Below are 42,477 nucleotides of genomic sequence, written 5' to 3' on the forward strand. Positions count from 1 at the left end.
CGGCGTCCTCACGTTCGAGGCGCAGCGCGAGGTGCTGCGGACGGACGGCCCCGGGGACATGTCCCCGTTCGCGGTGCCGGGTGCGCTGCCGAACTCCGTCGCGGGGCAGCTGGCCGTCGAGTTCGGGATCCGCGGCCCGTCGACGGCGGTGACCACGGCGTGCGCGGCGGGCGCCACGGCGATCGGCGTCGCGCTCGACCTGCTGACTCTGGGCCGCTGCGACATCGTCCTGGCGGGCGGGGCCGAGGCGTCGCTGAGCCCGTTCTACGTCGCCGGTTTCGACCGGCTCGGCGCGCTGTCCCACCGGTTCCACGACCCGGCGGGCGGGCTGCGGCCCTTCGACAGGGACCGGGACGGCTTCGTGATGGCGGAGGGCGCGGGGTTCCTGGTCCTGGAGCGCCCGGCGGACGCCGCCGCGCGCGGGGTCCGGCCCCGGGCGCTGGTCACGGGCTACGGGGCGACGTCGGACGCGCACCACGTGGTGGCGCCCCGGCCGGACGGCTCCGGTCTGACGGCGGCCGTCCGGGGCGCGCTCGCGGAGGCGGGCGCGGTGCCGGGCGACGTCGACCTGGTCAACGCGCACGGGACGGGTACCCCGCGCGGTGACACCGTGGAGGCGGCGGTGCTCGCGGCGCTCCTTCCGCACCGGCCGCCGGTGACGTCGACGAAGGGGGTGACCGGGCACCTGCTGGGCGCGGCGGGGGCGGTGGAGGCGGCGCTCACGGTGCTGTCGCTGGCGGAGGAGACCGTGCCGCCGACCGCGAACTTCGCGGAGCCGGGCGAGGGCATCGACCTGGACGTCCCGACGACGGCCCGGGGGGCCCGGCTCCGCCTCGCGGTCTCCACGTCGGTGGGCTTCGGCGGGCACAACGCGGCGCTGGTGATCACGGCGTCGTAAGAAACGGCGGTCACTTCGTAAGGAACGGCGGTCACTTCACAAGAGGCGACCGTCACTTCACAAGAAGCGACCGTCAGCCGCAGGCGGCGGCCACGTCGTCGGGGTCGACCCCGTCGAGCCGGGCGGCCAGTGCGTGGAGGCGCTCCCGCAGCTCTCCGATTTCCGCCAGGTCGAGCCCGGTGGCGGCGGCGATCCGGCGCGGCACGCCGAGGGCCTTCTCGCGCAGGGCGGTCCCGTCGCCGGTGAGGCGGACGGTGACGGACCGCTCGTCCTCGGGGCTGCGGCGGCGCTCGACGTATCCGGCCGCCTCCAGCCGCTTGAGCAGCGGGGACAGGGTGCCGGAGTCGAGCCGCAGGCGCTCGCCGATCCCCTTCACGGGCAGCTCGCCGTGCTCCCAGAGCACGAGCATGACGAGGTACTGGGGGTAGGTCAGCCCCAGCTCCTTGAGCGCGCCCCGGTAGACGCCGTTGAAGGCGCGGGTGGCGGCGTGCAGGGAGAAGCAGATCTGGTTGTCGAGCCGGAGGAAGTCCTCGTCCATGGGGTCCAGGATACGGGAGACGCGCATCACACGCGATTAAGTTGTGCACAACTGAATCGCGCACTAACAATATGAGGGCAGCACGACACGGCCCCTTCGAGGAACGGAAGAACCCATGGACGCGATCTACACCGCCGTCGCCACCGCCAACGGTCGCGAGGGCCGCGCCGTCAGCTCCGACGGCCGCCTCGACCTCCCCCTCGCCCACCCCGAGGCCCTCGGCGGCAACGGTCAGGGCACCAACCCGGAGCAGCTCTTCGCCGCCGGGTACGCGGCCTGCTTCGCCAGCGCCATGGGCGTGATCGCCCGCCAGGAGAAGATCGACATCTCCGAGGTCTCCGTCACCGCCGAGGTCTCCATCGGCAAGGACCCGGCGGACGGCGGCTTCGGCCTCGCGGTCGTGATGCGCGCCGAGTTCCCCGACCACCTCCAGGGCGAGGCGGGCCTCACCCTGCTGAAGAAGACGCACGCCTTCTGCCCCTACTCGAAGGCCACGCGCGGGAACATCGAGGTCGAGCTCGTCGTCGAGTAGTCCGGCGAGTGGTTTTCTGTTGCTTCCCGCACGCCCCCGGTGGTCATCGACCCACCGGGGGCGTGCGGTTGTGAGTTTTCACGTTCGGGCACGGGGGATTCGTCCGCCGTACGACGGGCAGTCATGGGACGGCCTCCTGGCGGTGGTTCACGGGCGCTCTTCTTGGGGCGCCCGTCGGCCGGCCCGCCCGGCTGCCGCACCCGCACCCGCACCCGCACCCCACCGTCGTACTCACACCGGAGGAGCAGACCCCCCATGGCCGACATCAACCGTCGCCGGTTCCTGCAGCTGACCGGCGGCGCCGCCGCGTTCACGATGCTCTCGGAGAGCATCGCCCGCGCCGCCGCGATCCCGGCGCAGGGCGCCACCGGAACGATCCAGGACATCGAGCACATCGTGGTCCTGATGCAGGAGAACCGTTCCTTCGACCACTACTTCGGGGCGATGAAGGGCGTACGGGGCTTCGGCGACCCTCGCCCGGTGACCCTGCCCAGCGGGAAGTCGGTCTGGAACCAGTCGGACGGCAACAAGGTCACGCTCCCCTTCCGCCCGACCAGCGACAAGCTGGGCATGGAGTACCTCCAGGGCCTCAACCACGACTGGGCGGGCGGCCAGAGCGCCTTCAACAAGGGCAGGTACGACAACTGGATACCGGCCAAGACCAAGGCCACGATGGCGCACCTCACCCGTGAGGACATCCCCTTCCACTACGCTCTCGCCGACGCGTTCACCATCTGCGACGCGTACCACTGCTCGTTCATCGGCGCCACCGACCCGAACCGCTACTACATGTGGACCGGGTACGTCGGCAACGACGGCACGGGCGGCGGTCCCGTCCTGAACAACGCCGAGGCGGGCTACGGCTGGACCACCTACCCGGAGCGCCTGGAGGCGGCGGGGGTCTCCTGGAAGATCTACCAGGACATCGGCGACGGCCTGAACGCGGCCGGCTCCTGGGGCTGGATCAGCGACGCCTTCCGCGGCAACTACGGCGACAACTCCCTCCTGTACTTCAACAACTACCGCAACGCCCAGCCGGGCAACCCCCTCTACGACAAGGCTCGCACGGGCACGAACGCCAAGGCGGGCGAGGGCTACTTCGACGTCCTGCGCGCCGACGTGCAGGCCGGCCGGCTGCCCCGGATCTCCTGGATCGCCGCCCCCGAGGCCTTCTCCGAGCACGCCAACTGGCCCGCCAACTACGGCGCCTGGTACATCGCGCAGGTCCTGGACGCGCTGACCTCGAACCCGGACGTGTGGGCCCGTACGGCGCTGTTCATCACGTACGACGAGAACGACGGCTTCTTCGACCACGTGGTCCCGCCCTACGCCCCGGGCTCGGCGGCGCAGGGCCTCTCCACCGCCCCCACGACGCTCGACTACTTCCCCGGGAAGACGGGCTACGTCGCCGGCCCCTACGGCCTCGGCCCGCGCGTCCCGATGATCGTCGTCTCCCCCTGGTCGAAGGGCGGCTACACCTGCTCGGAGACCTTCGACCACACCTCGGTGATCCGCTTCATGGAGAACCGCTTCGGGGTGCGCGAGCCGAACATCTCCCCGTGGCGCCGTGCGATCTGCGGCGACCTGACCTCGGCCTTCGACTTCACGCGCACGGACCCGCAGCCCGCCCCGCTCCCGCCGACGGCCGGCTACTACCCGCCGGACAGGAACCGCCACCCCGACTTCCTGGCCACCGCCCCGGCCGTCGGCACGATGCCCCGCCAGGAGCCGGGCGCCAAGCCGACCCGCCCGCTGAAGTACGCGCCGTACGTGGACGGCGCGGCGGACGTGGCGGCGGGCACCTACCGCCTCACCTTCAGCGGCGGCCCCGCGGCCGGCGCCCAGTTCTACGTGACCTCGGCGAACCGCACGGACGCCCCGTGGACGTACACGGCGGAGGCGAACAAGTCGATCGCGGACACCTGGAACACCAAGTACAGCAAGGGCCTCACCGACCTCACGGTCCACGGCCCCAACGGCTTCCTCCGCCGCTTCCGCTCCCCCGGCAGGACGGCGGTCCCGGAGGTGACCGCCCGGCACAACGCGGCCACGGGCAACCTGGACCTCACCGTCACGAACCCGACGACGTCCGCCACGACCGTCACGGTCACCAACGCCTACGGGGGCACGCCCCAGACGATCACGGTCCCGAAGGCGGCCACGACCACCCACACGGTCACCCTCGCCTCGGGCCACCACTGGTACGACGTGACGATCACGACCCCCGCGTCCCCCGACTACCTCCGCCGCCTCGCGGGCCACATCGAGACAGGCACCCCGGACATCACGGACCCGGGCATCCTGACGTACTGACCCTCCCCCTCCGCCCCGGCGCCGCACAGCCGACGCCGGGGCGGCGTGCCGCTCCTCGTCGGAGGGTTCACCCTCTCCCGGCCTTCCCGCGTCGCGCCGCCCGGCGCATCCCCCTACGCGGCTGTCAGTCGCCGGCCGTCGGCCGTCCCCTGGGGCAGCGGCAGGTCCTTCGGACGACGCGGGACCAGCAGGAAGAGCCCGTAAGCGGATTCGTCGGGGCCCAGCTCGAAGCGGTTGATCACCTTGCCGAGCGGGTTCCACGCCCGTCCGTCGGGCGTCCGGACGCCGACCGACTGCCGGAGCAGTTCGGACGTCATGCCGTCGAAGTCGACCCAGCGGGCCCGCGCCTGCCGGACGAGCACTTCGCCGACGTACGCACCGAGCTCCTGGAGGATCGGTGCGACGCCGGCCGGGTCGCCCGCCCCCCGCCGCAGACCGTCCACCACGCGGTCGACGATGCGCAGGCTGGCCGCGGAGAAGTCGAGGGGAAGCCGCGTCTTCGCGGTCGTGCGGGTGGCGAACGCGGAGGCATGGCCGCTCATGTCGGCGGCCCGCAGCGTGCGGCTGACTCGGTCCATCGGTCCCACCCCTCGTGTATGAACCGGTGTGTTCCCCCGGTCCCCCTGGCACCTCGGGAGGGCCGTGGATTCCCCACGCCCTCCCCAGAACCCAGCGGGACCGGGCGCCGGATCATCACGGGTTCGGCCTGTGATCCCCGTCACACCTTCGGGCGGGTCCGCTATCGGCCGAAGTCGGGGTCGGCGGAAGTACGTCTGTAGCGACACGGATAGGAATAGGGATCCCCTCCGTCCGCCTGGACACTCCCGCTCATCTGCAGTTCCCCCTGCTCCAGGAGGAACGGCAGAGTCTGATGGTCGTTCTGATGATCGAAACGAAGCACCAGGTAGGGCGGCAGGCCGGGATCTTCGTTGACCGCATGCCATTTCCCTTCGGCCGAACGGCGCGTCACCTTCGCGTCCGGGACGGGCCCGTCCCACGCGACCGGGACGTCCTTGCCGGAAAAGGTGTAGTCGTCACGCAGCCGGATGACGGGCGAGCCGCATTTCGACGCCCCGTCCCACCGGCCGACCAATTCGGAATGCTGCACGGCCTTCGGAAGGACAGGGCGGGGTTCGCCCGCCCCGCAAGCGGTCGAGGCGATCACCGTCAAAGCGGTAGTCGCAAGGCCCGCACCGATGCGAAATATGCCTGGCTTCACGCCTTCTACTTCCAGTCGTCTTGGCGGCGGGGCTGCCCCCAGGGATCCCCGGGGGCAGCCCCGCCGTTTTTCGAGGCGCGTCCCGACCGGTCGACCGGCGGGAACGAGCGCGTCAGCCCGTCATCAGAAGAGGCTGCCCAGGAAACTTGTCACGGTGTCCAGGAAGCTACTCGAATCCTCCGAGGACGACGAGGACGAGGACGAGGACTGCGACGGGGCCTTGGGGTCGTTGAGGTCGACCGTCTCCGTCCACGTGACGTCCTGCGTCTTCGTACCGAAACGCCCCGTTTCGTAATACTTGTTGAGGGGCGTGCCGATGTTCTCGCTCCACCAGTCGCTGTACCCGCCGAGCTCCGGAGCGATATGCGTTCCGGAGTTCATGGTGCTGTCGTTGTTCACATGGAACTGAATGACCGCCGTTCCCGCCTCCTTGTCGACGGACTTGACCGTGTATTCCATGTTGTAGGAACCGAGGAACGCCGCGGACATGTTCGACGTGAAGTCCATGAAGACGGTCTTGGTGTTCAGCGAGTGATTCAGACCGTTGTTCTCCATCGTCTTCGTGTCTTCGTTGTACTTCTGGGCCACCGTCGCACCCAGATTGTAGTTTCCGATGTTGATGTTGTCGGTCGCGATCTCCCGCACGCGCTGGACGTGGTAGTGGTCCATCAGCGACTGCGTGAAGGCGTCGTTCCCGCCGAAGTCCCGCTTCCTGGGTCCGGTGCCCGCGACCCACTCGAATCCCAGGTCCACGCCATTGGGGTTACCGGGCGTTCCGAAGCAGCTGGGGCACTTGTCCCGAAGGATCGGCTCCGCCTTGAGCACGGGGCCGGCAAGCGTGTCGGCGGCCGTCGTGACGGCACCGACCCAGGCGTTGGCGAAGTTGTCGTCCCAGGGGCAGAAGTTGCCTCCTTCGCACCAGTCGCTCCAGTGACCGTCGATCTCGACGCCGCTGATCGGGTTGCCGCCGGTGAAGGCGTAGCGGTTCCCGGTGAAGGGGTCCGATCCCAGCCGCATGTCGGCCAGGGCGCCGTTGTACATGTCCCGGCTGGTGAAGCGGTTCAGGCCGGGGCTGTAGTCGCGGAAGCCCATGTCGTAGGTGCCGCTGGCGGAGTCCCAGCGCTTGGCGTTGAAGCGGTAGGGGTTGTACGCCTCCTTGTCGGGCTGGGCGGTGTCGGGCTTGTCGATGCCGGTGAACTCGGCGTCGTTGTTGTTGCCGTAGGCGGTGTAGCCGTAGGTGGACTTGGTGTCACCGCTGGTGTCGGTGAGGGTCTCGACGTCGGTGTGGCCGTTGTAGCCGTAGACGCCGAGCTCCTCGGAGCCGTCGGTGTTGCGCTTCAGCTGCGTCAGGCGTTCGCCCCACGGGCTGTACTGGTAGGACTTGGTGACCTGGCCGGCGACGGCCTCGTTGAGCACCTCGCTGGAGGTGCCGAGGTAGTTGAAGTCGGTGGTCTTGCCGCCGGTGTCCGTCTTGGACGCCGTGCGGTCCAGGGGGTCGAAGACGTAGGTCGTGGACTTCGTCGTGACCCCGTCGGCCTGCAGCTTGGCGTTCTTGACCACGTGGTCGAAGCCGTCGTAGTCCCGGTCCTCGACCACCTTGCCGCCCGCGACGACCGTGTCCAGTCGTCCGTACGGGTCGTAGTTGTAGCTGTTGGTCGCGGCGCCGATGTTCGAGCTGAGGAGCCGGTTGCGGTCGTAGGTGTAGTTGGTCGTGACGTTCTTGATCGTCTGGGTGACGACGTTGGCGTTGTTGTCGTGGACGTAGGTCTCGGTGCCCGCGGCGCTGCCCGTCTTCACGGACTGGGCGAGCCGGTTGACCGGGTCGTAGGTGTAGTCCGTGGTGGAGTTCAGGTACGCGCCGTGGTTGTCGGCGTTCATCTTGGACGCGACGTCCTGCGCCTGGTTGCCGTTGGCGTCGTAGGCGTAGGTGTGCGAGGAGACCAGGGTGGCGTTCGGCTTCTTCTCGCTCTGGGTCTTGAGCGCGCCGTTCAGGTAGTAGGTGTAGTCGACCGTGTTGCCGTTGGCCTTGGTCTCCTTCAGCCGCAGGCCGCGGTCGGTGTAGGTGTAGTCGGTGACCTTCGGCGAGGTGTCCGAGGCGGACTTGCCGACCTTCACCGTCTTGACCAGTTCACGCAGGTCGTAGACGTACTGCGCGTACTGGTCGGGGTGGGTCGTCGTCTCCTTCTGGCCGTTGGCGTCGTAGGTGAACGACGTGGCCTTCTTCTCGACGCCGGCGAGGGACTCGCTGACCTTCTGGACCTGGTTGAGGCCGGTGTAGGTCATCGTGTACGTGTCGATCTTGGCGCCCGAGGAGCTGTCCGTGATCGACGTCAGGTTGCCGTTGAGGTCGTACGAGTAGGTGAAGTTCTTCTTCTCGTTGTCCGTCTCGGTGACCTGGCGGACGATCTTCACCGCGTCGGCGACGACCTTGCCGGAGGCGTCGGTCGCCAGGGTGATCCTGGACGTGTTCCCCTGCTTGAAGGTGAACGAGCCCAGCGAGACCCAGGTGCCGCCACCGGTGGTCTGGTTGACCGTCTTGTCGGTGGTGCCGCCGCCGTGGGTGACGGTGTACTTCGCCGCCGTGGAGGCGCCCGAGGTCGTCGGGTACTTCGCGTAGGCGGTGTAGCTGCCGTCCTGCGGAACGTTCAGGGTCCAGGTGAACGTGTCCGTCGACGCGCCCGCCGCGTGGGTGCGGTGGCCGTAGCCCTGCTGGCCGGTGGCCGAAGCCGTGGCCCAGGTGCCGGTCGCCGAGACGGTCTGGGTGTCGGAGTCGTCGGCCACCACGACGTGGGCGCCGACCGGCACGCCGTCGTCGGAGCGGGCCTGGAGGCTGCCGTCGGGGTAGTACGCCCAGCCCTGGGTCCGCGAGCTGGAGCCGCCGGCGGAGGTGAGGGTGCGCGAGACCTGCTGGCCGGTCTGGTTGTAGCCGTAGGAGGTGACGATGTCCCACGGATCGGTGGACGTCTTGGTCCAGCCGTTGTCGAAGTAGGTGTAGTCGGTGTCGTTGCGGACCGTCTGACCCGCCGACGGCGGCGCGGAGACCCGCGAGGTGCGGCCGACCGCGTCGTAGGTGGTCTGGGTGTAGACGTTGGGGTCGTTGTAGCGGGCGTCCGCCGGGTCGTAGGGCTGGAACTGCTTGACCGGCCGGTTGAGCTTGTCGTACTCGGTACGGCTGGTGAAGTCGTCCACGGCCGCGGTGGCGGTGCCGCGCGGGCTGATCACCTTGGTGGTGTTGCCCATCTGGTCGTACTCGAACCTGGTCGTCCGGACCGTGGTGCCCTCGTAGGGAACCTTCTGCTCGATGACCTTGCCACGCTCGTCGTAGACGGCCTGGGACTTGTTGCCCTCCTTGTCGGTGCTCTCGACGACCAGGGAGTCCCTGTCGTAGGTGGTGGTGGTGTACTTGCCGGCCGCGTCCGTGACCTTGGTCACCCGGTGGTTGAGGTCGTACGCGGTCTTGCTGGTGTAGTCGGTGGTGTCGGCGGTGGCGTTCTTCTTCGGGTCGATGACCGTGACCGGGTTGCCGACGTTGTCGTACTCGTAGGAGACCTTGTCGCCCTTGGCGTTCACCACCGACACGAGCTGGTAGATCTCGTCGTAGGTGTTGGTGGTGACGTAGTCGTCCGGGACGGAGGTCGTCGCCACGCCCTTGGGCTCGGTCGTGGTCTTGAGGTTGCCGACCCTGTCGTAGGTGTAGCGCGTCGTGCGACCGCTCAGGTTGTTGTCCGGGCCGGTCGTCCCGGTCACCTGGTCCGCGGAGTCGTAGACCGCGGTGGAGACCACGCCGTCCGCGGCGGTGCTGGTGGTGACGTTGTCGTTGGCGTCGTACACCGGGGCCGGGGTGGTGATGAAGACCCCCTGCGCCTGCTGCTTGGGCAGCTTGTTGACCAGCGGACGCCGGAAGACGTCGTAGGTCTGGGTGGTGGTGGTGCCCAGCGCGTCGGTCACCGAGGTGACCTGACCGCGCTCGTCGTAGACGAACGAGGTGGCGTGGCTCTCCGCGTCGGTGATCGTCCTGGGGTAGCCCATGACGTCGAAGTCGGAGTTGACGGTGGCGTTGCCGTTGGCGTCGGTGGCCTTGGTCAACTGCCCGTAGGCGTCGTAGTCGTACGTGGTGGTGTAGTCGTCGGGCACCGAGGTGGTGGCGGCGCCCTTGGGGTCGGTCACCGTCTTGAGGTTGCCGAAGGCGTCATAGCCGAACTGCCACTTGCGGCCCTCCGGGGAGGTCTTGGTGGACAGATCGGCCGAGAAGCCGTCCGCACGGGTCTGGTACGTGTAGACCGTCGGCGCGGTGCCGTTCTTGTTGGCCTCCGCGTCCTTCATCGTCAGCGGGTTGCCGGTCTTCGGGTCGTACGTCCAGGTGGTCTGGGCGCCCTTCGCGTCCTTCATGAGGACGACGTTGTTGTCCGCGTCCCAGGACATGTCCACGGTCTCGGACTTGGCGTTGGTGGCCTTCACCTGGCGGCCGAAGTCGTCCAGGACGTAGTCCGTGACGTGCGACTCGGCGTCGGTGACCTTGGTGTCGGTGAACTTCGTGTTCGTCGTGTCCGCCTGGTAGGCGAACGTCGTGTCGTTGTTCAGCCGGTCCGTGATGGTCTTGGTCCACCAGTGGTACTTCGGGTCGTCGCCGGTCTGCGGGGCGTGGTAGGCCAGCTTGGTGGCGTTGCCCCGGGGGTCGGTGGCCGACACCATCTTGACGTTCTTGTTGCCCTGCGTGGCGTCGTAGACGAACTTGAACACCTTCGGCTGCGAAGAGCCCACGCCGTCGGTGAACTGGCCGAGCAGACCCTTGTCGGTGTACCAGAAGTTGATCTTACGACCGGAGACGTCGGTGACCGACTTGATGTGGTCGTAGATCTTGGAGTTGGTCAGGTTCGAGCCCGTGGCGATGGTGCCGGTGCCCGAGACGTACTCGTAGGAGTTGTCGCCCTTCTTGAAGTAGTCCACCGTCAGCGTCTGCCGCGACGCGGGGTCGGTGACGTACTTCAGGAACTTGGTCGGCTTGTTGTTGGACTTCCGCTCCTCGTAGGTGAACAGCATGGTGTTGCCGTTCTTGTCCACCGTGGAGGTCAGATAGCCGTCGCAGCCGAACAGGAAGCGGGAGCCGTCGGGACGGATCATCGTCCAGGCGTCCGGAACCGGGTCCTTCAGCGGGGTGCAGTCCAGCCCCGCCTTGGCGGCCAGCTTGTAGTGCACACCGGCCGGCGCCTTCCACGAGCTCGTGGCCGAGTCCCAGCGGAACACGTGGGTGGTGCCGTCACCGTCGGGCAGGCGCACCTCGGTGGGGTGGGGGTTGGGGTGGAAGTCCAGCGGTGCCCCGAGCCGGATCGGCCCTGACGCCTGCATGGACCAGCCGTAGCCGGAGACCGTGTCGGAGGTGTCCAGGCTGTTGTAGGCCAGCCGGAAGAACGTGTTCAGGCCCCGGCCGGGGTTGTTGAACGCGTTGTACGACCACACCACGTTGCCGGAGGCCATGTTGTTCATCATGCTGGCGCCGGCGCCGGTGTTCTTGCCGGTGTAGCCGTAGAACTTCTCCAGGCCGAGCTGGTTGGAGGTCGGGTCCTCCACCGCCACGTTCTGGGCCAGGCCCGGGATGCCGGAGGTGCCCGAGGTCCAGGTGCCGGCCGTCTTGTTGTAGACGTCCCAGGTCAGGACGTAGTCGGTGCGCTTGTTGCCGTTGTCCGAGTTGATCGGCGTCTTCACCTGCGCCTGCAGGCTGACCGAGCCACCGGGGGCGACGTTGGACGGCAGGGCCGTCTGGACCTGGTTGCCACCGGTCGTCACGTCCGTGCCGTCGGGCAGCGACCACTTGTAGGTCAGGACGTGATCGGCCGTGTTCCAGGTGGAGGCGGTGGTGTTGGTGAGGGTGAAGTCGACCGTGTAGTCGCTGTTCGGCGTCATGCGGGCCGGGGTCTGCGGCGCGTAGTACGTCGACTCCGTGGTGGAGTCGACGTACGTGACCACGATCCTGGGCGCGAGCCGCGGTTCGGCGCCCTCGGACGACAGGAACAGCGTGCGCTCCTGCGAGGCGGCCTCGTCGGCCATCTTGATGGCCACGCCCTTCTGGGAGGCCGGGGTGGTCACCCAGGACTGCGCCAGCGAGGTGACGTTCCAGTCGTGACGGGCCGGGTCGTTCGTCATCGCCCCGGTGTCGGCCGTCACGGCGCCGAAGTCGCCGCCCTGAACGATCCAGCTCGTGGCACTGTCGGCCTTGACCCAGGTGGCGGCGGCCTCGTCGAAGTCACGCGTCAGCGGCCGCAGCTCGTAGACCGCGCCGGTGGTGTCCTGGGCGGTCTGCGTGGACCACAGGCGCACGTTCGCGTCCAGGACCCGGGCCGTGGCGGGGATGCCCAGGGCCGGGAACTTCAGCAGGGCACGGGTGTCGCCGTAGGTGGCGGAGTTGTTGCCGACGGACAGCCAGTTCTTCGCACCGCTGTCGTCGATGGTGTCGTGCGCGAGGGTGGGCTGCGCCGAGGACAGGGTGGTGTCCTGCGAGGCGGCGAACACCTTCGTCGTACGGCCGGCCTTGGGCAGGCGTACGAGCTGGGTGGGCGCGGCGACGACCTGCCCGTCCTTCGTCTTGACCGCGACCATGTAGTAGTAGGCGCGGCCGTACGGGTCGGGGTCGTCGGCCTTCGTCGGCACCGCGGAGGTGTCGGTGTACGACGTGGTGCCGGGCGCGACCGGGGCCACGAGGGTGGCGGCGGAGGGGGTGAAGGTCTGGCTGACGGACCGGTGGACCTGGTACTCGACGAGGTCGTCGCCGGTCGAGGTGGACGGGTCGTTGTACGTCGACCAGGCCAGTTCCGCGCCGGTGTCGTGGATGGTGGTCGGGGCGGAAAGGTCGACGCCCTGACGGCCGAAGGTCAGCACGAGACGCGGGTAGTTGGCGGTCTCGCCGCCGTACCCGAACTCACTGCCCTCGTAGCGCGGACCGCCCTTGGGGCCGTTCGCGGACTCGTCACCGGCCTTGATCACGAAACCGTTGTTGACGTTCGTGCCGTCGATCCAGGACTGCACGGTCTTGGTGACGGGGAAGGAGTGCCAGGTGTTCAGCTCACCGGGCTGCTTGGTGACCACACCGCCCTTGGTGAACCGGACGGCATCCGCGATCACGGAGGTCGCGGTCGAGACAGGACCGTCACCGAGGACGATCTTGCCGAGGGTGCCGGCCTTGAACGGATGCGAGCCCAGCGTCTTCCACACGCCGGCGGTGCCGGCCTGCTGGTTGACGGTGTAGGCCTTCGTGCCGCCGTCGTAGGTCACGGTGTACGGCGCGTTCGTGGCACGGTCGGAGGCCGGGACGTAGTGCGTCTCGACCTGGTAGGTGCCGTCCTCGGGCAGGCTCGGCTGCCAGGTGTACGTGTCACCCGCGACCGAGTCCTTGTTGTACAGGTAGTCCTGGTTGACCGCGTACTGCGTGTAGGCGGTGTTCCCGGAGGCGGGCCAGGCGCCGACGGCGGCGGTACGGCCGGTGTCGCCGTCGTCGACGACCACCGCCGTACCGGACAGCTCACCGGTGATCGCGTTGGCGTTGTTCCAGGTCGCCCCGGACTCCGTCCACGCCTGGGTGGCGCGGTGCGCCTCCAGCTGGACCTCGGTGTCACCCGTGGTGTGGGTCTGGTCGAAGTACAGCTTCAGGTCGGCCGAATCCAGCTTGGTGCCCGCCGGGATGCTGCCGACCGGGAACCGGATCAGGGCACGCGAGGCGCCGGTGCTCGTGTTGCCGACGGACAGACGCCAGTTGTCGTCGTAGTTCGTCGCCGCACCGTCCGAGGAGATCATCACGTCCTGCGCCGTGGTCGGCGTCGGAGCGATCGAGATCGTCGGGTCGATGGTGACCGGGTACTGCCGCTCCGGGGCGGCCAGCCACTTCGCGTCCGGCGTGACGACCAGGTTCCAGCCCTTGCCCGACTTCACGAGCTTCTGGGTGACGTTCCCGCTGTAGGCGGAGCCGTACGGCGCCTTGGCGTCCTTCTTCGCGTCCGTCATGAACGCCGCCGGAATCACCAGAACAGGGTCGGCGCCCTCACCGAAGAAGGAGACGGAGCCGTCCTTGTTCGCCTTCGGCGTCAGCCCGCCCGCGTCCAGGGTGAACGTGAAGGACACCGGGCCGGACGGCTTCGCGTCCAGGACGATGTTCTCCTTCACCCGGCCCGGACCCACCTGGTACGACAGATCCGCACCGGACACCGCGTCCTGGTACGTGACCGTGTCGCCCTTGGCCACCGGCGCGAGCTTCCCCGCACCCTTCAGACCGAGGGTCACCGCGTGGCCGGTTCCCGACTCGAAGCGGAGCAGCTTGCCCGCGTCCGAACCGAACCAGCTGGACGCGGCGTTGGTCGTGTTGGAGAAGGCGAAGCCCTCGGCGTCGGACGGGACGACCGTCGGGTCGATGTCCTTCCAGGACTTCCCCGCCCGGTAGCCGGTCGGGACGGCCGACACCTCGGCCTGCACCCGGCCGTCGGACAGCTGCCAGTACCGGGCGTTCGCCGTCCGCTTCCCGGTCAGCTCCGCGACCCGCTTCGGCTTCGGCGCCGCCTTGCCCTTCGGCAGCTTCTCCCGGCTCGGCAGCACCGGAGCCCCACCGGTCGACGACGCCTCGGGCCCGCGCGGCCCGTCCTCGTTCCCGTCGTCCGAGAACCAACCCGCGACCGTGTCGAAGACGCCCTTGTCGTCGTCCGTCGCCGGTGACTGCGGAGCCCCATAGGCGACCTGCGGCAACAACGTGCCTGCTACCGCCGACACGACAAGACAGGAGAGATATCTCCTGTACGGAACTTTCACCTCAATACCTTTCGGCATCGACGCACCCGCATCGCCGCACGCGAAATGGGCACGCCGAACGAGCCGGTGCGGCGGTTTCCGCCCGACTTGGAGCAATCCGGGGTGATCGCGCGAAAATACGAGCCACGAGATCACGGGTATTGCAGCGGGCTTTCTAACCACTCCTGCGAGGCCCGGTCAACCCCTGCGACATAAAGGACAATCGACTGGTCGAAGGGGGTGCGGTTCGCCCGATTCTTCCGCTCGCTCGCACTCGGCCGACGGCGTGGTGTATAACCACCCGGTTCATCTACCGACCAACCGAAAGCCGGCTCTCTCATGTCGTCCGATGAACGTACGGAAAGCACAGTGCGGGAGGAGAACGAACACGAGAGCATGGAAGGCCCTCCGGGCCGGCGGGGGCTGCTGACCATCGGCATCGCCCTGCTCGCCTGCTTCGGGCTCGTCGGCTGCGGCACCCTCGACGGCAAGGGCGGACAGGCGTCCTGCACGCTCGCAATCCGCGATAAGCACGTCCAGCGCGCCACCGCCACGGGCGCATTCGGACGTGCCCCGTGCACGGAAGAGACTCAGACCCGGCAGGGATGATTCTCGCCCACCGGATTCCGGATCGGCGATTCGCCCGAAATCTTCATGCGGCTGCGATCCGGTGGCGCGCCGCCGCACAACGGCGCCGATTTCTCCGGGGAGATCGCCCTCCTCAGGCTTGTGCCGACCACCGCCCATTCCCCGGCTTTTCCCCGTACCCGACAAAGGGCCCCTCCACGCTTCCCGAAAACTCTCCTACCCCTGCGCATTCGCCAGGCCCTACCATGAATGCCGCGCCTCCGGGCATCACTCCAGAGGAGCGGGGGCGCGAAGGCACCCGGGGCAGCGTGTCCCGAGGCGAGGAGAAGAACCGATGAAGTCCCGCCCTACCGTGAGAGGCCTCCTACTGGTCCCGGCGGCCACTCTCGCCGCAGGGCTGACACTTGGCGGCTGTACGTCCGCGCCCTCGGACCGCGTCACACGCACGGCTCCCTCCCCCAGCTGGGAGAAGGGAGCCGGCGCACCAGAGGCGGCGGCGTTCATGAAGATCCAGATCCCCCAGGGCGCAACGGAGGTGAAGGGTGCCGTACGGGTTCAGCCGCAGGAGAACGTCCACCTGCTGTCCTTCGTCACCAGCGAGCAGACCGCGGAGGCGATCACCAAGGACCTGCACCCCGACCATCCCCTGGCCGTGGAAGGGCCGTCATCCTCGTCGTTGAGCGGAGAGGGATTCAAGCACCTCGATCTCACTCCGCCGCAAGAGCTCACGAACGTGCGGACGACAAGTGCGTGTCCGCCCTGCGTCGGCGACTCAAGGCGTCGCCACGTCCAAGGCATCGAGATCCACATCGGCGAGGTTCCGGGGGATCGCGTGCGGGTCTACCTGGCGGCGTACTGACCGGCCCGGCACCGAGACCGCTTGACAGAAACGACTGAGGAGAACCGGTGAGGATCAATCCCGTCTTCGTGAGGGGCTCCCTCGGCTCTCTCGTCTCCGCCCTGTTGCTCGCCTCGTGCTCCACCGGATCCCAAGACCGGGTCGCGCGATCCCTACCCGTACTGGGAGCTTCGGGCACTTGGGGCTGGCGGAGCCGCAGGCGTTGAAGGGTGTCCGTTGGGCGGGAGTGTGTCCGCCGTGCGTGAAGGACCACCGCCGTGGCGGCGTCCAGTGGATCGACGTCTACGTGCACGACGTGCCGGGCGGCAAGGCGCGGGTGTACCTCCACGCCTTCTGACGTCCTGGAGGTGCTGAGCGCCGATCCAGTGAGCTCGACGGCCGTCGCGTCCCACGGCACCGCCGCGCTCTCGCCGTCGGTCCGGCCGCGTCCCACTCGTGTGCGCGGGCCTCCGGCCGCCTGAGCACCGGAGTGTCGACAAGGGGACAGGAATTCGGCTCGGTGTGCGGCGTGTCACACCCGGGAGCCGTGGGATCGCCGTGGGATCATCGTCATGGCTTCACACGCGCGTGCCACCGAAAACCCCGGGTCAGAACGGCCCGGGCCCGGAGAGTCAGGCCGGGGGCGCCCGCCTCGCCTCATGGGCGAGGGGTGGACGACGCCTGCGAAAACACCCCTTCAGGGGCATTTTCGCAGGTCAGAACGTTTTTCTTCGGTGGGGCGGGTGGGACTCGAACCCACGGCCGACGGATTATGAGTCCGCTGCTCTAACCGGCTGAGCTACCGCCCCGAACGGTGAGGCGCGTACATGTGTGCGCGCCGTCTGCCGCAGCATAGCCGCTCATACGATCTCCTGCTCCGGATGATCGGCTCTGCTCGTCCATGAAGACCGCGCCGCGCTCCGGATGGTTCCCGGAGACGCGAAAAAGGACCCCGAAGGGTCCTCTTCCGTCTCGCTCCCCCGGCTGGACTCGAACCAGCAACCCTCCGGTTAACAGCCGAATGCTCTGCCAATTGAGCTACAGGGGATCGCGCTCCCCCGACTGGACTCGAACCAGTAACCTGCCGGTTAACAGCCGGCTGCTCTGCCAATTGAGCTACAGGGGATTGCTGCGTTGCACCGATCGGATCCACCTCGGGCCTCCCCGGGCGGCGCTCGCTCGCTGCGAGACATACATTAGCGCAAGCAGGGGGGTGCTCCGCCAATCGGTATCCCCAGGGCCTCCAGGGAAGGATCGCAGCCGTGCGGTACAAGCTGACGTTCGTCGTGGGACTCGCCCTCGGTTACGTGATCGGCACACGGGCCGGACGCGAGCGCTACGAGCAGATGAAGAAGTCCGCCAAGGAGTTCGCCGAGAACCCGGCCGTGCGGAACGCCGCCGAGACCGCCGCCCAGACCGGCCGCCAGGCCGCGGGCAAGGCGGTGCACCTCGTGGGCGACAAGGTCGGCGACCGGCTGCCGTCCTCCGTGACCGACCGGGTCCACGCCCTGCGCGGGCGCGGCATGGGCAACGGCAAGGTCGACGAGGAGGACTGGGGCACCAGCAACACCTGAGCCCCCGCGTGCGGCAGAATCATGTGTCATGGGGATAGTCGCCGGACTGGACAGCTCTGCGGAGTTCACACGCATCGTCGTCTGTGACACGGACACGGGTGCCGTACTGCGGCAGGGGTACGCCGCGCATCCCGGCGAACCGAAGGCCGTCGACGTCGATCCGCAGACCTGGCTGCTCTCGCTCGGGGAGGCCGCCACCGGCGGCCTCCTGGAGGGCGTGGAGGCCATCGGCGTCTCCGCGCAGCAGCACGGGCTCGTGCCGCTCGACGCGCAGGGCGGCCTGGTGCGGCCCGCGCTGGTCCGCAACGACAAGCGGGCGCAGGTCGCCGCCGCCGACCTCGTCGAGTCGCTGGGCGGCCGGCAGGCCTGGGCCGAGGCCGTCGGCAGCGTGCCCGGCGCCGGGCAGCCGGTCGCCAAACTGCGCTGGCTGGCCCGCGCGGAGCCCGAGAACGCCCAGCGGGTCGCCATGGTCCTCCAGCCCCACGACTGGCTCGTCTGGCAGCTCCTCGGCCGCCCCGCCCGCCGCACCACCGACCGCGGCGCCGCCTCCGGCACCGGCTACTGGTCCACGCGGACCGGGGCCTACCGGCCCGACCTCGTCGAGCTGGCGCTCGGCCACCAGGCGGTGCTGCCCGAGGTCCTCGGGCCCTCCGACGCCGCCGGCATCACCCCCGAGGGCCTCCTCGTCTCCGCCGGCACCGGCGAGACGATGGCCGCCGCGCTCGGCCTCGGCCTCGGTCCCGGCGACGCGGTGGTCTCGCTCGGCGCCTCCGGCTCCGTGATGGCCGTGCACCACGAGGCCCTCGCCGACCCCAGCGGCATGATCACCTCCTTCGCCGACGCCACCGGCATGCACCTGCCCGTGGTCTCCACCTCCAATGCCGTACGGGCGCTGCGCGGGACGGCCGAGATGCTCGGCCTGGACAACCTCGACGAGCTCTCCGCCCTCGCCCTGAAGTCGACGCCCGGTGCCTCCGGGCTCGTCCTGCTGCCCTATCTGGAAGGCGAGCGGACCCCGAACCTGCCGCACACCGCGGGCACGCTCAGCGGGCTGCGGCGCGAGTCGATGAAGCCCGAGCACCTGGCGCGGGCGGCGTTCGAGGGGATGCTCTGCGCGCTCACCGACGCCATGGACGTGCTGCGCGGGCGGGGCGTCGAGGTGCGGCGGGTCTTCCTGCTCGGCGCGGCGGCCGCCCTGCCGGCCGTGCAGGCCCTCGCGCCGGCGCTCTTCGGCGCCCAGGTCGTCGTCCCCCAGCCGGCCGACTACGCGGCGCTCGGCGCGGCCCGGCAGGCCGCATGGGCGCTCGGGGTCGCGCGGGGCACGCTGTCCCCGTCCGCTCCCCCGCCGTGGCAGGGCGCGGTCGCGCAGATCCTGGAGCCCGGTGACGATCTGTCGGCGGGACAGGCGGTGCGGCAGCAGTACGTGGCGACGCGGGAGCAGATCCACCCGGGCGCGTTCGGTTCGTAAAGTCTTGCCCCGGGCTCCGCCCGCACCCCTAAACCGAGTCGTAACGCTCCCGGGGTGCGGGCGATAGTAGGAGCCGTGCTCATAAGACTTCTCCGAACCCATCTGCGGCCCTATCGAAAACCCATCGCACTGCTCGTCCTGCTGCAGTTCCTGCAGACGTGCGCGAGCCTCTACCTGCCGACCCTGAACGCCGACATCATCGACCACGGTGTCGTCAACGGGGACACCGGCTACATCCTGCGCTTCGGCGCCCTGATGGTCGGCGTCTCCGTCGTCCAGGTCGTCTGCAACATCGGGGCCGTGTACTACGGCGCGCGGACCGCCTCGGCGCTCGGCCGCGACGTGCGCGGCGCGGTCTTCGACCGGGTGCAGTCCTTCTCCGCCCGGGAGCTCGGCCACTTCGGCGCGCCGTCGCTGATCACCCGTACGACCAATGACGTCCAGCAGGTCCAGATGCTGGTCCTGATGGGGTTCACCCTGATGGTCTCCGCGCCCATCATGTGCGTCGGCGGCATCGTGATGGCGCTCGGCCAGGACGTCCCCCTGTCGGGCGTGCTGCTCGCGGTGGTGCCGGTCCTCGGCATCGCCGTCTCCCTGATCGTGCGGAGGATGCGGCCGCTCTTCCGGACCATGCAGGAGCGGCTCGACACGGTGAACCGGGTGCTGCGCGAGCAGATCACCGGCAACCGGGTCATCCGCGCCTTCGTGAAGGACGGGTACGAGGAGGAGCGCTTCCGCGGGTCCAACGGCGAGCTGACCGCCGTGTCGATGGCGACGGGGCGGCTGATGGCGCTGATGTTCCCGACGGTGATGACCGTCGTGAACGTCTCCAGCGTGGCCGTGGTCTGGTTCGGCGCGCACCGCATCGACGGCGGCGGGATGGAGATCGGCGCGCTGACCGCCTTCCTCGCCTATCTGATGCAGATCGTGATGGCCGTGATGATGGCGACCTTCATGTTCATGATGGTGCCGCGCGCCGAGGTGTGCGCGGAGCGCATCGAGGAGGTCCTCGGGACCGAGACGAGCGTCGTGCCGCCGGCCGAGCCGGTGACGAAGCTGCTGAAGCGCGGGCACCTGGAGGTCAGGAGCGCGGACTTCCGGTACCCGGGCGCGGAGGAGTCGGTGCTGAAGGACGTGGCGCTGGTCGCCCGGCCCGGTGAGACCACCGCGATCATCGGCTCGACGGGCAGTGGCAAGTCGACGCTGCTCGGCCTCGTGCCCCGGCTCTTCGACGCCACCGGCGGCGAGGTCCTCGTCGACGGCGTCGACGTGCGGAAGCTCGACCCCGCCCTGATGGCCAGGACCGTCGGACTCGTCCCCCAGAAGCCGTACCTGTTCTCCGGCACGGTGGCCACCAACCTGCGGTACGGCAAGCCCGACGCCACCGACGAGGAACTCTGGCACGCCCTGGAGGTCGCCCAGGCCGCCGACTTCGTACGGAAACTGGAACACGGTCTGAACGCCCCGATCGCGCAGGGCGGCACCAACGTCTCCGGCGGGCAGCGCCAGCGCCTCGCCATCGCGCGGACGCTCGTGCAGCGGCCGGAGATCTACCTCTTCGACGACTCCTTCTCCGCGCTCGACTACGAGACGGACGCCCTGCTCCGGGCCGCGCTGGCCGAGGAGACGGCGGACTCGACCGTGGTGATCGTCGCCCAGCGCGTCTCCACCATCCGGGACGCCGACCGGATCGTCGTCCTCGACGAGGGCCGGGTCGTGGGCACCGGACGGCACCGTGAGCTGATGGCGGAGAACGAGACGTACCGGGAGATCGTGCTCTCCCAGCTGACCGAGGCGGAGGCAGCCTGATGGCCGGTCCTGGCGGACGCATGATGATGGGCCAGTCCGGTGAGCGGTCCATGGACTTCAAGGGCTCGGGCAAGCGGCTGCTGGGGCAGCTGGCGCCCGAGCGCGGCACGCTCTGGCTGATGCTGATCGCCGGCGTGCTGTCGGTGGCGGCCTCCGTGGTCGGGCCGAAGATCCTCGGCAGGGCGACGGACCTGATCTTCGCGGGCGTCGTCGGGCGGAACATGCCCGAGGGCGTCACGAAGGCGCAGGCCCTGGCGAAGCTCCGCGCGGACGGCGACAGCGGCATGGCCGACATGCTGTCCGGGGTCGACTTCACCCCCGGACAGGGGATCGACTTCGGCGCGGTCGGCGGGGTCCTGCTGTGGGTCCTCGCGATCTACGTGGCGGCGGGCCTGCTGATGCTGGTCTCCACCCGCATGTCGATCAAGGTGATCAACCGGACGGTCTACCGGATGCGGGAGGACGTCCAGACGAAGCTGGCGCGGCTCCCCCTCTCGTACTTCGACAAGGCGAAGCGCGGCGAGGTGCTGTCCCGGGCGACCAACGACATCGACAACATCTCGCAGACGCTCCAGCAGTCCATGGGCCAGCTGATCAACTCGCTGCTCACGATCGTCGGCGTGCTCGGGATGATGTTCTGGATCTCGCCGCTGCTCGCGCTGGTGGCGCTGGTGACGGTGCCGGTCTCGGTGTTCGTCGCGGCGAGGATCGGCAAGCGCTCGCAGCCGCACTTCGTGCAGCAGTGGAAGTCGACGGGCGCGCTCAACGCGCACGTGGAGGAGATGTACACCGGGCACGGCCTGGTGAAGGTCTTCGGCCGGCAGGAGGAGTCCGCGAAGGACTTCCGGGAGCAGAACGAGGCGCTGTACGAGGCCGGGTTCAAGGCGCAGTTCAACAGCGGTGTGATGCAGCCGGTGATGTTCTTCGTCTCGAACATCAACTACGTGCTCGTGGCCGTGGTCGGCGGTCTGCGGGTGGCGACCGGCAGCCTGTCCATCGGTGACGTGCAGGCCTTCATCCAGTACTCGCGCCAGTTCTCGATGCCGCTGACGCAGGTCGCGTCGATGGCGAACCTGGTGCAGTCGGGTGTCGCCTCGGCGGAGCGGATCTTCGAGCTGCTCGACGCGGAGGAGCAGGAGCCGGACGGCCCGACGAGCGAGAAGCCGCTGGACCTCAAGGGCAAGGTGGCCCTGGAGGGCGTCTCCTTCCGTTACGAGGAGGACAAGCCGCTCATCGAGGACCTGTCGCTCGCGGTGGATCCGGGGCAGACGGTCGCGATCGTCGGCCCGACCGGCGCCGGCAAGACGACCCTGGTGAACCTGCTGATGCGGTTCTACGAGGTGACGGGCGGCCGGATCACCCTGGACGGGGTGGACGTGGCGAAGATGTCCCGCGAGGAGCTGCGCAAGGGCATCGGCATGGTCCTCCAGGACACCTGGCTCTTCGGCGGCACCATCGCGGACAACATCGCGTACGGCGCCACGCGCCCGGTGACCCGGGCCGAGGTCGAGGAGGCGGCGCGCGCCGCGCACGCCGACCGGTTCATCCGGACGCTGCCCGAGGGGTACGACACGGTGATCGAGGACGACGGGGCGGGGGTCAGCGCGGGCGAGAAGCAGCTGATCACCATCGCGCGGGCGTTCCTGTCCGATCCGGTGATCCTCGTCCTGGACGAGGCGACCAGCTCGGTCGACACCCGCACCGAGGTCCTCATCCAGAAGGCGATGGCCCGGCTCGCGGCCGGGCGGACCTCGTTCGTGATCGCGCACCGGCTCTCCACGATCCGGGACGCGGACGTGATCCTGGTGATGGAGAACGGCTCGATCGTCGAACAGGGCACGCACGAGGAGCTGTTGTCGTCCGGCGGGGCCTACGCCCGGCTGTACGCGGCGCAGTTCGCGCAGGCGGTCGCCGAGGTCGACTGACCCGGTTGATCGGCTCCGACGTGGCCCGTGTCGCACCGTGTGCGGCACGGGCCGCTTCGCGCGGAGCCCCTAGGGGGTGTCTTGCCGATCAGGCCGGGCTCGCGACGCCTGGCACCGCGCCTCGCCGCGTTGTCGTCAGTCGACAACGCTCCTTCCCCAAGTTCTCGGCTTCGCTCGAACAGGGGAGACCCCACTGCCTCCCTCCTCCGCCTTGCGATGCACGGCACCAGACGCCGCTCCCTGATCCGGCCTGATCGGCAAGACGCCCCCTAGGGCCTGTCTGACCATCCCCGTCGGGTCCGGCCCGCCCGGCGCGCGGCACGCATCGACCCCGCGGAGGCGCTGAGCCGCGCCCGGCCCGCCCCCGGCCCGGCGCCGGGGGCAGGGCTGCTTGAATGGGGAGGTGACCCGAGCATCCCTGGACAAGCAGCCGCACGAAGTCGCCTCGATGTTCGACGACGTGGCGGCGAACTACGACCTCACCAATGACGTGCTCTCCCTCGGGCAGGACCGGCGCTGGCGCAAGGAGGTCGCGAAGGCGGTCGACGCGCGGCCCGCGCAGAAGATCCTCGACCTGGCCGCCGGGACCGCGACCTCCTCGCAGCCGTTCGTGAAGGCGGGGGCGTACGTCGTCCCGTGCGACTTCTCCCTCGGGATGCTGCGGGTCGGCAAGAAGAACCACCCGTGGATGCCGTTCACGGCGGGCGACGGCATGCAGCTGCCGTTCCGGGACGACGTCTTCGACGCGGTCACCATCTCCTTCGGGCTGCGGAACATCCAGGACACCGACCGGGCGCTGCGCGAGCTGTACCGGGTGACGAAGCCCGGCGGCCGGGTCGTCATCTGCGAGTTCTCGCACCCCACCTGGGCGCCGTTCCGCACGGTGTACGAGGAGTACCTGATGCGCGCGCTGCCCCCGGTGGCCCGCGCCGTGTCCTCCAACCCCGACGCGTACGTCTACCTCGCGGAGTCCATCCAGTCCTGGCCGGACCAGCCGACCCTGGCGGGCATGATGCAGAAGGCCGGCTGGTCGAAGGTGGCCCACCGGAACCTGACGGGCGGGATCGTGGCCCTGCACCGCGGCTTCAAGGCCTGACCCCCGCCCTGCCCCCCGCCCATGAACTTCCCCCATCCTTCCCTCGACCCCTCCGGGAGATCCGCCGTGACCGAGCAGCCCCTCTCCGAGCACACCGCAGATGTGATCGTCGTCGGGGCAGGCCCGGCCGGCTCCACCACCGCGTACTACCTGGCCAAGGCCGGACTCGACGTCCTGCTCCTGGAGAAGACCGCGTTCCCCCGCGAGAAGGTCTGCGGCGACGGCCTCACGCCGCGCGCCACCAAGCAGCTCGTCGCCATGGGCATCGACATCTCCGAAGAGGCCGGCTGGCTGCGGAACAGGGGCCTGCGGATCATCGGCGGCGGCGTCCGCCTGGAGCTCGACTGGCCGGAGCTCGCCTCGTACCCGGACTACGGACTCGTCCGCAAGCGCGACGACTTCGACGAGCAGCTCGCCCGCCAGGCGCAGAAGGCCGGCGCCCGGCTGTACGAGCGCTGCAACGTCGGCGCGCCGGTCATCGACGACCGCACGGGCCGGATCACCGGCGTCCACGCCAAGCTCGGCGAGGAGAAGCGCGAGGTCACCTTCCACGCCCCGCTCGTCGTCGCCGCCGACGGCAACTCCACCCGGCTCTCGCTCGCCATGGGCCTGCACCGGCGCGAGGACCGGCCGATGGGCGTGGCGGTCCGGACGTACTTCACGAGCCCCCGCCACGACGACGACTACCTGGAGTCCTGGCTGGAGCTGTGGGACCGGCGCGGCCCGCAGGACCGTCTGCTGCCCGGCTACGGCTGGATCTTCCCCATGGGCGACGGCACGTCCAACGTCGGCCTCGGCATCCTCAACTCCTCGAAGGCGTTCCGGGAGCTGGACTGGCGCGAGGTCCTCAAGGCCTGGTGCGCCTCCATGCCGGAGGACTGGGGCTACACCCCGGAGAACATGACGCAGCCGATCCGCGGCGCGGCCCTGCCGATGGCGTTCAACCGCCAGCCGCACTACACCAAGGGCCTGCTGCTGGTCGGCGACGCGGGCGGCCTGGTCAATCCGTTCAACGGCGAGGGCATCGCGTACGCGATGGAGTCGGGCCAGATCGCGGCCGACGTCATCGTCCAGGCGCACGCGCGCGCGACGCCCGCCCAGCGCGAGCTGGCCCTGCGGAACTACCCGCAGGTCCTCAAGGACACCTACGGCGGCTACTACACGCTGGGCCGCGCCTTCGTGAAGCTCATCGGCAACCCGAAGATCATGAAGATCGCGACCCAGCGCGGCCTGACCCACCCGCTGCTGATGAAGTTCACCCTGAAGATGCTGGCGAACCTCACGGACCCGACCGGCGGCGACGCGATGGACCGCATCATCAACGGCCTGTCGAAGGTGGCCCCGAAGGCCTGACCTCCGCGCCCGGCACGCCGAAGGGCCGTCGCTCCCCCGAGGAGTGACGGCCCTTCGGCATGCTGCGGGGTGGATCAGAGGATGCGGACGGCGCCCGAGGGGGTGTCCCAGTCCATGGAGTGCTGGACCACGCCGCTGGAGGGGTTCTGCGCGCCCACGTACTGGCCGCCGCCGACGTAGATGGCGACGTGGTACGAGCCGCTGCGGCTGCCCCAGTACAGGATGTCGCCCGGCTGCAGGTTGCTCAGGGAGACGGAGGTGCCCATGCTCGACTGCTCGTACGAGATGCGGGGCAGGTCGATGCCGGCCGCGCGGTAGGCGGCCTGGACGAGGCCGGAGCAGTCCCAGGAGTTGGGGCCGGTGCCGCCGGAGACGTACGCGTCGCCGATCTGGGCCTTGGCGAAGGCGACGATCGCGGCGGCGGAGCCGGAGGGGGCCTGCGTCTGGCTGTCGCTCTCGGAGGCGGTGGAGCCGCTGTCCGACGAGGAGCCGCCGTCGTCCGACGAGCTCTGGGTGGAGAGCTGGGTGCGGGCGGCGTCGCGGGAGGCGCGGGCCGCGGCCTCCTGGCGCTCCTGCTCGGCCTTGAGGCGGGCCTCCTCGGCGCGCTCGGCCGCGGCCTTGCGCTCGGCCTCGGCCTTGGCCTTCTTGGCCTCCTTGGCGGCCTTCTGCAGCGCCGAGTCCTCCAGCGACTGGAGGCTCTGGTCGAGGGCCTCCTGCTGGGAGGCCTCGGCGGAGGCGGCGACGGCGCTGGCGAGGCCGCCGGCGGCGTCGAGGGAGCCCAGGGTGGGCATCTCGATGGTCTCGGTCACCGGCTCGGCATTCGCCGGCCCGGCAGCACCGGCCACCGCGATGGTGCCGAGGACGCCACCGGCGACTCCGGCGCGGAGCGCGAGCTTCGAGGCGCTGCGGCGGGGCTTCCGGTGGCTGGGTATGTGAGCGGTGTGGGACATGGGAACAACCGCTATCAGGGCTCGACGGTTCCCTTCAAGAAACGTGGGGTGCGCCACAGTTGGGTTTGGAATCCGCGAATCCGCCCCGGTCGCAACCTTATTGACGCCGTAACGGGCAAATCGGGCATGGCTCATCCGGCCCTTGATCACGGGTTTTCATTGAAACGCCCGAATTGCCCGACGCTTACCACCTCTTGACGCCGATGGCCAAGCCCTCTTCTTTTGAAGCTCCTGTGGCGTGACGCAGGTCACACGTCGCTCGTGAAAACGCGCACGCGTCCACCTCCGTACGCCGGGCCCCCCGACCGGGCGATGGCCGGTTTCTTTACCACTTGGGCGCGTCCACCGCCAATTTGCCTGCACTGGCCATCACTTGATAGAGCGACACCCCTTCCGAGCAGCGATTTCCGGTCCGGATGTCACATCTGGTGATCACCTGCGTGCTTCGCGCAACAAGATCACCTCTCATCCGACTTCATGATCCTTCGCCTGGTGGTGGAGATCACAAAGTCCGCGCTGCACCCCGTGTCGCAGATCACAGACGGGCGGGCATAAGATGCGGTGCAGCTGGGCTTGTGAACTGCCTCACATGGGGGCGATCTTCCACGGCCCGGCGGTGCGGTCCAACGGTCAAGGACGACTGGAAGGAGCGAGGAGCGTGAATGCGTACGCGCCCGTCCTCGTGCTCGGTGCCCTGGGTGCGGGGTTTGCGATCTTCTCCGTGGTCATGGCCACGCTTATCGGGCCAAAGCGGTACAACAGGGCGAAGCTTGAGGCGTACGAGTGCGGCATCGAACCGACGCCCACTCCCGCCGGGGGCGGCCGCTTCCCGATCAAGTACTACCTGACGGCGATGCTCTTCATCGTCTTCGACATCGAGATCGTCTTCCTCTACCCCTGGGCCGTCACCTTCGACGCCCTGGGGCTTTTCGGGCTCGTGGAGATGCTGCTCTTCGTGCTCACCGTCTTCGTCGCCTACGCGTACGTGTGGCGACGCGGCGGCCTGGAATGGGACTGAGGGGCTGAGGGGCACCTATGGGACTCGAAGAGAAACTCCCGAGCGGCTTTCTGCTGACGACGGTCGAACAGGCCGCGGGCTGGGTGCGCAAGGCGTCCGTGTTCCCCGCGACCTTCGGCCTCGCCTGCTGCGCCATCGAGATGATGACCACCGGAGCCGGCCGGTACGACCTGGCCCGCTTCGGCATGGAGGTCTTCCGCGGCTCACCGCGCCAGGCCGACCTGATGATCGTGGCCGGCCGGGTCAGCCAGAAGATGGCGCCCGTCCTGAGGCAGGTCTACGACCAGATGCCCAACCCCAAGTGGGTCATCTCCATGGGCGTCTGCGCCTCCTCGGGCGGCATGTTCAACAACTACGCGATCGTGCAGGGCGTCGACCACATCGTGCCGGTCGACATCTACCTGCCCGGTTGCCCGCCGCGTCCGGAGATGCTCCTGGACGCGATCCTCAAGCTCCACCAGAAGATCCAGTCCTCCAAGCTCGGCGTGAACGCCGAGGAGGCGGCCCGCGAGGCGGAGGAGGCGGCGCTCAAGGCGCTGCCGACGATCGAGTTGAAGGGTCTTCTGCGATGAGTGACGAGACACCCAACCCCGAGAAGGACCTCAGCGCGCAGAACCTGCCGGGCCAGCGCGGGGACCACGGCGAGGAGGTCCGCGTCCAGCACGGCATGTTCGGCGCCCAGAGCGGCGCCGACACCTCCGGCTACGGCGGCCTGGTCCGCTCGATCCGGCTCCCCGGACCGGCCGCCCGCCCGTACGGCGGCTGGTTCGACGAGGTCGCCGACGAGCTGGAGGGCGCCCTGGAGGAGCAGGGCCTCCTGCCCGAGAACGCCATCGAGAAGACGGTCGTCGACCGCGGCGAGCTCACCTTCCACATCGAGCGCGAGCACCTCGTCCGCGTGGCCCGCACCCTGCGCGACGACCCGGCCCTGCGCTTCGAGCTCTGTACCGGCGTCTCCGGCGTCCACTACCCGTCCGACAAGGGCCGCGAGCTGCACGCCGTCTACCACCTGCGCTCGCTGACCCACGGCCGGCTGATCCGCCTGGAGGTCTCGGCCCCCGACGCCGACCCGCGCATCCCGTCCCTCGTCGCCGTCTACCCGACGAACGACTGGCACGAGCGCGAGACGTACGACTTCTTCGGCGTCGTCTTCGACGGCCACCCCGCCCTCACCCGGATCATGATGCCGGACGACTGGCAGGGCCACCCGCAGCGCAAGGACTACCCCCTCGGCGGCATCGCCGTCGAGTACAAGGGCGCCCAGATCCCGGCTCCGGACCAGCGGAGGTCGTACTCGTGAACAGCACCGACGCGTCGTCCGCACGCGAGACCACCGAAGGCGCCGTCTACACGGTGACCGGCGGCGACTGGGAAGAGGTCGTCCAGTCCGCCGCGAAGGCCGACGACGAGCGCATCATCGTCAACATGGGCCCCCAGCACCCGTCCACCCACGGCGTGCTCCGCCTCATCCTGGAGATCGACGGCGAGACCGTCACCGAGGCGCGCTGCGGCATCGGCTACCTCCACACCGGCATCGAGAAGAACCTCGAGTACCGGACCTGGACGCAGGGCACCACCTTCGTCACGCGCATGGACTACCTCACCTCGTTCTACAACGAGACGGCGTACTGCCTGGGCGTGGAGAAGCTCCTCGGCATCACCGACCAGATCCCGGACCGCGCCAGCGTCATCCGCGTGATGCTGATGGAGCTCAACCGGCTCTCCTCGCACCTGGTGTGCATCGCCACCGGAGGCATGGAGCTCGGCGCCACCACGATCATGATCTACGGCTTCCGGGACCGCGAGATGATCCTGGACCTGTACGAGCTGATCACCGGCCTGCGCATGAACCACGCGTTCATCCGCCCCGGCGGCCTCGCCCAGGACCTCCCGCCCGGCGCCGTCGACGCCGTGCGCGAGTTCGTGAAGACCATGAAGAAGAACCTGCCGGAGTACGACAAGCTCGCCACCGGCAACCCCATCTTCAAGGCCCGCATGCAGGACGTCGGCTACCTCGACCTCACCGGCTGCATGGCCCTCGGCGCCACCGGGCCGATCCTCCGGTCGGCGGGCCTCCCGCACGACCTGCGGAAGACCGACCCGTACTGCGGCTACGAGAACTACGACTTCGACGTCCCGACCGCCGACACCTGCGACTCCTACGGACGCTTCCTCGTCCGCCTGGAGGAGATGCGGCAGTCCCTGCGGATCGTCGAGCAGTGCCTCGACCGCCTGGCCTCCGGACCGGTCATGGTCGGCGACAAGAAGATCGCCTGGCCCGCGCAGCTCGCCCTCGGCACGGACGGCCTCGGCAACTCCACCGACCACATCGCGAAGATCATGGGCACCTCCATGGAGGCCCTGATCCACCACTTCAAGCTGGTCACCGAGGGCTTCCGGGTCCCCGCCGGACAGGCCTACGCGGCCGTCGAATCGCCCAAGGGCGAGCTCGGCGTCCACGTCGTCTCCGACGGCGGCACCCGCCCCTACCGGGTCCACTTCCGCGACCCGTCCTTCACCAACCTCCAGGCCATGGCCGCGATGTGCGAAGGCGGCCAGGTCGCCGACGTCATCGTCGCCGTCGCCTCCATCGACCCCGTGATGGGAGGCGTCGACCGATGACCGACCAGATCAGCCTGGGCATGCCCCAGCTCCCCGCCCCCGAGTACCCGGCGGACGTCCGCGCCCGCCTGGAGGAGGACGCCCGGGCGATCATCGACCGCTACCCGGGTTCCCGCTCCGCGCTCCTGCCGATGCTGCACCTCGTGCAGTCGGAGGAGGGCCACGTGACCCGCACCGGCATGCAGTTCTGCGCCGACATGCTCGGCCTGACCACCGCCGAGGTCACCGCCGTCGCCACCTTCTACACGATGTACCGGCGCAAGCCCTCCGGCGACTACCAGGTCGGCGTCTGCACCAACACGCTCTGCGCGGTCATGGGCGGCGACGCCATCTTCGAGGAGCTCAAGCAACACCTCGGCGTCGGCAACGACCAGACCACCGAGGACGGCAAGATCACCCTCGAACACATCGAGTGCAACGCGGCCTGCGACTTCGCGCCCGTCGTGATGGTCAACTGGGAGTTCTTCGACAACCAGACGCCCGAGTCCGCCAAGAAGATGGTCGACGACCTCCGGGCCGGACGCACCGTCGAACCCACCCGCGGCGCCCCGCTCTGCACCTTCAAGGAGACCGCCCGCATCCTCGCCGGCTTCCCCGACGAGCGCCCCGGCGCCGTCGAGGCCACCGGCGGCGCCGGCCCGGCCTCCCTCGTGGGACTGCGCCTGGCGAAGGGCGAGAAGCCACACCACCGAATCGTCCACCCGCGTGGTGAGACCTCCGGACAGGAGGGGGAGGAATGACCTTGGCCGCCGAGATCAACAACAGCAGCCCCGAGAAGCTCCTGGCGCCCGTCCTGTCGGCCTTCTGGGACCAGCCGAACTCCTGGACCCTGGAGACCTACGAGCGCCACGAGGGCTACCAGGGCCTCAAGCGGGCCCTCGCGATGAGCCCCGACGACCTCATCGCGTACGTCAAGGAATCCGGCCTCCGCGGACGCGGCGGCGCCGGCTTCCCCACCGGCATGAAGTGGCAGTTCATCCCGCAGGGCGACGGCAAGCCGCACTACCTCGTCGTCAACGCCGACGAGTCCGAACCCGGCACCTGCAAGGACATCCCCCTCCTCTTCGCCAACCCGCACTCCCTCATCGAGGGCATCGTGATCGCCTGCTACGCGATCCGCTCCAACCACGCCTTCATCTACCTGCGCGGCGAGGTCGTCCCCGTCCTGCGCCGCCTCCACGAGGCCGTCCGCGAGGCCTACGCCGCCGGCTACCTCGGCACGAACGTCCTCGGCAGCGGACTCGACCTCGAACTCACCGTCCACGCCGGCGCCGGCGCGTACATCTGCGGTGAGGAGACCGCGCTGCTCGACTCGCTCGAAGGGCGCCGCGGCCAGCCCCGGCTGCGCCCCCCCTTCCCCGCGGTCGCCGGTCTGTACGCCTGCCCCACTGTGGTGAACAACGTCGAATCCATCGCCTCGGTTCCCGCGATCCTGAACAAGGGCAAGGACTGGTTCACGTCGATGGGGACCGAGAAGTCCCCGGGTTTCACGCTGTACTCGCTCAGCGGGCACGTCGCCTCGCCCGGCCAGTACGAGGCCCCCCTCGGCATCACCCTGCGCCAGCTCCTCGACATGAGCGGCGGCATGCGCCCCGGCCACCGGCTCAAGTTCTGGACCCCCGGCGGCTCCTCCACCCCCATGTTCACCGACGAGCACCTCGACGTGCCCCTCGACTACGAGGGCGTCGGCGCCGCCGGCTCCATGCTCGGCACCAAGGCCCTCCAGTGCTTCGACGAGACCACCTGCGTCGTCCGGGCCGTCACCCGCTGGACCGAGTTCTACGCCCACGAGTCCTGCGGCAAGTGCACGCCCTGCCGCGAGGGCACGTACTGGCTCGTCCAGCTGCTCCGTGCCATCGAGAACGGGGCCGGCACCCTTGCCGACCTCGACAAGCTGAACGACATCGCCGACAACATCAACGGCAAGTCGTTCTGCGCCCTCGGCGACGGCGCCGCCTCGCCGATCTTCTCCTCGCTGAAGTACTTCCGCGAGGAGTACGAGCAGCACATCACGGGCCGGGGCTGCCCCTTCGACCCGGCCAAGTCGACCGCCTGGGCGGACAACCACAAGGAGGTGACCGCATGACCGTCACCACGTCCAACCCCGCGGGCGGCGGCAGCCCGGCCGTACCGCCCGAGGACCTCGTGACGCTGACCATCGACGGCGCCGAGATCTCCGTCCCCAAGGGGACGCTGGTCATCCGCGCCGCCGAACAGCTCGGCATCGAGATCCCGCGCTTCTGCGACCACCCGCTCCTCGACCCCGCCGGCGCCTGCCGCCAGTGCATCGTCGAGGTCGAGGGCCAGCGCAAGCCCATGGCCTCCTGCACCATCACCTGCACCGACGGCATGGTGGTGAAGTCGCAGCTCACCTCGCCCGTCGCCGAGAAGGCCCAGCACGGCGTGATGGAGCTGCTGCTCATCAACCACCCGCTGGACTGCCCGGTCTGCGACAAGGGCGGCGAGTGCCCCCTGCAGAACCAGGCCATGTCCCACGGACAGGCCGAGTCCCGCTTCGAGGGCGTCAAGCGGACCTACGAGAAGCCCATCGCGATCTCCACCCAGGTGCTGCTCGACCGCGAGCGGTGCGTCCTGTGCGCCCGCTGCACCCGCTTCTCGAACCAGATCGCCGGCGACCCGATGATCGAGCTCGTCGAGCGCGGCGCGCTCCAGCAGGTCGGCACCGGCGAGGGCGACCCCTTCGAGTCGTACTTCTCCGGTAACACCATCCAGATCTGCCCGGTCGGCGCCCTCACCTCGGCCGCCTACCGCTTCCGCTCCCGCCCCTTCGACCTGGTCTCCTCGCCGTCCGTCTGCGAGCAGTGCGCCGGCGGCTGCGCCACCCGCACCGACCACCGGCGCGGCAAGGTCATGCGGCGGCTCGCCGCCGAGGACCCGGAGGTCAACGAGGAGTGGATCTGCGACAAGGGCCGCTTCGGCTTCCGGTACGCCCAGCAGCGCGACCGGCTGACCACACCGCTCGTCCGGAACCAGGCGACCGGTGAGCTGGAGGCCGCCTCCTGGCCCGAGGCCCTGGAGGCCGCCGCCCGCGGGCTCGTCCGCGGCCGGACCGGCGTCCTGACCGGCGGCCGGCTGACCGTCGAGGACTCCTACGCGTACGCCAAGTTCGCCCGGGTCGCCCTCGACACCAACGACATCGACTTCCGGGCCCGGATCCACTCCGGCGAGGAGGCCGACTTCCTGGCCTCCGCCGTGGCGGGCCGGGGCCGGGACCTGGACGGCAGCGGGGTCACGTACGCCTCGCTGGAGGCCGCCCCGGCCGTGCTCCTCGTCGGCCTGGAGTCCGAGGAGGAGGCCCCCGCGGTCTTCCTGCGGCTCCGCAAGGCCTGGCGCAAGCACGGCCAGAAGACGTACGCGGTCGCCCCGTTCGCCACCCGGGGCCTGACGAAGGCGGGCGGCACCCTGCTGCCGGCCGCCCCCGGCACGGAGACCGAGTGGCTCGACGCCCTCACCTCCCGGGTCGGCCTCTCCGAGGACGGCGCCGCCGCCGCCGAGGCCCTCCGCCGGGAAGGCGCCGTCCTCGCCGTCGGCGAGCGGCTCGCGGGCGTGCCCGGCGCGCTCACCGCCGCCCTGCGCGCCTCGACCGCCACCGGCGCCCGCCTCGTGTGGATCCCGCGCCGCTCCGGCGAGCGCGGCGCCGTCGAGGCCGGAGCGCTCCCCGCGCTGCTGCCCGGCGGCCGGCCCGCGACCGATCCCCGCGCGCGTGAGGAGGTCGCCGCCGCCTGGGGCGTCCGCGAACTCCCGCACCGCTACGGCCGCGACACCGGCCAGATCGTGGAGGCCGCGGCCGGCGGCGAGCTCGCCGCGCTGCTCGTCGCCGGCGTCGAGGTCGCCGACCTGCCGGACCCGGCACGCGCGCGTGAGGCCCTCGACGCGGCCTTCGTGGTCTCCCTGGAGCTGCGGCCCGGCGAGGTCACCGAGCGCGCCGACGTGATCCTGCCGGTCGCGGCCGTCGCCGAGAAGGCCGGCACCTTCCTCAACTGGGAGGGCAGGGCCCGGCTCTTCGAGGCCGCGCTCAAGCCCGAGCAGATGACCCGGCCCCTCGCACCGACCGACGCCCGCGTGCTCCACATGCTGGCCGACGCCCTCGACGCCCACCTCGGCCTGCCCGACCTGCGGTCCGTGCGGCGGGAGATGGACCGGCTCGGCGGCTGGACCGAGGAGCGGGCGACCGAGCCCGCCTCGCCCGGCCAGTCGGCGCCCCGGCCCGGCGACGGCGAGGCCGTCCTCGCCGGACACCGGCTCCTCCTCGACCTCGGCAGACTCCAGGAGGGCGACGCGGCCCTGGCCGGCACCCGGCACGCGGCGGTCGCCCGGCTCTCCGCCGCCACCGCCGCCGACACCGGCGTCAAGGACGGCGACGTCCTGGAGGTGACCGGCCCCGCCGGCTCGGTCGCCTTCCCGCTCCAGGTCACCGAGATGCCCGACCGGGTCGTCTGGCTCCCGCTGAACTCGGCGGGCCGGGGCGTCCTCTCCGACACCGGCGCCCGCCCCGGCGACCTGGTCCGCATCGGCCCGGCGACCCCGCAGGAGGTGCAGGCATGACCCCGAACGTCCTCGCCGCCGAAGACCTGTCCATGTTCGGCACGGACCCCTGGTGGCTCGTGCTGGTCAAGGCCGTCTTCTGCTTCGCCTTCCTGATGGTCACCGTGCTCTTCTCCATCGTGTGGGAGCGCAAGGTCGTCGCCTGGATGCAGCTGCGCATCGGCCCCAACCGGCACGGCCCCTGGGGTCTGCTCCAGTCCCTCGCGGACGGCATCAAGCTGATGCTCAAGGAGGACGTGGTCGTCCGGCGGGCCGACAAGGTCGTCTACGTCCTCGCGCCGATCGTCGCCGCGATCCCCGCCTTCATGGCGATCGCCGTGATCCCCTTCGGCCCGGCCGGCAACGAGGTCTCGATCTTCGGGCACCGGACCGCGATGCAGCTCACCGACCTGCCGATCGCGATGCTGTACGTCCTCGCGGTCGCCTCCGTCGGCATCTACGGCATCGTCCTCGCCGGCTGGTCCTCCGGCTCCACGTACCCGCTGCTCGGCGGCCTGCGGTCCTGCGCGCAGATGATCTCGTACGAGATCGCCATGGGCGCGGCCTTCGCCTCCGTCTTCCTCTACTCCGGGTCGATGTCGACCTCGAAGATCGTCGAGGCGCAGGCGGACCGCTGGTTCGTGATCCTGCTGCCGGTGTCGTTCATCATCTACATCGTCACGATGGTCGGCGAGACCAACCGCGCCCCGTTCGACATGCCGGAGTCCGAGGGCGACCTCGTCGGCGGCTTCAACACCGAGTACTCGTCCATCAAGTTCGCGATGTTCATGCTCGCCGAGTACGTGAACATGGTGACGGTCTCGGCCGTGTCGGTGACCCTCTTCCTGGGCGGCTGGCGGGCCCCCTACCCGGTCTCCACCTTCTGGGAGGGCGCCAACCACGGCTGGTGGCCGATGCTCTGGTTCGTGATCAAGGTGCAGCTCCTGCTGTTCTTCTTCATCTGGCTCCGCGGCACCCTGCCCCGCGTCCGCTACGACCAGCTGATGAAGCTCGGCTGGAAGGTCCTCATCCCGGTCGCCGTGGTCTGGCTGATGCTGGTCGCCACCGTCCGCGCGCTGCGGAACGAGAACATCGCCTTCTCCAACATCGTGCTGTACGTGGCCGGTGCCGTCCTCGCCCTGCTCCTCCTCTCCTTCGTGGCGGACGCGCTGCGCGACCGGAAGGCGAAGGGGACCGCGGCCGGTCCCGCCGAGGAGCGGTCCTTCGACCCGATGGCCGGCGGCTTCCCCGTACCGCCCAAGCCCGGACAGTCCCTGCCGCCCGTGCCGCGGCGCAGGTCCCGGTACGACAGGGATCTCGTTGTCAGTGGTGGCCCCGATACTGCTACCGAGAGTGACGAAAGGGGGACGGACGGTGTCTGATTTCCAGAATCCGGTGGCCGGCTTCGGCGTGACCTTCAAGGCCATGTTCAAGAAGCGGCTGACCGAGCAGTACCCGGAGCAGCAGAAGACGACGGCGCCCCGCTTCCACGGCCGGCACCAGCTCAACCGTCACCCCGACGGTCTGGAGAAGTGCGTCGGCTGCGAGCTGTGCGCCTGGGCCTGTCCCGCCGACGCCATCTACGTGGAGGGCGCGGACAACACCGACGAGGAGCGCTACTCGCCGGGCGAGCGGTACGGCCGCGTCTACCAGATCAACTACGCCCGCTGCATCCTCTGCGGACTGTGCATCGAGGCGTGCCCCACGCGCGCGCTGACGATGACCAACCAGTTCGAGCTGGCCGACTCCTCCCGCGAGAACCTGATCTACACCAAGGAGCAGCTCCTCGCGGGCCTGGAGGAGGACATGGTCGACACCCCGCACGCGATCTTCCCGGGCATGACCGAGCAGGACTACTACCGGGGGCTCGTCACCGAGGCGGCGCCCGGCACGGTCCGTCAGGTCGCCGTGTCCAAGGGGGAGAAGGGCGAGCCGGAGGGGGCGGACGCATGAGCGCGAACCTCGCGGCGTACACCACGTCCACCGGTGAGGCCTTCCAGTTCTGGGTCCTCGGCACCGTCGCCGTCGTCGGCGCGCTGTCCACGATCCTGATGAGGAAGGCCGTGCACTCCGCGCTCTCCCTCGCCGGCACGATGATCGTCCTCGCGGTCTTCTACCTGGCGAACGGCGCGTACTTCCTCGGCATCGTCCAGATCGTCGTCTACACCGGCGCGATCATGATGCTCTTCCTCTTCGTCGTCATGCTGGTCGGCGTCACCGCCGCGGACTCGCTGAAGGAGACCCTCAAGGGCCAGCGCTGGCTGGCCGTCGCCTGCGGTCTCGGCTTCGGCATCCTGCTCGCCGCCGGCATCGGGAACGCCTCGCTGACGGAGTTCACCGGCCTCGGCACGGCCAACAGCGCCCACGGCGGGAACGTCGAGGGCCTCGCCGCCCTCATCTTCACCAAGTACGTCTTCGCCTTCGAGATCACGGGCGCGCTGCTGATCACGGCGGCCGTCGGCGCGATGGTGCTCACCCACCGGGAGCGGACCGAGCGGGCCCGCACCCAGCGCGAGCTGTCCGAGCAGCGCGTGCGCGAGGGCAAGCACGTCCCGCCGCTGCCCGCGCCCGGCGTGTACGCCCGGCACAACGCCGTGGACATCGCCGGTCTGCTGCCCGACGGCACCGCGTCGGAGCTCACCGTCATGCGGACCCTGCGCAAGCGGGGCCAGATCCGGGACGTGTCCACCGAGGCGATGGCCGACCTCAAGGCCCTGGAGCAGCGCTCCGAGGAGCGGCTCGGCCGGGACCGGGACGAAGAGGAGGCCACCCGGTGAACCCCGTCAACTACCTGTACCTCGCGGCCCTGCTGTTCACCATCGGTGCGGCCGGGGTGCTGATCCGGCGCAACGCGATCGTCGTCTTCATGTGCGTCGAGCTCATGCTCAACGCCTGCAACCTCGCGTTCGTCACGTTCTCCCGCATGCACGGCAACCTCGACGGCCAGATCATCGCCTTCTTCACGATGGTCGTCGCCGCCGCGGAGGTCGTCGTCGGGCTCGCGATCATCGTGTCCGTCTTCCGTGCCCGCCACTCGGCCTCGGTCGACGACGCCAGCCTGATGAAGCTGTGAGGGGCTGACCGTGGAAAATCTCATTGCGCTGCTCATCGGGGCACCCCTGCTCGGCGCGGCGGTGCTGCTCCTGGGCGGGCGGCGGCTCGACAGGTCCGGGCACTGGCTCGGCACGCTGCTCGCGGCCGTGTCCTTCGTGATCGGCCTGGCGCTCTTCGCCGACATGCTCGGCAAGGGCGCCGAGGACAGGGCCCTGCACCAGCGGCTCTTCACCTGGATCCCCGTCGAGGGCTTCCAGGCGGACATGGCGTTCCAGCTCGACCAGCTGTCGATGACCTTCGTCCTGCTGATCACCGGGGTCGGCACGCTCATCCACGTCTACTCCATCGGGTACATGGAGCACGACGAGCGCCGCCGCCGGTTCTTCGGCTACCTCAACCTGTTCGTCGCGGCGATGCTCCTGCTCGTCCTCGCCGACAACTACCTGCTGCTGTACTTCGGCTGGGAGGGCGTCGGCCTCGCCTCGTACCTCCTGATCGGCTTCTGGCAGCACAAGCCCACCGCGGCCACCGCCGCGAAGAAGGCCTTCCTGGTCAACCGGGTCGGCGACATGGGCCTCTCGATCGCCATCATGATCATGTTCACCACCTTCGGCACCTTCGCCTTCGGGCCGGTGCTCGACGCGACCGGCCAGGCGTCCGAGGGCAAGCTGACCGCGATCGGTCTGATGCTGCTCCTCGCCGCCTGCGGCAAGTCGGCCCAGGTGCCGCTGCAGTCCTGGCTCGGGGACGCGATGGAGGGCCCGACCCCGGTCTCGGCCCTCATCCACGCGGCCACGATGGTGACCGCCGGTGTCTATCTGATCGTGCGCTCCGCCGACATCTTCAACGCGGCGCCGGACGCGCAGCTCGTCGTCACCGTGGTCGGCGCGGTCACGCTCCTCTTCGGTGCGATCGTCGGTTGTGCCAAGGACGACATCAAGAAGGCGCTGGCCGGTTCGACGATGTCGCAGATCGGATACATGATCCTGGCGGCCGGCCTCGGCCCCATCGGCTACGTCTTCGCGATCATGCACCTGGTGACGCACGGCTTCTTCAAGGCCGGGCTGTTCCTCGGTGCCGGTTCGGTCATGCACGGCATGAACGACGAGGTCGACATGCGGAAGTACGGCGGCCTGCGGAAGTACATGCCGGTCACGTTCGTCACCTTCGGCCTCGGCTACCTCGCGATCATCGGCTTCCCGGGCCTGTCCGGCTTCTTCTCCAAGGACAAGATCATCGAGGCGGCCTTCGCCAAGGGCGGCACCGAGGGCTGGATCCTCGGCGCGGTCACCCTGCTCGGCGCCGCCATCACCGCGTACTACATGACCCGCGTGATGCTGATGACCTTCTTCGGGGAGAAGCGCTGGCAGCCGGCGCCGGACGCCGACAAGGCGCCCAGCGCCGAGCCGGCCGCCGAGCACGAGGCGGGCGCCATGCCCCACCCGCACGAGTCGCCCAAGTCCATGATCATCCCGATGATCCTGCTGGCCGTCGGCTCGGTCGCCGGAGGCGCCGTCTTCGAGTTCGCCGGATTCGTCGAGTGGCTGGAGCCGGTCACCGGCTTCGAGCACGGCCACGCGCCGATCAGCGCCGCCGCCGTCACCGCCGCCACCGTCGCCGTCATGGTGATCGGCGTCGGCCTCGCGTACCTCCAGTACGGCCGCCGGCCCGTCCCGGTGGTCGCCCCGCGCGGCTCGCTCCTCACCCGGGCCGCCCGCCGCGACCTGCTCCAGGACGACTTCAACCACGCCGTCTTCGTCACCGGCGGCACGCACCTGACCCGCTCGCTGGTCTACGTCGACCACAGCCTGGTCGACGGCGTCGTCAACGGCACCGCGGCCGCCTTCGGCGGACTCTCCGGCCGGCTGCGCAAGCTCCAGAACGGCTACGCCCGCACGTACGCGGTCTCCATGTTCGGAGGTACGGCGGTGCTGATCGCCGCGACCCTGCTGATGAGGGCGGTGTGACTCCCATGTCCCCAGTGGTCAACGCGGGCTTCCCGCTCCTCACGGCGACGGCGCTGCTGCCGGCGGCCGGCGCGGTCCTCACCGCCGCCGTCCCCGCCGCCCGCCGCACCGCCGCCAAGTGGCTGGCGCTGCTCGTCTCGCTCGCCACGCTCGTGCTCGCCGCCGTCGTCTTCGCGCGCTTCGAGCCCGGTGGCGACCGCTACCAGCTCGTCGAGTCGCACTCCTGGATCAAGGACTTCGGCGTCCGGTACGAACTCGGCGTCGACGGCATCGGCGTGGCGCTCATCGCGCTCACCGCCCTGCTGATCCCCTTCGTGATCCTGGCCGGCTGGCACGACGCCGACCCCATGGAGACGTCCTCGAAGCGGTGGCGGCCGACGCAGGGCTTCTTCGCCCTGATCCTCATGGTCGAGGCGATGGTGATCCTCTCCTTCGAGGCCACCGACGTCTTCCTCTTCTACATCCTGTTCGAAGCCATGCTCATCCCGATGTACTTCCTCATCGGCGGCTTCGGCGACCGCGCCCACAGCGGCTCCGACGAGAACGCGGCGGCCCAGCGCTCGTACGCGGCGGTCAAGTTCCTCCTCTACAACCTCGTCGGCGGCCTGATCATGCTGGCCGCCGTCATCGGGCTCTACGTGGTCGCGGGGAACTTCTCGCTCACCGAGATCGCCGAAGCCAGGGCCAACGGCTCGCTCGACATGGCGACCAGCACCGAGCGGCTGCTCTTCCTCGGCTTCTTCTTCGCCTTCGCCGTGAAGGCGCCGCTCTGGCCGCTGCACACCTGGCTGCCGAACGCGATGGGGGAGGCCACCGCCCCGGTCGCCGTCCTCATCACCGCCGTCGTCGACAAGGTCGGCACCTTCGCGATGCTCCGCTTCTGCCTCGGGCTCTTCCCCGAGGCGTCGAAGTGGGCCACGCCCGCGATCGTCGTCCTCGCCCTGATCAGCATCGTCTACGGCGCGCTGGTCGCGGTCGGCCAGCGGGACATCAAGCGCCTGGTCGCCTACGCCTCGATCTCGCACTTCGGCTTCATCATCCTGGGCATCTTCGCGATGACCAGCCAGGGCCAGTCCGGCGCCACGCTCTACATGGTCAACCACGGCGTCTCCACGGCCGCGCTCATGCTCGTCGCCGGCTTCCTGATCTCCCGGCGCGGCTCGCGGCTCATCGCCGACTACGGCGGTGTGCAGAAGGTCGCCCCGGTGCTCGCCGGCACCTTCCTGATCGGCGGCCTCGCGACCCTGTCGCTTCCCGGACTCGCCCCGTTCGTCAGCGAGTTCCTGGTACTGGTCGGCACGTTCGCCCGGTACCCGGTGGCCGGGATCATCGCCACCACCGGCATCGTCCTCGCCGCGCTCTACACCCTCGTCCTGTACCAGCGGACGATGACCGGGCCGGTGAAGGAGGAGGTGCGGGCGCTGCCCGACCTGCGGGCGCGCGAGCTGGCCGTGGTCGTCCCGCTGATCGCCGTCCTGATCTTCCTCGGGGTCTTCCCGAAGCCGCTGACGGACGTCGTCAACCCGGCCGTGCGGCACACCCTGTCCGACGTCCGGCAGAAGGACCCCCAGCCCCAGATTCAGAACGTGGAGGCGGCCAAGTGAGTTCCATGGCTGTCCACAGCTTGTGGACGACAGCTGCCGGGCCGCTGGACAAGATCCCGGCACCCCACATCGAGTACACACAGCTCTCGCCCGTACTCATCGTGCTCGGCGCCGCGCTCGTCAGCGTCCTCGTCGAGGCCTTCGTGCCCCGCAAGGCCCGCTACCACAGCCAGGTCTTCCTGTCCGTCCTCGCGCTCGCCGCCGCCTTCGCCGCGATCGTCGGCCTGGCGGCGGGCGGTTACGGCTCCACCAAGGCCCACATCGCGGCCATGGGAGCCGTCGCCGTCGACGGACCCGCCCTCTTCCTCCAGGGCACCATCCTCCTCGCCTCCATCGTGGCGGTCTTCACCTTCGCCGAGCGCAGGCTCGACCCGGCCGACCACGGCCACAAGGTCGACTCCTTCGCCGCCGAAGCCGCCGCCGTCCCCGGCAGCGACCAGGAGAAGGCCGCCGTCAAGGCCGGGTTCACCACCACCGAGGTCTTCCCGCTCGCGCTCTTCGCGATCTCCGGCATGCTGGTCTTCCCGGCCGCCAACGACCTCCTGACGCTCTTCGTCGCCCTGGAGGTCTTCTCCCTCCCGCTGTACCTGCTCTGCGCCGTCGCCCGCCGCAAGCGGCTGATGTCGCAGGAGGCGGCCGTCAAGTACTTCCTGCTCGGCGCCTTCTCCTCGGCCTTCCTGCTCTTCGGGATCGCCCTGCTCTACGGCTACGCGGGCTCCGTCTCGTACGCCACCATCGCCCGCGTCGTCGACGGCTCCATCGGCGCCGTCGACCCGGCGCTCGCCGACACCATGGGCAACGACGCGCTGCTGCTCATCGGCTTCGCCATGGTCCTCATGGGGCTCCTCTTCAAGATCGGCGCCGTGCCGTTCCACATGTGGACCCCGGACGTCTACCAGGGCGCCCCGACGCCGGTCACCGGCTTCATGGCCGCCGCGACCAAGGTCGCCGCGTTCGGCGCGCTGCTCCGCCTGCTGTACGTGGTGCTCCCGGGCCTCACCTGGGACTGGCGCCCGGTCATGTGGGGCGTCGCCATCGTCACCATGCTGGGCGGTGCGATCGTCGCCATCACCCAGACCGACATCAAGCGGCTCCTGGCGTACTCGTCGATCGCGCACGCGGGCTTCCTGCTCGCGGGCGTCATCGCCGCGACCCCGAGCGGGATCTCGTCCGTCCTCTTCTACCTGGGGGCGTACTCCTTCGTGACGATCGGCGCGTTCGCCGTCGTCACCCTGGTCCGGGACGCGGGCGGCGAGGCCACCCACCTGTCCAAGTGGGCCGGGCTCGGGCGCCGTTCGCCGCTCGTCGCGGCGGTCTTCGCGGTCTTCCTGCTCGCCTTCGCCGGCATCCCGCTGACCTCCGGGTTCTCCGGGAAGTTCGCGGTCTTCAAGGCGGCGGCGGACGGTGGCGCGGGCGCCCTCGTGGTGGTCGGTGTGATCTCCTCGGCGATCGCCGCGTTCTTCTACATCCGGGTCATCGTGCTCATGTTCTTCAGCGAGCCGAAGGCGGACGGCCCCACGGTCGCCGTGCCCTCGGCCCTGACGAGCATCACGATCACGGCGGGCGTCGTGGTCACCCTGGCCCTCGGCCTCGCCCCGCAGTACTTCCTGGACCTGGCGAACCAGGCGAGCACGTTCGTCCGGTAGCCCGGACGGTACGCGCGAAGGGCCCGGCTCGGGGGCGAGCCGGGCCCTTCGCGTACGGGCTCAGGGCGAGGGGACGATCCGGCCGCCGGGCCCGACGCCTCCTTCCGGCCCGGTGACCTGGTGGAGGGGTTCGGCGGCTGGCGCACCCATGTCG

At 69.6% G+C, this 42,477-nt stretch carries 30 protein-coding genes and 3 tRNA genes (1 of these 33 running past the window's edge); 25 read left to right on the top strand and 8 right to left on the bottom strand.

Features of this window, described 5'->3' with window-relative positions:
• Positions 1-898, top strand: partial view of a beta-ketoacyl-[acyl-carrier-protein] synthase family protein gene (locus tag ABZ318_RS06055; protein WP_356901298.1) — the 3' portion only. The gene continues 350 nt to the left of window position 1, outside the view; only the last 898 of its 1,248 coding nucleotides appear in the window; its start codon lies off the left edge, out of view; it ends in the stop codon at positions 896-898.
• Positions 899-971: 73 nt separating this feature from the next.
• Here the strand turns inward: ABZ318_RS06055 and ABZ318_RS06060 are convergent, their stop codons facing one another.
• Positions 972-1,436, bottom strand: a complete 465-nt coding sequence (locus ABZ318_RS06060) for a MarR family transcriptional regulator (protein ID WP_356901299.1) — start codon at positions 1,434-1,436, stop codon at positions 972-974.
• A 115-nt stretch (positions 1,437-1,551) separates the two neighbouring features.
• Between ABZ318_RS06060 and ABZ318_RS06065 the strand changes: the two genes are divergently transcribed.
• On the top strand, positions 1,552-1,968 hold the full coding sequence (locus ABZ318_RS06065) for an organic hydroperoxide resistance protein (RefSeq protein ID WP_356901300.1): 417 nt from the start codon (positions 1,552-1,554) through the stop codon (positions 1,966-1,968).
• A gap of 255 nt (positions 1,969-2,223) precedes the next feature.
• Positions 2,224-4,281, top strand: coding sequence for a phosphocholine-specific phospholipase C (locus ABZ318_RS06070; protein ID WP_356901301.1), 2,058 nt, complete (start codon positions 2,224-2,226; stop codon positions 4,279-4,281).
• Between the two features lie 113 nt (positions 4,282-4,394).
• Here ABZ318_RS06070 and ABZ318_RS06075 read toward each other — a convergent pair whose 3' ends face one another.
• The 3 genes from ABZ318_RS06075 to ABZ318_RS06085 form a co-directional block, all read right to left on the bottom strand.
• Positions 4,395-4,859, bottom strand: a complete 465-nt coding sequence (locus tag ABZ318_RS06075) for a hypothetical protein (protein ID WP_356901302.1) — start codon at positions 4,857-4,859, stop codon at positions 4,395-4,397.
• 161 nt (positions 4,860-5,020) lie between these two features.
• Positions 5,021-5,446 carry a hypothetical protein gene (locus ABZ318_RS06080; RefSeq protein WP_356901303.1) on the bottom strand — a complete coding sequence of 142 codons (426 nt, stop codon included), beginning with the start codon at positions 5,444-5,446 and terminating at the stop codon, positions 5,021-5,023.
• A 177-nt stretch (positions 5,447-5,623) separates the two neighbouring features.
• Positions 5,624-14,305: a DNRLRE domain-containing protein gene (locus ABZ318_RS06085; RefSeq protein WP_356901304.1), complete on the bottom strand. Its 8,682-nt coding sequence runs from the start codon at positions 14,303-14,305 to the stop codon at positions 5,624-5,626.
• Between the two features lie 330 nt (positions 14,306-14,635).
• Here ABZ318_RS06085 and ABZ318_RS06090 point away from each other — a divergent pair, with 330 nt between their 5' ends.
• Positions 14,636-14,875, top strand: a complete 240-nt coding sequence (locus tag ABZ318_RS06090) for a hypothetical protein (protein WP_356901305.1) — start codon at positions 14,636-14,638, stop codon at positions 14,873-14,875.
• A 481-nt stretch (positions 14,876-15,356) separates the two neighbouring features.
• The gene (locus tag ABZ318_RS06095; protein WP_356901306.1) at positions 15,357-15,713 is read left to right on the top strand and encodes a hypothetical protein; all 357 of its coding nucleotides are present in this window, start codon (positions 15,357-15,359) and stop codon (positions 15,711-15,713) included.
• Positions 15,714-16,427: 714 nt separating this feature from the next.
• On the opposite strand, the gene ABZ318_RS06100 is transcribed toward ABZ318_RS06095, so the two are convergent.
• The 3 genes from ABZ318_RS06100 to ABZ318_RS06110 all read right to left on the bottom strand — a co-directional run bounded on the left by ABZ318_RS06100 (position 16,428) and on the right by ABZ318_RS06110 (position 16,818).
• A tRNA-Ile gene (locus ABZ318_RS06100) sits at positions 16,428-16,501 on the bottom strand.
• Between the two features lie 166 nt (positions 16,502-16,667).
• Positions 16,668-16,740, bottom strand: a tRNA-Asn gene (locus ABZ318_RS06105).
• A 5-nt stretch (positions 16,741-16,745) separates the two neighbouring features.
• Positions 16,746-16,818: transfer RNA gene (locus ABZ318_RS06110), tRNA-Asn, on the bottom strand.
• Positions 16,819-16,954: 136 nt separating this feature from the next.
• On the opposite strand from ABZ318_RS06110, the gene ABZ318_RS06115 reads away from it, so the two are divergent.
• The 6 genes from ABZ318_RS06115 (at position 16,955) to ABZ318_RS06140 (ending at position 24,917) form a co-directional block, all read left to right on the top strand.
• A complete protein-coding gene (locus tag ABZ318_RS06115) occupies positions 16,955-17,266 on the top strand; it encodes a hypothetical protein (protein WP_093876233.1) in 312 nt (103 codons plus the stop codon).
• 28 nt (positions 17,267-17,294) lie between these two features.
• On the top strand, positions 17,295-18,734 hold the full coding sequence (locus ABZ318_RS06120; protein WP_356901307.1) for an FGGY family carbohydrate kinase: 1,440 nt from the start codon (positions 17,295-17,297) through the stop codon (positions 18,732-18,734).
• A gap of 75 nt (positions 18,735-18,809) precedes the next feature.
• A complete protein-coding gene (locus ABZ318_RS06125; protein WP_356901308.1) occupies positions 18,810-20,543 on the top strand; it encodes an ABC transporter ATP-binding protein in 1,734 nt (577 codons plus the stop codon).
• On the top strand, positions 20,543-22,468 hold the full coding sequence (locus tag ABZ318_RS06130; RefSeq protein WP_356901309.1) for an ABC transporter ATP-binding protein: 1,926 nt from the start codon (positions 20,543-20,545) through the stop codon (positions 22,466-22,468). The genes ABZ318_RS06125 and ABZ318_RS06130 overlap by 1 nt, the downstream gene beginning before the upstream one ends.
• 403 nt (positions 22,469-22,871) lie before the next feature.
• Complete coding sequence (locus ABZ318_RS06135; protein ID WP_356901310.1) at positions 22,872-23,564, top strand: demethylmenaquinone methyltransferase; 693 nt, start codon at positions 22,872-22,874, stop codon at positions 23,562-23,564.
• A gap of 21 nt (positions 23,565-23,585) precedes the next feature.
• Positions 23,586-24,917, top strand: coding sequence for a geranylgeranyl reductase family protein (locus tag ABZ318_RS06140; protein WP_051845618.1), 1,332 nt, complete (start codon positions 23,586-23,588; stop codon positions 24,915-24,917).
• 74 nt (positions 24,918-24,991) lie between these two features.
• Here the strand turns inward: ABZ318_RS06140 and ABZ318_RS06145 are convergent, their stop codons facing one another.
• Positions 24,992-25,867 (bottom strand): C40 family peptidase, encoded by an 876-nt coding sequence (locus ABZ318_RS06145; RefSeq protein WP_356901311.1) that lies wholly within the window; start codon positions 25,865-25,867, stop codon positions 24,992-24,994.
• 658 nt (positions 25,868-26,525) lie between these two features.
• Between ABZ318_RS06145 and ABZ318_RS06150 the strand changes: the two genes are divergently transcribed.
• Genes ABZ318_RS06150 through nuoN form a run of 14 tightly spaced genes read left to right on the top strand, consistent with a single transcriptional unit; the run spans position 26,526 to position 42,323 of the window.
• Entirely contained in the window at positions 26,526-26,885 is a 360-nt protein-coding gene (locus tag ABZ318_RS06150) for an NADH-quinone oxidoreductase subunit A (protein ID WP_019888619.1), read from the top strand.
• 17 nt (positions 26,886-26,902) lie between these two features.
• Positions 26,903-27,457: an NADH-quinone oxidoreductase subunit B gene (locus ABZ318_RS06155; protein WP_030318842.1), complete on the top strand. Its 555-nt coding sequence runs from the start codon at positions 26,903-26,905 to the stop codon at positions 27,455-27,457.
• On the top strand, positions 27,454-28,185 hold the full coding sequence (locus tag ABZ318_RS06160) for an NADH-quinone oxidoreductase subunit C (protein WP_356901312.1): 732 nt from the start codon (positions 27,454-27,456) through the stop codon (positions 28,183-28,185). Before ABZ318_RS06155 ends, ABZ318_RS06160 begins: the two co-directional genes overlap by 4 nt.
• Positions 28,182-29,507 (top strand): NADH-quinone oxidoreductase subunit D, encoded by a 1,326-nt coding sequence (locus ABZ318_RS06165; protein ID WP_356901313.1) that lies wholly within the window; start codon positions 28,182-28,184, stop codon positions 29,505-29,507. Before ABZ318_RS06160 ends, ABZ318_RS06165 begins: the two co-directional genes overlap by 4 nt.
• Complete coding sequence (gene nuoE / locus ABZ318_RS06170; RefSeq protein ID WP_356901314.1) at positions 29,504-30,247, top strand: NADH-quinone oxidoreductase subunit NuoE; 744 nt, start codon at positions 29,504-29,506, stop codon at positions 30,245-30,247. The genes ABZ318_RS06165 and nuoE overlap by 4 nt, the downstream gene beginning before the upstream one ends.
• A complete protein-coding gene (nuoF, locus tag ABZ318_RS06175; RefSeq protein ID WP_356901315.1) occupies positions 30,244-31,593 on the top strand; it encodes an NADH-quinone oxidoreductase subunit NuoF in 1,350 nt (449 codons plus the stop codon). Before nuoE ends, nuoF begins: the two co-directional genes overlap by 4 nt.
• The gene (locus tag ABZ318_RS06180) at positions 31,590-34,073 is read left to right on the top strand and encodes an NADH-quinone oxidoreductase subunit G (RefSeq protein ID WP_356901316.1); all 2,484 of its coding nucleotides are present in this window, start codon (positions 31,590-31,592) and stop codon (positions 34,071-34,073) included. Before nuoF ends, ABZ318_RS06180 begins: the two co-directional genes overlap by 4 nt.
• Entirely contained in the window at positions 34,070-35,434 is a 1,365-nt protein-coding gene (gene nuoH, locus ABZ318_RS06185) for an NADH-quinone oxidoreductase subunit NuoH (RefSeq protein WP_356901317.1), read from the top strand. The genes ABZ318_RS06180 and nuoH overlap by 4 nt, the downstream gene beginning before the upstream one ends.
• Positions 35,427-36,005: an NADH-quinone oxidoreductase subunit NuoI gene (nuoI, locus tag ABZ318_RS06190; RefSeq protein WP_356901318.1), complete on the top strand. Its 579-nt coding sequence runs from the start codon at positions 35,427-35,429 to the stop codon at positions 36,003-36,005. Before nuoH ends, nuoI begins: the two co-directional genes overlap by 8 nt.
• The gene (locus ABZ318_RS06195) at positions 36,002-36,829 is read left to right on the top strand and encodes an NADH-quinone oxidoreductase subunit J (RefSeq protein ID WP_356901319.1); all 828 of its coding nucleotides are present in this window, start codon (positions 36,002-36,004) and stop codon (positions 36,827-36,829) included. Before nuoI ends, ABZ318_RS06195 begins: the two co-directional genes overlap by 4 nt.
• Positions 36,826-37,125: an NADH-quinone oxidoreductase subunit NuoK gene (nuoK, locus tag ABZ318_RS06200; RefSeq protein WP_017239464.1), complete on the top strand. Its 300-nt coding sequence runs from the start codon at positions 36,826-36,828 to the stop codon at positions 37,123-37,125. The genes ABZ318_RS06195 and nuoK overlap by 4 nt, the downstream gene beginning before the upstream one ends.
• 10 nt (positions 37,126-37,135) lie before the next feature.
• Entirely contained in the window at positions 37,136-39,073 is a 1,938-nt protein-coding gene (gene nuoL / locus ABZ318_RS06205) for an NADH-quinone oxidoreductase subunit L (protein WP_356901320.1), read from the top strand.
• 5 nt (positions 39,074-39,078) lie between these two features.
• On the top strand, positions 39,079-40,677 hold the full coding sequence (locus ABZ318_RS06210; protein WP_356901321.1) for an NADH-quinone oxidoreductase subunit M: 1,599 nt from the start codon (positions 39,079-39,081) through the stop codon (positions 40,675-40,677).
• Positions 40,674-42,323 carry an NADH-quinone oxidoreductase subunit NuoN gene (nuoN, locus tag ABZ318_RS06215; protein WP_356901322.1) on the top strand — a complete coding sequence of 550 codons (1,650 nt, stop codon included), beginning with the start codon at positions 40,674-40,676 and terminating at the stop codon, positions 42,321-42,323. Before ABZ318_RS06210 ends, nuoN begins: the two co-directional genes overlap by 4 nt.
• Positions 42,324-42,477: the final 154 nt, after the last annotated feature.

Source organism: Streptomyces sp. NPDC006197, from assembly GCF_040613865.1.
In the GTDB taxonomy this organism is placed as follows: domain Bacteria; phylum Actinomycetota; class Actinomycetes; order Streptomycetales; family Streptomycetaceae; genus Streptomyces.

Excerpts from the sequence above, each read along its gene's own strand:
- ABZ318_RS06060 (WP_356901299.1), bottom strand. The coding sequence starts at position 1,436 with ATGGACGAGGACTTCCTCCGGCTCGACAACCAGATCTGCTTCTCCCTG.
- ABZ318_RS06065 (WP_356901300.1), top strand. The coding sequence starts at position 1,552 with ATGGACGCGATCTACACCGCCGTCGCCACCGCCAACGGTCGCGAGGGC.
- ABZ318_RS06070 (WP_356901301.1), top strand. The coding sequence starts at position 2,224 with ATGGCCGACATCAACCGTCGCCGGTTCCTGCAGCTGACCGGCGGCGCC.
- ABZ318_RS06075 (WP_356901302.1), bottom strand. The coding sequence starts at position 4,859 with ATGGACCGAGTCAGCCGCACGCTGCGGGCCGCCGACATGAGCGGCCAT.
- ABZ318_RS06085 (WP_356901304.1), bottom strand. The coding sequence starts at position 14,305 with ATGCCGAAAGGTATTGAGGTGAAAGTTCCGTACAGGAGATATCTCTCC.
- ABZ318_RS06095 (WP_356901306.1), top strand. The coding sequence starts at position 15,357 with ATGAAGATCCAGATCCCCCAGGGCGCAACGGAGGTGAAGGGTGCCGTA.
- ABZ318_RS06120 (WP_356901307.1), top strand. The coding sequence starts at position 17,295 with ATGGGGATAGTCGCCGGACTGGACAGCTCTGCGGAGTTCACACGCATC.
- ABZ318_RS06130 (WP_356901309.1), top strand. The coding sequence starts at position 20,543 with ATGGCCGGTCCTGGCGGACGCATGATGATGGGCCAGTCCGGTGAGCGG.
- ABZ318_RS06140 (WP_051845618.1), top strand. The coding sequence starts at position 23,586 with ATGAACTTCCCCCATCCTTCCCTCGACCCCTCCGGGAGATCCGCCGTG.
- ABZ318_RS06145 (WP_356901311.1), bottom strand. The coding sequence starts at position 25,867 with ATGTCCCACACCGCTCACATACCCAGCCACCGGAAGCCCCGCCGCAGC.
- ABZ318_RS06155 (WP_030318842.1), top strand. The coding sequence starts at position 26,903 with ATGGGACTCGAAGAGAAACTCCCGAGCGGCTTTCTGCTGACGACGGTC.
- ABZ318_RS06160 (WP_356901312.1), top strand. The coding sequence starts at position 27,454 with ATGAGTGACGAGACACCCAACCCCGAGAAGGACCTCAGCGCGCAGAAC.
- nuoE (WP_356901314.1), top strand. The coding sequence starts at position 29,504 with ATGACCGACCAGATCAGCCTGGGCATGCCCCAGCTCCCCGCCCCCGAG.
- nuoF (WP_356901315.1), top strand. The coding sequence starts at position 30,244 with ATGACCTTGGCCGCCGAGATCAACAACAGCAGCCCCGAGAAGCTCCTG.
- ABZ318_RS06180 (WP_356901316.1), top strand. The coding sequence starts at position 31,590 with ATGACCGTCACCACGTCCAACCCCGCGGGCGGCGGCAGCCCGGCCGTA.
- nuoH (WP_356901317.1), top strand. The coding sequence starts at position 34,070 with ATGACCCCGAACGTCCTCGCCGCCGAAGACCTGTCCATGTTCGGCACG.
- ABZ318_RS06195 (WP_356901319.1), top strand. The coding sequence starts at position 36,002 with ATGAGCGCGAACCTCGCGGCGTACACCACGTCCACCGGTGAGGCCTTC.
- ABZ318_RS06210 (WP_356901321.1), top strand. The coding sequence starts at position 39,079 with ATGTCCCCAGTGGTCAACGCGGGCTTCCCGCTCCTCACGGCGACGGCG.